Genomic DNA, 57,671 nt, shown 5'->3' with positions numbered 1-57,671 from the left:
CAGGGAATGATAAACAGCGTCAGCACTGTTGCCAAAGATAAGCCCGAAAACACTACCACGCCTAATGGTTGCAGAAATTCTGAACCTTCCCCAATTCCTAAGGCTAGGGGAAACATACCTAAAACAGTGGTAATGGTTGTCATTAATATTGGTCGTAGGCGTTGAGGAGCCGCTTTCAAAATCGCAGTTTTCCGGTCAACTTTTTCCCGTTCGAGAATTTGATTGGCCAATTCCACCATGATGATGGCGTTATTAACTACAATACCCACCAGTAAAACCGCGCCGACAATCACTGTCGCACCAATGGCAGTTTTGGTGATGTAAAGTCCAAAAATCCCCCCAGCTAATGCCAAGGGAATTGTAAACATAATTACTAGCGGGTCGATGAGGGAATTGTATTGCACCGCCATCACCACAAAGACTAAAAAGGCAGCTAATCCACCTAATAGTTGTAGTGAGCTTTGGAGTTGCTGATTAGATTCTGCTGCTGAACTGGGTAAGCGGCTAACACCTTCAGGTAAATCTAGACTATCTAGTACCGTACTGACCTGTTCTAGGGCCTCACTAAGGCTAGCTCCCTGTGTTAAGTTGCCAGCAATTAAGAAAACCTGACGCTGGTTGATTCGCTGAACTTCTCCTGGGGCTTGAGCTTCAGCAATTTTGGCAACATCACTCAAGCGAATTTGGCGATTGTTATCGACAAACAACGGCAACCTCTGCAACTGAGAAGCTGCTTGCAATGATTTTTCATTCAACTTGACGCGAACATCGACTAAACGGTTGCCGCGTTGCAACTGAGTTGGTACGCTACCTTCAAGAGCAGTCTGAATTGTTTCCCCAATTTGTGTGGTAGTTAAACCCAAAGCTGAAACTCTCTCCCAATCAGGAAGAATCTGAATTTCTGGTTGGCGATCGTCTGCATCGGGACGAAATCTAGCTAGTGTAGCTTGTTCTTCCAAGGCTGCTAGTACCTGACGACCAGCTTCTTCTAAATTATTTACGTCATTTCCCTGAAGCATCACGTCAACATCAGCACCACGGATCGGAGAGTTGCTGAGAATCAAACCCCGTACTTGACCGGGGGAAAGACGCAGGCGAATTCCTGCTAAATTTAGCTTGTTCAACTCTTGGGTAACTCGTTCTACATAAGCTTGGACATTAGTACCCGCCTTCAAGGTAATATTGCTGGAAGCTCGTAGGGCATTAGCATTGGTAGTGTTCCCAAAGAGGGAGCCACCAATTGTAGAGAAAACATATTCTGTTTCTGGCTGCTTGCGGATAATCTCATCCACCGCAACCATTACTTTTTGGTTGGTTTCTAAAGGTGTACCGGGAGGAAATTGGGCGTTTAAGTTGGCTTGTCCGGTGTTGATGCGGGGGAGAATTTCTTGGGGAATTTGCGGAGCCATCCACAAACTGCCGCCGCCAAAAAGGATAATAGCGATCGCTACCGTAACCAATCGCCAGCGTAATATCCCAGCTAAAAAACTGCCGTATCCTCTCGTAGAAGCATCAAAGCGGTTATTAAACTTTTGCAAAAGCCAAAATTCGCTCAGACGGCTGGAAAACTTCCATGCCAACATCCGGGAAGCAAGCATTGGTACAACGGTTACGGCAATCAAAATTGAAGCTGCAACTGAAAAGGTGATGGTGAGAATTAACTCATTAAATAGTAGTGCGATAAAACCGCCGATCAGCAAAAACGGTAATACAGCTACCAAGTTTGTACTAGTAGAAGCAATTAAAGCTGATTCTACTTCTTGGCTACTTTTTTCTGCTTGATAAATTAGTTGCTGCGAATTCAAGCTGGTTCTATTATCCTTACCGGGAGTCATCCCAGCCCCTTCGGCAATGTTCTCTAACATGACGATGGAGTTATCTACCACAATACCCACACCCAGCGCTAGACCACCCAAACTAAAAACGTTGATAGATAAGCCAAATAGCCCCATCAAGATGATGGCAGCTAGGGTTGCTAAGGGGATGGCTAGGACGATGATGAAAGTTTGTCGTAGAGAACCAAGAAATAGGAGAACTGCGATCGCAGCTAGTCCAGTACCAATCAACCCAGAACTGGTAACATTGGAGATAGAGTTGCGAATAAACCGCGACTCATCCAAGGTGGGTGTAAGAATTGTCCCTTCGGGAATTACCCCAGATTGCCGGAGTTCTTCCAAGCGTTTTTTCACACCTTCAACAACGTTAATGGTGTTAGCATCGGGCTGCTTTTGGATGCTGACTTTTACAGCTTCTTCCCCGTTGAGTAGAACGTACACCCGTTGTTGTTCTGAGCCATCAATGACTTCAGCAAAGTCACGCAAATAGACGCGGCGGTTGGGGACTGGGGATTGGGTACTGGCGAGTGGGGACTGGGTACTGGTGACTGGGGAAGAAGGAGCAGAAGAGACTTCAAAAGAAAGATTGCTAATTTCATTGGCATTTTGGAACCGCCCAACGGTACGGGTTAAGGGTTCAGAATTCTGCCCTAAAATCCGACCACCAGAAATATCTATGTTGCGATCTCTGAGTTCATCTAGGACATCGGTTAAACCTACACCCAAAGCTTGCAACCGATCCAAATCAATATTTACCCTAACTTCTTCTTGAACTCCTCCCGATATATCTACCCCTGCAACTCCAGATACAACACTCAGTTCGCGGGCTAGTTCTTCTTCGGCAAAAACGCGCAAATCAACGCCTTCTAGAGAGGGCGAAGTTAATGCCAATTCGTAAACTGGCAATTGGGAAGGATCAACTTTAAATAAGCGTGGTTCTTCGATGGCGTCTGGTAATGTGCTTCTAGCTCTGTTAAAAGCAGCTGTCGCATCGTTTAAAGCTTGGTCAATATTGCCACCTGGTTGAAAGAACAGATCCAAATTTATCTGTCCCTCACGAGTTTGGGAAAAAATCTGTACCACACCCTCGGTAGCCGCAAAGGCTTCTTCTAGGGGTCTGGTAACTTCATCAACTGCTACCTCTGGGGAAATCCCAGGTGCTTGTATTCGCACACCAATTCGAGGATAGGTAATTGATGGTAGTAAATCCACGGGTAACTTTACAACAAAAAATACACCCATGACTATCACTGCCAACGTCAGCATGAGTGTGCCGATGTGTTGGCGGATTGATATAGCACTGATACTAAATCCGCCGCCGTTTTTTACTTGCTGCATTACTGTCGCTGCGCTCCAATTAAAAAGGCAAAATGGAAAATTCCAAAAGACATTTTGAATTTTTAATTCCCTTTAGGGGATGACTCTGCTGTTTCGGAAAGAATTGATAAACGTACAGCGGCTCCATCTTTTAGGGGTTGACCAGTGCGAACAACATAGCGCTCCCCGATTTGTAAGCCAGATAGAATTTCAACTTTGCCATCAACCCTTTTTCCTAAAGTGACAGCACGTGCTGCTACTTTCGTCTTGCCTTCTGTGTCTTTGACTACAAATAGTGTTCCAGATGGGTTTTCTTGCTCTCCACCTGCTCTTTTTGCTGCCCCTGTTCCTTTTGCTGCCCCGGCTTGTTTTTGAATAGCTGTTTGTGGCACTACTACTCGCTGTTGAGTCTGAGTTTCAAAATTGACTCGCGCCAGTAATCCGCTACCAATCTTCCCTTGATTGTTGGGAATCACTACCTCTACAGGTATCAAACGAGCTGTGGCATCGGCAGCTGGGGAAATGCGCGTAACTCTGCCAATTAATGTTTCGTTGGGGAAGGCATCTAAGCGGACTTGTACAGACTGCCCAACTTGAATTTGTGCCAGTTCTAATTCGGAAACTTGCACAACGACTTTGACACGGTTAAAGTCACCAATTTTCAAGACTTCGCTACCTGCTTGCAGAAGATTGCCCGGTTCTGTCACCTTTTCTGTGACTACGCCAGTAATGGGGGATGTGAGTCGAGCATAAGACCTCCGCTCTTTGGTTTGGGCAACCAATGCCTGTTGGGCAAGTACTCTACCTTGGGCAGCAGCGACGGCTTGCTGTTCTGTGCGGACTTGCTCTTGGGCTGCCCGTAGTGCCTGGGCGGCTGTTTGCGCCTGTGTACGTGCTTGTTCGGCAGATTGTTGGGCGATCGCTCCGGCTTTGAATAGATCCTGTTGTCGTCTTGAGTCTGCCTGAGCTTGTACCACTTCTAGCCGCGCCCGTTCTACGTCTGCACGAGCATTGCTTACTTGATTGGTTGCCCTAGCTACTTCGGATTTCAGGGCTGCTAGTTCTGCTTCTGCTTGCTTTAATTCGGTCAAAAGTATGGCATCATCTAACTGCCCGACGTTTTGCCCTTGTTTTACCGTATCGCCCACATCTAAGTTCAAAGCCAACAACCGGGCTTCTACTTGCGATCGCACTGATATAATCCGAAAAGGTGTTGTATTACCTGTGTATTCTGGTTGTGTTTGCAGCGAGTCAGTTCGAGCGATCGCCGCATCTACAGGTGTTCCACCACCGCGTTCTCTACCACCAGGTTGCTGAGATTGTGCTCCTGCTGATTCCTTGGGCAGTGATCCGCAACTCGCCGTCAACAGTCCTATACCCACCAAACAGGGAATCAATAAACTTCTTACAGAATTGGAAGAAAGGGAATAATTTCTTTCTTTCCCTTTTTCACTTATTGCACAAGTGCTGTTTGCAAGAAGTCTACTCTTTAAATCTGCGGTAGCCACTTCAGTTTTCACAACTGAATCTAACTGGATATTAATTAGCTTTTTAGCGACTACTGGATCTGTCATTTTCACCTGTTTGTGCGGCTTATTTGTGTCCAAAATCATTCATTTTTCTCCTATTGGGGAGCTTTTGGGGTTAAACAGCCGTGTTTTAATCAAGTAATTTTGAGAGATATCATTAACAAAAAACGGCGAGAATGAATAAGCTGTATGACAGTAGTTTTTTGCATCAAAAACTACTGTTTTCCCACAAAAGTCCAAAACTTCTCACCGCTCTACTTCTGACGCAGAGGTAGATAATCTTCTTGCAGTTAACAAATTATAAACTTAGTATAAATATTTGTCATTTTTCTCGAATCTACCCATAGGCTAAATCTGGCTTTTTCTAAAGATATGAGCCAAAAAGTTTCGTATTCTAACATAATGGGCAGTCTTAAAAAATGATTTTTTATACATTCAATACTAGATTCTATTCTACTGCAACTTTTAGTATTTACAGTACTTAAAAGTGTTAAAAATATTAAAGATTTATTGCTTTTTATGTCTATAATGTAATGGCAAACACTATTTTTTCTTACCCCCTTGCGTAAGATGGCGAGAGACAGAGCAATCAGTGTTATGGCAACAACAGCAAGAATTAGCTTTTGCCAAAAATATATTTGGATTAGGTGAGGAAGGTAAGACGTGACATCTCTGTTAAAAATTGCACAAACTGCTGATGAATCCCAGATTTCCGAATTTTTCCAAGAATCAGCGGGTAATTGGCGATCGCAACGGCGTTACTACACCCTACCCAAGGGAGAAACCAAGGAGATGGAGAGTATCGTTACGATCAATTTTCTTGAGCAGGGCTGTGATGAATTGCAAAAGCTAGCTCAGATGCACGATTTGGCTGATACGGGTAGTTTGATCTGTGGTGCAGCAGTAACATGGGAAAGTATGGATGTGCTTAAGGACAGGAAAGAGTCGCAAGGTTCAACAATATTTGGAGCTTTAGGAAATATTTTGTACCGCGATCGCGGCTTTGCTATATCTAAACCAGTCACCGCCCAGTATTATTTCTCCAACCCTAAAACAATGTGTTTGCGAACTGAGTATAACGGTTCGGTCTTTGAAGAAGAGTTAAAGCTAATTGGCAGCAAATACCGCACCAGGCAAAGCATTATCTCCCGTGCTGGTGAGCAGTTGATGATTGGTCAATATTTAGAAAAGAGAGTGGATTAGTCGATCTCGTGGGTGCGGTTCACTTGGCCTCACCCGTTTTTAAACCAGCCAGGATCTAGCTATTAACCACTTACATAACTTTTTATAACAGTTTTTCAAACTTTTACCCAGAAATTTGCTTCCTATGTCATCATGGGAAGTGAAATGAGAATTAATTCGGCGACAGTGTTTGTTTTTAGTATTGACAGGCTTTTTCCTTTTGGTATTACAGACTTCTCTCCGAAATCTAAATCTCTACAAACTTATGATTTTGGAGACATTTGATGTCAATTTACGTTGGTAACCTCTCCTATGATGTTACACAAGATGCGCTAAGTGCTGTATTTGCAGAATATGGTGCTGTAAAGCGTGTTCAACTACCCACTGACCGTGAAACAGGTCGTTTACGCGGTTTTGCTTTCGTAGAAATGAGTTCAGAAGATGAAGAAACAAAAGCCATTGAAGCTCTTGATGGTGCTGAATGGCTTGGTCGTGACCTCAAAGTAAATAAAGCCAAGCCCAAAGAAGACAGAAGTGGTGGTTCCTTTGGGAACCGTGGTGGTGGCGGCGGCTACAACCGCAGCAACAACCGCTATTAAGCTTAATTGAATTTAGAAAAGGCTCAGGCAGGAATGCTTGAGTCTTTTTTATGCAAAATGATCGCTACTAATGATATTTTGCGATCGCTTTAACTTTGATTTTTATGAGACGATCGCACCCTTGAGCAAGTTAATTAGGGACTTCCAAATAAAAAAATATTCAATATTGGATAATTTATTTCTTGGAGTTCCCTTAAAAAAAACCCGCTGATTGGTAGGGATTCCAGCGGGGTTAAATAATACAGTTATCTTTTCAGAGAAACCAACACTAAACTTGATTACAGAGCTACTAGAAACTTTTACGATTAATAGTAACTATTTATAAGTGTTTATGAACTAGTTTTTTAGCATGATGTCTGTGATGCTTAGTGTGATGAACTTTAGCAGATTTTACGCTAGTATGATGGATAGTTTTAGCTTGAGCTTGAGATGCAAAAGCGGTTACAGGTGCAGCAAAAATTAGAGCCAAAAGTAAAGCTTTAGCGAACTTATTCACTTGAAAATCCTCATCAGGTAATCAACAATTTAACTATCCAATAGACGTATGTCATCAGTTTGTAATTGAGATGAATCTTTCATGTCTATTTTTACATTCGTCAAATATAGGATTTACTCGGTTAAGGCAAGAGATGCAATGAATCGCCGTCTCTACAATCTAGAATTTTCATCAAAAAAGCTTAATTGAATTGTATGGGCTTACGTGGAATACTTAGCTAAAAAATACTTGCTGGCATTTCAATCTTCAATGTAACAATTTGGACATCATCCAAATAACTGTAATTTGGCTATGATACTTGGGTTAATTTTGATTAGGAAATGGTGATAGACATCAATTCTTCTGATATTTCAAAGTTAGCTGTGACATTTTGCACGTCATCCAAGCCTTCTAGAGTATCAATTAACTTGAAAAGCGATCGCGCCTGATCAGGATCGGTAACTTCTACACTATTACTAGGAATCCAGCGCAATTCAGCATCAGTTACCTTAAAGCCTTGATTTTTGAGTGTCTGACTAAGGGTTTCTAAATTTCCAATATCAGTAAAAACCTCAGCCATCTCATCTTCAGTCATTTCATAAGACTGGGCACCGCCTTCGAGGGATGCTTCTAAAAGCTGTTCTTCGTCAAGTACACCCTGCACAACACAAACGCCTTTTTGTTCAAACATCCAGCTAACGCAACCTGTTTCACCAAGATTGCCACCATTTTTACTAAAAGCTACACGCAAGTCAGCAGCAGTGCGATTGCGATTATCTGTGAGGGCTTCGATTAAAATCGCTACACCACCAGGGCCATAACCTTCGTAGCGAATCGCTTCAAAAGTAGCACTATCGCCGCCAAAAGTGCCTGCACCTTTAGCGATCGCTCGTTCAATATTATCATTGGGAATACTTGCAGCCTTTGCCTTGTCAACTGCTGTACGAAGTTGAAAATTCAGTGCCGGATCTGGGACGCCGCTTCTAGCCGCAACGATAATTGCCCGCGATAACTGAGTAAAGGTTTTTCCCCTTTTTGCATCTACTACCGCTTTTTGGCGCTTAATATTTGCCCATTTACTGTGTCCTGCCATAATTTGAGATGATCGTAACTCTATTTAAGATTAGGATATACCTAGCTTTTGTCTCAATGCAAAGGTGCATTTGGTAAAACACCAACAGAATCACTCAAAGCAATCCAGCAGCACTGAGATTTGATTTTTAAATGAGATGGGGAATGATGTAGTTCAATTACTTACCGTATCCCATTTAAATAACAAAAGGTTCCAGTTCTGTGTTATGCCACTCTTGTTCAAACCGTTCAGTAATCAACGGTCTAATGATAAACTTGGGCGGGCTACCATCCAGAACATCAATCCGCACACATGAATAGGGCAGTCGGTTCTGGAAATTGTAATTATGACGGCCTACAAATAGCGTTGAATCTGCAACTTTCCGAGTGGGTTTACCTGCAATCTCAGCAAAAGTTTCCATCAATTCAGTCCCTTCTCGCCGTTGATAGCGGGGACGATGACCGCTGCCACCAGAGATAATACAGTTAATATGCGAGTCTGCAAATCCGGTGTCAGTTGTGCAAAGATGCTCCAAACAGTGAGCGTGACCGTTTAAAATCAAATCGACTATGGGACGTTCTTTAATTAGAGTACCAAGAGTTTCTGCCACTTGTTCAAATACCCAGCGCAAACGGTGACGAACTGCCAAGGTTTGGGCCTGATTCCACTTGGTAGCTTCTGTGACGTAGGGAGGATGGTGGAAAAAGATTACACGTCCACGCACTTCGGAGGTGTTCCAAGATTCGATTAGTCTGCTTCGCAACCATTCAAGTTGTTCAAAATCGATCGCAGGCATTTGATGAGATGCTAGTTGTTTTTCAATGTCGATTTTGATTTCGTTTATTTGGTCTAATTTGGCACTAAAGTCATCAAGTAGTTCGGCTTCGGTGGGTTTATCTGGGTTGAGTTTATCGCATATTCCCAAAATCTCCAATTCTTCTCGATCTATTTCCTGGCGACGCTTTTGTAATTCCCGACGGTAAATTTCTCCCTCTTGAGTTGCAGGTAAAGGTGATGGTGTATTAAAGGTATTAGAATCGAGTGCAAAAAAGTCAATCCCGCCGTAACGAAAGGTGTAATAGCGATTGGGTAAACGGGTAAACTGTCCAGGTTCATAACGCAAACAGCGCCCTGTGTCGGTCTTTGCAGTGTAGTGCCGATCTAAATGACGTTCTAACTCTTGTGGAGACATCGCTTGAGTGTAGTCCATAAATGCCCGTGCATAAGCATTACCTTGATACGATCCATGCCAGCCAATCTCGATATCTTTGTAGCGGAACAGGCGACGTAGTGACGATGTTGTGCCAGTAAATAAACGGTACATCAACGGTACATCGTAGTAATCATGATTACCAAGTACTGGCAAGAACGGCAGATTAAACACCATACGGTCATAAGGAATGCCTTTCGGGTTGTCACCATCGACAAGAAATTCCCGGTAAGGCTCAATAAAGTTTGTTGAATAATATTCTTGGGAACCCACCACATAGATTACATCGCCAGTGTGCAACACAAAGCTGCAATCATCGCGGTGAGTCAGCATCAGTTCGGCAACTTTTCGTTGGGGATGGTGTCGAGAATGAGATTTAGTGCCGGAATCGCCGATAACCATAAAGGAAAATTCTGGATTATCTTGCCTGCGATCGTCAATAACTAGACTGGTTTGGTCAATTCCCCGTTGCACAAAACTTGGATGCATCCACCGCACCCGTTCCTTCATCTTTTGAATTTTTACAGGAATCGGTGGATCGGAAATCAATTTCATGGCTGATAACTCTTGAATGCCTAATGCACACACCGATTGTAACGAAATATTTAATTGTCATTTGTGAATAACCAATGCCCAATGTCCGAATGGCACTAAGAAAAGCCGAAAGGCTTGTTTCATCTCGTTCCCAGTTTGAAGACTGGGAATGTCTTCCCAGAGGCAGAGCCTCTGGTCAAGCTACTGGAGGCGGAGCCTCCAGGCTGGGAACCAGTTAGGGCAAAGCTTATAGCTTTTCTTAGTGCCATTCCCCCATGTAGCATATCTAATGCTCAATCCCCAATCCTACGGCAAATTTTCTCGCAGTAATGCTCGAAAGCCTGCTTGTTGAAAATGCTCATCGGCAGTTAGTGCTTCAGTGATGCCGCTATATTGCATAACAATAAAAGATACGCAATCGACAAATCCCCATTCTTTCTCTGTTCGTTCGCGATATAGCTGGAAAGCACGTTCGTAAAGTTCTTGGGAAAGGGGGACAATTTCGACTTTGGAGTCTGCTACTAGAGAATTTAATAATATGATTGCCGCCTGACGATAAGGTTGTTGGGATAAGGCATTGCCAATTTCCAACATCACCGCCTGTGTTGTCACCAAACGAGTTTCTGCTACTTGTAACATTTTAGCCAGATGTAAGGCTCGGTCATGCAAGCGATCGCTCGGCGCAGATAAGGCAATGGCAAATGATGTATCAAGAAAGACTTCAGAATGCATGAAAAGTTTATTTACTGTACAAATATTTATCTATATTGGCAGACCAGTCAGGCGGCCCTTCGAGGTTGAGCGATCGCGCCGTTTGCAAAAATGATACCGTTTCATGTTCGCTGGGCGGTAAAATTTCAATACTGATTCGCACGCGGGTATTAATTGGCAGTGCGATCGGTTCAGACGGATAGAACACTTGGCCATTAAACACAGCTGTGATTTTTTCTACCATTTTCCTTAGAAAGTTCTTCTAGTCTATCCTAAGCTGCTTGTAATGATACGGGTAGGGTAGACGACCCTATAAGTAGTGAAGATACGTATATTTGTTTTACAAATTATCTCGATTTTTCAAAATTGCCTAAATCACCAACTGAATCACACCCCACTGTCCATTTGTCAACCAAGAAGAGTCAGATTTTGCTACTTTCTCAATAACTTCTGGTTTTAAACCAACTGCTACTTCTGACTTTAGGGTGCGTAGAGCTACCATTGGCACGGGTAGGTAGCAGACTATATCTGCAATGTTGGTGCTAAAATTCCAATGGCGATCGCCTAGTAATCGGCGATAATTGGCATCTCCTTTGACTATAACCAAACTCGCATTGGCTAACTCATTTTTGAGGGAGTTGGGTATTTCCCAAAAGGCTAAAGGTGATGTCCAAAAGTAATCTTCAGATAGTACTAAACGCCCTGATGCAATATTGTTTTGCAGTCTTTGGGTAAAGGATGTAAGTTGTTGATTTCCAGTAGCGGCTAAAAAACTTATTGTGTCATGTACATCCTTAATCATGGCATCAGATACAAAAGTCGGATGTGGCTTTAAGTGTAGATAAACCCGATTAGCCAATCCGCTACTTAATAAAAAATCCACTAAAAATAAATCACAAACAAGTTCAAAACCAGCATTGTCTACAACAAAATCAATCCGTCCCCCTTGAGAATTGGTTAATAATTCCGTAACTTGGGAGGCATCATTTACTAAGATATGAGCTAGTTGGGTTTGAATATCAAAACGACTGCGATCGCTCTCGGATGCTGACCATAAACTCAAGTCAACTCGATTTCCCCACAAAGCAAAATATAACAGTGCGATTAAAGCTGTTTGATTTGATTCTCCCTTCAGTTGGGAATTATTTAACCAATTGTTAGCCCGATCGCACAATAGAATAATCGAATCTAAAGATGCTTCTAAACTTTGAGACTTTTGTAACTCAAATGGATCGACACCTTGCCAGACACCAGGGCAAAAATAATTAGTAATTTCTAGTATTAGCCGAAAAAAATAAGTTTCGGCAAAAAACCAAGGAACATCTAGCCAACGCTGACCTTTGTATAATTCTAAATATGTATTCCAGGCTGAAAAATCTACAGCAGTCTTATCAAAAAGAGGTTGCACATATCCTGCTGGCAATTCTCTAGCTAGGTTTTCTAAGCTAGTATTAATTTCAAACGAGAAATTATTTTCAGCGATAACTTTGCGAGCGATCGCAGGCATTCGTTGAGTAACTGTATACTCAGTAAAAGAACCAACTTCTGACCCCAAAAGAGACGGTGGTATGGGTAATTTGGGGATGTGGGATATATTCGCCACAAACTTTGATTTTCCTCATCTTTTCAGTTATTTTAACTCCGTATGCGACTTTCTTTCAAATTTAATCAACTCAAAAGTGGCACAAATCGCCGTCAAGACGAAAGACTGATTATTGTAGAGACGGCGATTTATCGTGTCTAGAGTTATAGGGAGACGCAAAGCTGGATTTCAGCACTCCTAAATTGTCTATTGTGAATCATTAATATCGCCAAATGATTTCATCTGTAACTCGACTGCGTTGACGTAACCTCGATCGTTCAAAACTTCCGCTGGTAACTTATTAGCCCTGATAGCAGCCTTAACCACATCTTTTGCAGTCAAGTATCCGGTTTGGTATCTGAATAACAAAGTGCCCCCACTGGGAATACCCTGCTCTCTTAAATAACCTTGATAAGCGAGAAAGGCAATATTAAAGGGTTGCAGATATTTAGTATCTGTAGGATTTTTAGGTAAAGTATTAGAGTTGACATCTGTATTTATTTGTTTACCACCATTATTGGTATTAACTGTTTGAGCGCCAGCAATTCCCGGCATAAAAACCATAGAAGTAATGATAAATGCAGAATTGAGCAAAGTTGTGAATTTCATGATTTTATCCTTATTCAAAATTACCAAAACCCATCATGTAATAGGCAATAGAAGCAGTATCAAAAGGTTTGAGATAATTGGCATTCGTGGAATAGCTAAAGGAAGTATCAGAGTTTACGGCTGTGTTTATTGATGGACTATTGTGATTTTTGGCTTGATTAAGGCAAGTGATTTTAGGCATAGAGTTAATCCAAGCAATAATATGTGCAGATTTTAACGAGTTTGTGAATTTCATAGAGTTATCCTCAATTAGAACAAAATGCAATTGCAATCAGTATTCTCTAGTAATAGAGTCCACTTTTTTATTAATCTCAACCTTTTAGGTCGGTTCATTTGATAAGTTGATTTGTTAATTACTCAAACGGGTTAGTCAAATTCCCCCAAATTGGAGAAATTGAACATTATGAGCAGTTTTAGTCAGAACTTAAAAGATGTAAAATATGTTAAATAAAATCTTTAGCTGACAAGCATTTCTAGAAAATGCGTTAGCGTCGCTCACCGCAGGCATAGCTTACTCACATATTTAGATATTTTTTGCTTCGAGGCTATTAACCGAAATTTAACTTTGTTTTGGCTAATAAACTTTCCATACCAATATGCTAGAAAATCTTTATGATGTAAGCAAATGCTTTTAATTTTCAAATTGATAAATAAAAGTGATTGTAATTAATATCTAGAGGAAAATCCTGTAATTCATTGCCTCTTCATGACTTCTGAACTATTTTGGCAGCGTCACGGTTCCATAAATTCACTACAAATAAGCTGATAGTGTCAAAATGTTATATGTATAGTTTATTTACAAAGTCATTTATGCCGAAAGCAATTTGGAATGGAGTTGTTTTAGCCGAGAGTGATAATACTGTAGTTGTCGAGGGAAACCATTATTTCCCTGTTGACACCATTAACAAGCAGTACTTTACTGAAAGTAACACTCACACTACTTGTCCTTGGAAAGGTGTTGCCAGTTACTACAGTATCGAAGTTGAGGGGCAAACCAATAAAGATGCTGCTTGGTATTATCCCAGTACCAAGGAGAAGGCTAAGAATATTGAAGGTTATGTGGCCTTCTGGAAGGGTGTAAAAGTCGAGGCTTAAGAAAGGTTCCTGGAATTATTTTAGTTTCAGGTAATTGATATTATGTCTGACTAATTGCCCATTAAATAATTAGCCCGCACAAACGGGCTAATTATTTAAACTATTTCATCTACAAACTTGTTTGAATAAGTAATTATACTTTCGCCTTGCGAAATACTACTTGCTTTCTCTTCACCAGCCAAGTCAGACTACCAGCAAGTATAATACCAGCGATCGCACTTGGTTCGGGTACTGGTTTCGATAGAATAGCACCAGGGTTCAATATCAAAGTACCAGAGTTGATAGTTATGTTGCCTGCTGATCCTGAATTAATATTACCAGCAGCGATCGCACTTGTTTCAGGCACTCTTCTCAAAATCAGGTTAGAGGTTGTAAGAGTTATGTTACCTCCTGCTCCTGAATTATTATTGCTATCATCAGCGATCGCGCTTGGTTTGCGTACTGGTTTCAATATAATAAGGTCAGGGATTGTAAGAGTTATGTTACCTCCTAATCCTGAATGATTGCTACCAGCAGCGATCGCGCTTGGTTGGGGTACTGGTTTCGATATAATAGCACCGGGTCTGACTGTAAGAGCATTGGTTGTAATAGTTAGGGTGCCTGCTGCTCCTGAATTCTTGCTACCACCCTTAATATAGAGTTTATCAGTAGAGATAGTTAAATTGCCGCCGATAGTGATGCTATCGAGAGCCGCCGTCAAGGTAGCAGCTTGTACTGATTCCACTTCCATTATCATCCAACCCAGAGCAACGGTTGTGGAAATAGCTTGAGCGATAGCCTTTTTTTTATTGTTTTTTATCACCTAAAAATCCTCGGATTAATTTTTCAAAATTAAAAAAATCTCGGATATTAATCTTGTTTCTGGCAGTTTGAGGAACTCTGCTAAAAAGATTGATTTGTGCAGCGTGGTTGTCATAGCTGTGCAAATGCCATATTTGATTGGAATCTTAGCATTTTCTGTCCTGGGATTTTAGGAAGCGAGTCTATTCTCCTTAATGTTGCTGCTTAAAAAAAGGTAGTTTACTCTGCATCAATACCTTGCCAAAGTTGAGATACAGGTACAGTAGACCTCTTGCACGAATATTTGAAAGCAAGAGTTTTAAAGTTCACGCAGAATCGCAAAGCCGTAGAGAATAATGATACACTTACATGTTTGATAGTTACAATCTGATTTATGCAAGAAGTCTAATAACAGGGGTTTTCCTTGTGTAGTGCATGGCAGAAAATTGACAATATATATCTTGAGCAACAGACAGCAACTTCACAGAATCAGTCTTATCGCAAAAACGAGCGGTTGCTAGGGTGTGGCAAAATACCATAAGTAAAATGCAGGACATAGCCCATCACAGAAAGGTAAAATGTATGTTTACGCATTGCTTCCCATCTAATGCTTAACGTGAAAGATCAGATAATAGAAAAAATGGACGCAGTTATTTATAATTCTTCAATCTAATAACTCCACATAGCGAGGCAACAACCATGCAAAATCTCACCAGAATTACCCGCAATCCAGAAGTGATGGGTGGTAAACCCTGCATTCGAGGAATACGTGTTACTGTTGGTACTATCGTTGGGTTAATGGCATCTGGACATACCAATAGCGATATTCTTAAAGCATATCCCTACCTCGAAGAAGCTGATATTTATGAGGCACTTGCCTATGCTGCATGGCGAGTTGAAGAAATTGAAGTTCCTCTAAAAAGTGCATGAAAATTTTGATTGATATGAACCTTTCCCCTGATTGGGTTGCGGTTTTTCAGAGGTACAATATTTCGTCTGTCCACTGGTTTACTATTGGCAACCCCCGTGAGAAAGATGCAATCATTATGGAGTGGGCAAGAACTAACAGTTATATCGTCTTTACTCACGATTTAGACTTTGGTACTTTGTTGGCTGCAACAGGTGCTGATACCCCCAGTGTAATTCAAGTTCGCGCTCAGGATATTTTGCCAAACAGTATCGAAAATCTAGTCATTTCAGCCCTGAATCAGTTTGAGTCGTTACTAGAGTCAGGCGCATTGGTTACTATTGACCAAGCTCAATCTAGGGTGCGTATTTTACCAATTAGACGTGAATAGCCGGGAACTTTGACTACGTTGTGAATCTGAGTTGCGCTATTAATAATATAAGACTTGTATTTATAAGTTTTGCCTAAGCTGTAGTAACTACAATATAAGCATTTGCTACAAATGAACAAGCTGTAGTAACTACAATAACCTCATATATAAGTTTTGCTTAAGCTGTAGTAACAACAACATAAGCGTTTGCTGCAAATGAACAAGCTGTAGTAACTACAATAACCTCATATATAAGTTTTGCTTAAGCTGTAGTAACAACAACATAAGCGTTTGCTGCAAATGAACAAGCTGTAGTAACTACAATAACTTCATTAGTAATGTCCGCTTGTGCGTTTGTAACAAATACACAAGCTGTGGTAAAGACAACAACTTTATTCTTAACGTCCGCTTCTGTGTTGGTAACGAATGCACAAGCTATTGTTACCAACGGACAAATATTTGTAACGTCGCTGCCGCAAAAGTACTTAAATTATTCTTGTGAAAAGGATTTTCTTTAAGCTTCGCATGGCACGAGTAGCAATATTATGCTGATGCCAAGCTTGATAGAAATCGGGGTAAGGCATATTCTGGGCACATTTCCAGGCTAAATTGTAGTATTCACCATTCAATTGTCGATAACCACTTAAAGCTTTGACTAACGCAATGCGATGCTGATTATCCTGTATAATTTCCCCTAAGCTTGATGCTGCCTGCCTACGAGTGTCGTCATCCACAGTAGTTGATTGCAGCAGTTGCACCAAAGCTGCGATCGCTATTTCATTGCCAGTGCCGATTTGCCCTAAGCTTTCTGCTACCTGCTTCCGAGTGAAGTCATCCACAGTAGTTGATTGCAGCAGTTGCACCAAAGCTGCGATCGCTATTTCATTGCCAGTGCCGATTTGCCCTAAGCTTGATACTGCCCGCCAACGGGTGGAATCATCCACAGTAGTTGATTGCAGCAGTTGCACCAAAGCGGCGATCGCAATTTCATTGCCAGTGCCGATTTTCCCTAAGCTATCTGCTGCCTGCCTACGTGTGGAGTCATTCACAGTAGTTGATTGTAGCAGTTGCACCAAGGCAGTGATCGCAATTTCATTGCCAGGGTCGATTTCCCCTAAGCTATCTGCTGCCTGCCAACGGGTGTAGTCATGCACAGTAGTTGATTGCAGCAGTTGCACCAAGGCTGCGATCGCAATTTCATTGCAAGGGGCGATTTTTCCTAAGCTATATGCTGCCACCCTACTACTTTCCAATATATCCTTTGATGGTTGCAGCAGTTGCACTAAGGCATTTATCGCAATTTCATTGCCAGGGTCGATTTCCCCTAAGCTTTTTGCTGCCCGCCCACAGATCAAGGGATCTATTCGATCTAATTGCAGCAGTTTCACCAAGGCGGCGATCGCAATTTCATTGCCAAGGTGGATTTCCCCTAAGCTTCTTGCTGCATGTATACGGGTGAGGTCTTTCACCTTATTTGATTGCAGCAGTTGCACCAAAGCGGCGATCGCAATTTCATTGCCAGGGTCGATTTCCCCTAAGCTTGCTGCTGCATGTATACGGATACGGGTGGAGTCATCCACAGTAGTTGATTGCAGCAGTTGCACCAAAGCGGTGATCGCATCTTGATTGCCAGTGCCGATTTTCCCTAAGCTTTCTGCTACCAGCGTATGGGTGAATTCATTCACAGGAGTTGATTGCAGCAGTCGCACCAAGGCGGCGATCGCAATTTCATTGCCAGTGCCAATTTTCTCTAATCTTTCTGCTACTACCCTAAAGATGGGGTCATTTACAGGAGTTGATTGCAGCAGTTTCACCAAAGCGGCGATCGCAATTTCATTGCCAGGGTCGATTTCCCCTAAGCTTGCTGCTGCATGTATACGGGTGGAGTCATCCACATTAGTTGATTGCAGCAGTTGCACCAAGGCGGCGATCGCTTTTATACGGTCTGTCTGTTGCAGTGCTGAACTAGCTTCGTTTTTAATTAGATCAGAAAAGCTTATCCACTTCCGTTTTTTGGGGTTGAAATCATTAAAGACCCGCCTAAGAATTTGCGCTACTATTTCATCACTTCTAGAATAATCTTTAAACTCAGCAATTCCTGCGGCTGCTAAAAAATAAGCGCGATATTCATAAAATTTTTTATCTAAATCTTCTCCATTCCACTTACCACTACCACATCCATCTTTAAAATTCACTAAAGCATCAACAAACTGTTGCTTTTTATTTTTGAGGTTTTTTTCTTCTCGCCCTAACCACAGTAATATTGTTTGCTTCCATTGCGGTTCAAAGATGCGATAAGTTCCTTGGCTGGGATTTTTGGGAACATGATTAAGAAAAAAATGCCAGTCATCAATTGCTATAGCAGCAAAGTACTCTTGAAATGAGGCATGAAAGAAAGCGTAAACAGGTTTTCTATTTGTATCTATCCCTACACAGTTCAGCCAACCGCGATTTAGTGCCAATTTCAAAAGCGAATTGTCATCATCAGCATCTCCCAAAAACTGACTAACAAAATCCTGCCGCAAGCGAAAACGGGTTGCTTCTTTGTCTATTGCTGCTTTCGCTAATTCCCCCAATTTGATATTGAGTTGCTGACGTTGGTGAGAGTTTGTAGCAAATTCCTCTTTTTTCCACTTGTAGAAGTCATCAACAAATTGCTGATAGAGTCCCGCTTGAGTATCGGGTAATTTGCCATCTCCTGAGTGCCAATTCAAGCACAGCAGCGTCAAGCGCAGAGGATTTTTCACTAAATCCTGAATCCGTTCTTTACCTGATTCTTTCAACGCAGTACATAACTGCTTCCCAGTTTCGGGAATAGCAATGAACCATTTGTCAATAAATCTCTCTACCTGTTGTGGATAAGAAAAATCTAAACTGCGATAGGTATCAAAATCATCAAGTGCATTACTGCTACCATCCCACAGATTAACCCGACAAGTCAGCACAATTCGCGCTTGAGAAATAAACCCTGTTTCACGAAATTGTCGGGCAATTTCTGTTAGAGGATTAGATGTAGATGCCGACATTTCATCTAATCCATCTAGCAGCAGCCAGACATTATTTTGATTAAATAGAGCAACCAAATCATCCTTGAGTTGCTTGGTAGCTTCAGCTTTACCTCTTTTCTCAGCCACCTGAGTCAACCAAGTCTCGAACAGATAAGATTTTAGTTCCTTCTCTCGCAAATCTGCTAAAGATACCCAAATCACAATGGACTGGTGAATCTCACGAGATACCCAGTCAGCAATCTGCTGTAACAGTGTTGTCTTTCCTGCTCCTGGTTCGCCAATAATTGCAATTCGCTTACTTTGACTTTTAGGCGTGTTCTTCTGCTTGAGAACTTGTTCAAGAAAAGCACCATGCTCAAATGTTTTGATGATTTCTGTCTCCTTGTACAGTTCTGAACCCTGTTCTGGAGAAACATCACCTTGAGGCTTCGATACTTTTTTGCGCTCAACTAATCCTAGTGGCACATAAACATCATTAACTTGTAGAGCGACTCCTTCAGTTGATGTCAAAGGATTTGTAGTCAGCTTCCGCCGTTCTACCAGTATTTCACGGCAGACTTCACGCCAGCGATCGGGAGTTAACTTTGTCCCATTCTCCCCTGGGGACGACTGCGGTCAGCCAATTGTAACTGGGCCGTTAAATTGATTGCCTTGGAAAACATTCTTAATCTCATCTGCTAACTTTGCATTGTTGACAACTGACGGGTGCGAGTTGATTTGTTCTACTAATTTTTTAATTTCCTTAGCACTCTCAGATTGGTCATTGTTGACTGCTGCTTCCACTCCCACAACAGCTTGAGCAATTTCTGGGTCTGCGTCTGCTGCTGTTTTGAGTTCCAACACTGCTTGACCATAATCTAATCGCTGCGGTTCATTTCCCTCTACAGCACTGGTGAGTAATGGCGATTTATTCTTCTGACGGAGTAATTCGATTAACTTACCACCTAGCGTCCATGTAGCATCACCAATATTTTCGCCGATTTTCTCCTGTGCTTTAGTCCAAAGTGTAGCTGCGATCGCAGTAGCAACAGCCGTCAATGTTACAGTTACCATAAATTCACTACAAATTGAGTTTATGTAGAAATTATTTCAATTGACATAAATAGTATGACGCAAAAGCTAGGCGATTACTGATATAACTCAGTTTTTTAACCCGCGCAGGTGGTCACTGAGCCTAGTCGAAGTGCGGGTTTTGTATTTCGACTCCGCTCAACACAAGTCTGTGTAGCCGCGATTTATAATCGCCAAGGCACTATAAAACAAACGGTGCGTTAGCCTTTGGCATAACGCACCATAAAAAAATATATTAAACCTAATTATTAATTATCAATTAGAAGCTGCCTTTTCTGCCACATTACGGATTATTTCCTCCAGTGTTTGCAATAATTCTTGCTCGTTATAAGGTTTAGAAAAGTAAGCCCGCGCCCCCAATTGCATAGCTAGTTGCCGATGTTTATTGCTGCTACGAGAAGTCAACATCGCCACTGGAATATTTTTTGTATCAACGTCTGAATTTACCTTACCTAAAAAGCCATAACCATCAAGGCGAGGCATTTCAATATCGCAAATTACTGCCTCAACTTTCAATCCACTATGGAGTTTTTCTAAGGCATCTTGACCATCTTTAGCCTGCTCTACTTGATACCCTCCTTTTTCAAGAGTCAGAGCTAAAAAGCGGCGAACATTAATCGAATCATCTACGATTAAAATTGTGCCTTTCTGCTTAATAGATGCTGCTGAAATTTTCTCTTCATCAAATATCAGGAACGGAGTTTTTAACCTTGCTGATGGTAATTGAGTTCCTCTCGGTGTCTTTTTATTTGTAGCAATCCAATACAGCAACTCATTAACATTCACTAGTGGCACGACTCGACCATCTCCGAGAATTGTGCAGTTGCTAAAGCCTTCAGGTAAAGGTATATTCCCTTCAACTTGGCGAATCGCAACTTCTTGTTCGCCCCAGCAACGATCTATTTGGATAGCTACTGGCTGATTATTACCTTTGACTACTAACACACTGTTAGTACTAATAGCTGCCGGAATTTCTAACTCTGCGCTATCGTAGCGTAGGCAATTAAACTCTAAATAACGCATTAGGCGAATCAGTGGTAGCATGGTTCCTTGCCAATTTAAAACTTCGCTACCAGCCATTTCAAAAACTCGCTCGTCTTGAAGCAAAGATATTTCTGAAATGACATCTGTGGGAAATGCTAATAGAATTTTATTGATTTCTACCAGCAGAACTCGTGCAACGGAAAGTGTAAAGGGTAGTGATAAGGTGAAGGTAGTACCAACTCCTGGTTCCGTATCAACTTTCACATCTCCTCGAATTAGTTTGAGGTTGTTGCGAACCACATCCATACCGACACCGCGACCAGATAATGCTGTGACTTGTTCGGAGGTGGTAAACCCTGGTTCAAAAATTAGTGATAATAGTTCTTCATCACTAGCATTAGCGAGTAGAGAAGCATCTAATCCCATAGCTAAGGCGCGGGTGCGAATTTTCTCCAGAGAAATGCCCCAACCATCATCACGGATAGTGATAATGGTGCGATTGCTGCGGTGAGTAGCTGTAATTTCAATTAATCCTTGTTCTGGTTTCCCCAAAAGGCGACGCGTGGCAGAGTCTTCGATACCATGATCGAAAGCATTCCTTAATAGGTGCATTAAAGGTTCGTTTAAAGCTTCTAAAATGCTGCGTTCAATTAAAGTGTTGCCACCTTCAATTTTTAACTGGACATTTTTGCCATACTCGACATTTAAATCGCGTAAAGCTCTGGGAAAACGTTCGATTAAATCGGAAAGCGGCCGCATTCGGATGTGATTTAGCTTGGTTTGTAATTGTTTCGATGTTTTGTTTAGTTTACGAGCAATATGATCTGTATCATCTACACTGAGTTGCACATCTGTTGTGACTTCCTGTACCTGAACAATGGTTTCCATAACTTCCTGCGATCGCAGGTTTAATTCGTTATAGCGATCCATTTCTAAGGCATCAAATTCTGTGTTTGTACCTTGTAGTTGGTGGCCATGTTCAGGTTGTAGCTGTGAGGTAGCTTGAGTAGAAATTTTATCGGAGACTATACGTAATTCCTGGTTTTCGCGGTCGAGAATTTGAACCCGTTGGTTGAGGTTGCGAACGAGTTTGCGTAATCTTTCTAATTGCGAGTTTAAGCCATTTCGCTGAACAATTAGTTCGCCAAATAAATCATTAATTTGCTCTAGCTGTTTGCTAGGAACTCGGACGCTATTTTCATGAATTTCTCGTTCTTTAGCAACGGCAACTGGCTCTCCTTTGCCTTCGCTCAGTTTGGCATCTGGAGGATTCTCTTCTTTAGCAAATATTGTATTGTGTTCGGTGACATTGACAGCATTTACATCATCGGCAAATTCTGCATCTACAAATGTAAAATTGGCTGCGATACCTGCGGTGTGCTGCGCCAACTCTTCATCTTTAACCCAAGTTTCTGGAGTTATCTCTGCTTGCCAAACCGCTGTTGACGCTACTTCTGTGTCGAGGACATCTGTAGGGAGAAGTTGTGGTATCACTTCTGCTGGTAATAGCGGCAGAGATTGCGTAGAACTACCCAAGTCAATTTCTGTAGGTAAGCTATCTAGCTGATTCGTCAGCACCAAAGCTTGCGATCGCCGCCATGCTTGCAATGCTAATTGGGCAATTTCGGGAATGCGATCGCTACTAACAGTTTCCAAGTGCTGCGTTACCGACTGACAAAGCTTGCTAAAAGCTGGCAACTGGAGCATTTCTCCCAAACCGCCTAATTCAGCTGCCAGGATTGCAATTTCTTCATGCAATCCGGCTTGTTCGCTATCTGCCAAGATAGATTCTAGACGCTGCAAACACTCTTCTACTTCTGTGGCAAATAGCAAAGGGATAACGTCTTGCCCGTCCTCTGGGGATAGCATAGTTGAGGCATCTTCTGGGGTGGGGTCGCCCAAGCGATCGTGCAACTCATCGAAGATGGGATAACAAAAAGTTGCTAACCACTGATCTTCGACAACATTCCCTTCTGCAAGCAATTCGACAATTTGACGCAGCCAATCAACTCCAGATAGCAATAAACTTTGCAACTGAGTATCAATTTCTAAAGAATTTTTTTTAGTTTTTAAAACTTTAAAGGAATCTTCCAGACGGTGAGATAAATCACTTAGCGATTTAAATCCCATCATCCCCGCGCCACCTTTTATAGAATGAGTGGCCCGGAGTGCAGCATTGATTTTATCCAAATCGATGCGGTTACTAGTATCGATTTCCAGCAATACCCCTTCTAAGGTATTTAAGTAATCCGTTGCTTCTTCCAGAAACTGCATCTGGATTTCTAGTTCTTTGTCTTGTAGCATGGTTTTTGTCCTTAGTCATTGGTCAATCAATTTTGGATTTTAGATTTTAGATTTTTTTTCAATCCAAAATCTAAAATCTAAAATTAAAATTTGCATGGTCATTCGTCACTTGTACTGAGTTTCGACTGCGCGGAAATCGAGCGAAGTCGAGATTCAACTACCGCGTAGTCGTTGGCATAGCCTCTCGTAGAGAAGTATTCGTCACTAGCAAAGGACAAATGACAAATGACAAACTTAACTAACTTTGAAAGCCTCGACAGTCTCTTGCAACTGCTGGGAAATATCCACAGTTTGTTGCAGAGATTCAGAAACTTGGCGAGAAGAATCGCTAGTACGTTGTGATATAGCAGCGATATCTTTCATCAATTGGCTAACACTTTGTGATGTTTCAACCTGAGATGCAGTTGCAGTGGAAATCGACTGCACTAAGAAGTCAATTTGAGAAGATACATCCAAAATTTCACTCAGACTTTGTTTAGCTTCCTCCACAATTCGAGTACCTTCTACCACTTGGGTAGTGCCTATTTCCATTGCTTGCACTACTTCACTGGTTTCTCGTTGGATATTTTCAACAATTTGTTCAATTTCTTGGGTTGCGGCGGCACTCCTGACTGCTAGTTCGCCGACTTCTTCAGCCACTACGGCAAAACCTTGACCTTCTTCACCCGCGCGTGCTGCTTCGATGCCGGCATTAATAGCAAGCAAGTTAGTTTGAATCGCTATTTGATTAATCAAAGAAACCACGCGAGAAATTTGTTGCGAAGACTCTCCCAAACGTTTCACTTTCTTGGCAGTTTCACCCACAGTTTCTCGCAAAGAGAGGATGTTTTGTACTGTCAAATCCATCGCGTGTCCACTCTTGGTAGCGGTATGAGCAGCATGGTTAGCAATGAAGGCAGTTTTTTCAGCACTTTCGGCTACAGCCTGCATAGATTGGGTCATGTGGTCAACAGCATCAAGGGTGCGGTTGATTTCGGCAGCTTGAGTGAGTGCTTCTTCTGCTAGGTGGCGGATGGCTCCTTCGTTAGAGCCAATGGCACTATTTACATGGATGGCAGCTTGTTTAACTTGGGTAACAATATCCCGGAGGCTTTCGACAATGGAGTTGAAGAAGTCGGCAACAGTACCAATTTCCCCAGCGGTTACATCTGCACGCACTGTTAAATCGCCTCTGGCTGCACCTTCTACGTCGTTGAGTAGTTGTAAAAGTTGTTGTTGCAGTGTTTCGTCTGACCCACTTATAGTTACATTTCTGACTTTTTCGATTTCTTCTAATAACTTGGCTTGTTCTAAGGCATAGCCGACTTGAGTTGCTATTTGTTGAAACAAGTCAATTTCCGGCTGTTGCCAAACACGAGGAGTTTCGCAATGATGAGCAATTAATAAGCCTAAAAGTTTTTCTTGGGCAAGAATCGGTACGATTAAATGACCTTTGACAGCAAATTTTTCCAACAGTTGGATGTAACCGTCGGCATTTTTCAGGCTTTGGTCTTGATGAATATTGGCAACCGCTTGCACCTCTCCATCGAGATAAGTTTCTAGATAATGTTCCCGAAAATAAGGGTCATCAATTTGCACTCCCAGCATTTCCGGCCAATTACCAGTTAACGATTCCGCAACGACAGCGCCAGTCAAAGTACCTGGATTCAGACTATAAATGATTACCCGGTCTGTTTTGAGAATTCGCTGAACTTCTTTGACTGCGGCGTGATAAATATCTTCAGTTTTAAGAACTTTCCGAATCCGTAGGGTAATATCTGCTAGTAATTTTGTCCCTTCAACGTCTAGTTCCTGCTGCTGTTCTTTAACTAAGACCTGCAATTGTTCGGCCATCAGGTTGATATTTGCACTCAATACCCCTAATTCGTCTTCTCTTTCAATTTCCAGACGGGTATTAAATTTACCTTGACCTAACTTTGCTAATGCCGCAGTTGCATTGACAATTGGTAGTGTAGTCAGTTTAGCTAACCGAGATGCGATCGCACCTACAATCAATGCTGTTACTGCTGTACCGATGGCTATAATCCACAACAATTGTCTTTGCGGCTCAAATACAGTTGCGGTATCTGTAGCTAAAAGTACCTGCCAGTTTAAATCAGGTAAGCCATCTATCGTACTAGCTGGTACATAGCTAACTAGTTCTTGTTTTTTGTGAGTTTTCGGAACTTCTATAAAACTATCTACCTTTTTGGCTGCTAGCAGTTTAGGTAAATTAGAATACTCTGCCTTGGCCTCTTTCCCCAATAATTCCTTTTGAGGACTCAAGAAAACGGTTCCTGAAGCATCGAGTAAATAATATTGTTGTCCGTTGGCTGCGTAGTTTTTGGTAACTTCCTCTAAAGATTTTACGGGCATACGTGCTTGTACGACGCCAATAGTTTGACCCGTTCTTGTCTCTTTCACAGGTGCAGCTAGATAAATACTCACGACACCAGTATTTTTTGCTGCTTCCGGTTTGCTGATGAGAGGAGTTTCTTTTTGTAAAGCGTCTTGAAAAAAGGTACGGTCTTTTTGATTTTCCAGGGGTTCGCCTGTAGACTGGACAATCAAATTACCTTGGCGATCGAAAACAGCAATACTGTCATAGGCTTTGTAGGCTTCGACAACCCGATCTAAGACTGCTTGCTTTTCTTGAGTACTAATACTAGCTTGAGAATTTGTCAAAAATAGCAAGTTTGATATTACCTGAATATCACCGTAGCGTCCCAGCATGAAGCGGTTAACTTTATCACTCAAGCCAGTGGCTTCGGCTTGTTGAGATTGGGTAATTTGCTTAGTAATGGATTTGTTGGCAAAACCAAAAGCGATCGCACCGATGCCCAAAACTGGTATTGTACCGATTGCGATCGCTAAAATAGTCGCTTTCTTAACCAATCCCAGTCTGGTAAAATAGGCAATCCCCTGATTCCAAGAAGAATTATTAGCATTTTCAGTAGTCAGCTTATTTGGTAGCTTTACTACAGTTCCAATGGCTTTTTGAGATGAAATCAGCGATGCTCGATTTTGAGCGCTATTACCTTGATTCGTGTTAGTTTTATTAAACATAAAAGTAGTTCTCCTAAGTATGTGAATAAGAACACTAAAAAGCTGTTTTTAGTAGTAAACCCTAATCACTGCGGAGAATAGAAGATTGCGCGATCGCCTGTGCATCTAATACCAGTAATATTTCTTCCTGTTGCACAACGCACCCACATAAATAAGGAACTAAACTGGATGTCACTTGTCCTATAGGAGAATGAATATCATCAACTATGAACTTGGTTGTACCTTTTATTTCTTGTACAACTAATCCCAACACCAATGATTCCACTTGAATAACGATCACATTGTATTGTCGCAGTCGATAATCTAGGGATTCTAAATTGAGCATTCTTGGTAAATCAACTACCCAAATTATCCGACTCCGCCAATTCATTAATCCTAATATGCAGGATGGCATATTCGGTATTGACGTAATAGATTCAACAGGCACAAGAATTGCTTCTTGCGTATGCCTCATTGATAAAACAGCAGTAGTTTGTTGATTTAGCTGAAACTTCAGATAACTATCTGCTAAATTATTCGGGATTGGTTTTGAAGAAAGAGTAATGTTTGTACTAGTCATTGATTTAAATTACCACTGATTTAATAGTACGTAGGAGATGTTCGCGGGTGTAAGGTTTAGTTATATAGGCATCTGCACCTTGTCTCATTGCCCACAAACGGTCAATTTCTTGATTTTTAGAACTACAAACCACAATCGGCACTTTTGCAGTAATCGGATTTCTTCTCAGAGAACGACACAATTCAAATCCGCTCATTTCTGGCATTACTACATCAGTAACGATCGCATCTGGTTTTTCTAACACAGCTTTTTCTAAACCCTCTTTTGCACCACTTGCTTTAATTACGTTGTAACCACTCTCTTTGAGATAATGGCTCATTAATTCCAATTCACTGGGAGAATCTTCTACAATCAAAATTGTGCCAAGCAAAGTCAGGCTCACTATTAAATCTCCTAAAAAAATAAATTAAACATATTTTGTTATTTTTATTTGCCTTATTTCAATCAACCAAGATGCTTAAAAACCATTTTTAGCAATTCTGATTGTGTAAAAGGCTTGGTTAAATATCCTGACGATCTGACCATTTTAGCCTTTGCCCTGTCGATAAATCCTGTTCTACCAGTCACCATAACGATCGGTGTATTTTTAAAAGCTGAATGTTTTCGTAATAAAGAACATAGCTCATAGCCATCTAAACTTGGCATTTCAACATCCAGCAAAATCAGATCGGGCTTACTCCGTAGAATTTGCATTAAAGCTTTTACCGGATCGTTGATCATCACAACTGAAAATGTGTTTTCATCCAAAAAGTGTTTGATAGAATTCAAAACAGTTTGGCTATCATCAATGCAGGCAATCGTATATAGTTTTTTACCAACAGGTGGCTGAGTAATTTTATTATTCTCAGGAATATCAAAATTGATTGGTATTGGCAATTTTTGCCCAAGCTTTATTTTTAGATGTGGCTGAACTTGAGACGATTGTGTTGTAGAAAAAACTTGGGAATTTGCACCAGCCGGAATTGATGACTGAATATTTTGCCGATTTCGTAATTGCTTTTGACAGTGTTCAACAAGCAACCGTAAATCCAGGTGACAGAACTTTGGTTGTTCGTCCAAAGAGCTTTCTGGACTGAATTCATAGCTACCTTCTTTTAAACATAGAAATGATTCCATTACTTCTTTTGCCAATTCGTCTATCAGGCTTCCTGCTTGCACAGAGGTAATATAGTCCTGATTGACTAACCAACAAATAGCTTGGTAATCCGCATTTGGTATTGATTGATGTTCATTTTTCGTCTCAAACATCAGCCGCATCTGTACGCGAGTGGCGCTGTTGAGAGCAGGAATTTGCTGACTCAAACGCCGTAAGTGACTATCAAGGCGCTCAAATAGTTTATCTGAATAGGAGGCATAAGTAAGTTTACCGTCCTCTAGATAGATTGACCAAGAGACTATCCCGGTAAATACGCTTAAGCAACCCGTAGCACGCCGACTTGTTAATTGTGCCAACAGAGATAGCGGATGTAGTTTCTGGAACAACCTGTAGCTACCTATAGGAGTTGTGCTCATTTTGCTTTTACTTCAGCTAAAATTCGATACGTGTAAGCTAAACTCGTGTAAAGTTATTCCACAATTAAAATCAAGTAAAAAGCATTAAACTTTTGGATTTTAAAGTACATCAGTTTACATCTAGGTTTGTGGTGAAACTCAACGAGAGTAGCGTTATTTTCAGATGAGCAAATCTTAGTAAATTCGTAAATTGTGATTAATCTACTTAGTGTTACTGAGATTTATCAACATCTTTCGAGAAATAAGACATAAAAATGTCAAGACTAGATGAAGCCACTTTCCATTGAGTAACCCCAATCTGACCACAGGAATAATACTGATTTTATTAATGTAATATCTTTTAACTTCTGTATTTACACTTAAGTAAAATCTAGTTTTTAAACAAGTAAGAACTATCTGAAGCCACTTTTAATTAAATACTCCCGTTATGACCACAGGGATAATACTGATTTTTTTTGACAAAAATAAAACAGAATTCAGAAGGGTTAGCAACTGTACCAGGAAAAGGTGTGAAATTAACTGATGTCTCCAGGTTAATTTTTCTGGTTATCCAAAATGCGCGTAGGCGTAGCCCGTTGTAGACATCGCACAGCAAAATTGTTCCTACTGTGGATGTTTACTGTAGGTACTGCCAAGACTATTTTGTGTCCTTGCCCAATCATAAGGTAAGCACTCACGAGTGCGTTCTTCTAGTGATTCTTGATAGCAAGCAATGGCGGTTTCCAAATTCTCCGCGTGTTCCCCAAAAATACGATTACTGTAGGCAATGCCAAGATTATTTTGTATCATTGCCCAGTGTCTGGGAAAGCGATCGCGAGTACATTCTTCTAAGGCTTTTCGACCGCAGGCAATGGCTTTTTCCAAATTGTCAGCTTGTTCCCCACGAATACGCTCATTATAGGCTTTCGCAAGACTCATGTGTATCCAACCCCAAAACAAAGGGTTGCGATCGCGCGAGGATTCTTTTAATGCTTCTTCATAACAAGAAATTGCTGCTTCTATATTTTCGGCTTCTTCTCCACGGATGCGGTTACTGTAGGCATTACCAAGATTAATTTGTGTTGCTGCCCAATCTTGGGGGAAACGCTCGCGAGTGCATTCTGTTAATGATTCTTGATAATAGGAAATTGCTGCTTCTAAATTATCGGCTCGTTCTCCCAAGATGCGATCGCTGTAGGCAGCACCCATATCCTTAAGTATCACACTCCAGCGATAGGGATTGGCGTTGCGCGTATATTCTTTTAATGCTTCTTGATAACAGACAATGGCTGTTTCTATATTCTCTGCTCTTTCCCCACGGATACGCTCATAATAGGCATTACCAAGATGATGTTGTGACAAAGCCCATATTTGGGGAAAACGATCGCGAGTACATTCTGTCAGTGCTTCCTGAGAATAGGCGATCGCAATTTCCAAGTTATTAGCATACTCTCCGTGAATACGGGATTTATAGGCATTACCAAGATAAGTTTGTACTTTTCCCCAACTATCAGGAAAGTCTTGGCGATTAAAAGCTGTTAGTGCTATTTCATAACCAGCAATAATAATTTCGATATTGTCGGCACGATTCCCCAAGACAAAATCTAGGAGTAAATTACAGAAAGTAAAAATATTTGTTCCTATATCAAATAGTGATTGGTCTGGTTGTGCTTCTGCTAGTTTTTCTGTTGCCCAAATTTTCAGCACATCCGCCAAATGCAAATCTAATTTAGCCAGATTTGCTTGTAATATGGTATGTACTATTATTGGATCGCCATTGCTGTTATGGACTGCTAGCAATACCTCTTGCAAAAAATTCAAGTATTCGCCATCTTTAGGGGTTGATGATGATTGACCGTTCATAGGTAAGGGCGTGAGACGCAATTTTATTATGAGAATACTTCAACACCAGTACCCTAGATTCCGAAAAAGTATCAAATCTTATCACAGATGATAATTTACTAACGGCGATCGCTAATCCCCCTACATCTACATTCAACAAAAAACTAGCTACTGAAGTTTTTAAGATTATCCTTTAATTGTTGATGAATGCGTTGGCGTAGCCCACCGCAAGTGATTGCCCACTTACAGTTTCAGTAACAGGAGGATGCGATCGCTACATAATTACGAATTACGAAATAGAAAATCCTTTATAATGTTATATTATGCCAGCAAGAGATATCTTTCACAACGCAGTCAAAAAAGGGCTAGAAAAGGAAGGGTGGAAAATCACCCATGATCCCTTACCCGTCAGTTTCGAGTTAGGGGATATGTACATAGACTTAGGTGCAGAAAGAATTCTAGCAGCAGAAAGAGAGGGTGAAAAAATTGCTGTTGAAATTAAAAGCTTTTTTAAAACATCTGCAATTTCTGAATTTCACACAGCTTTAGGACAGTTTATTAACTATCGACTAGCATTATCTGAACAAGAACCAGATCGGACTCTCTATTTAGCAGTTCCCATCGATACATATACTTCCTTCTTCACTATCAGACTTGTACAAAACATTATTAAAACATATCAACTTAAATTGATTACTTATCAGCCTGTAACAGAGGATATTGTCGAATGGATAAACTAAAAAAATATCAACAAATAATTCAGCAACTTCTCCAAGAATATGCTGCAATTTCTAGTCAAGATCCAGAAATTGAAACCCAATTAATTTTTGACACAGAACATCACCACTATCAACTTGTAAATATCGGTTGGAAAAATCAACGTCGTGTTTATGGTTGTTTTTTACATCTAGACATCAAAGATGGTAAAGTTTGGCTTCAACACAATGGAACAGAAAATGAAGTAGGAGAAGATTTAGCAAATTTAGGTATCCCCAAGCAGGATATTGTCATTGGCTTTCATTCGCCATTTAAGCGCCAATTTACAGATTATGCTGTGGGTTAAACATCAATAATCCACTAATCAGCTAAAAAGTCTTATATCTAAACATTCATCCGTCGGTATAATCTATGTCTATCAACTCTCGTGCTTGCACTTGAGGATGAATTAATTCAAAAACTGCATGAGTCTGTTGGCTCATGCAGTTTTCATAAATTAAGTGCGGATGAAAGGACTTGAACCTTCACTCCTTTCGGAACTAGAACCTAAATCTAGCGCGTCTGCCAATTTCGCCACATCCGCATCAGTTTACTAACATATCATAATAAAATAATTATGGCAATAGGGAATAGGGGACAAGGGAGAAATTAATTTCCTATGCCCCATTCCCAATTCCCAACTACATAACTGCAACACGAGGCAGACGATGCTTGAAACCACAGAGAATTTCCCAAGAAATAGTGTTTAATTGTTTTGCCCAATCGTCCGCTGAAATTTGTTCTTTTCCGTGTTCCCCTAGCAAGGTGACTACTTCTCCTTCTTGGATATTGGGTATGGCACTCACATCCAGCATCAACTGATCCATTGTAATTGTCCCAATTTGCGACACCCGCTGACCGCGAATTAACACCTGCATTCTGTTGGAAAGACTGCGAGGAACACCGTCAGCATAGCCAATTCCCACGACGGCGAGGCGAAGTTCACGCGGGGCAATAAATTTATGCCCGTAGCTAACAGCTGTTCCTGCGGCAATTGTTTTGACTTGGGTAACTCGTGCCTTAAGTTGCAAAACGGGCTTGAGATCGATCGCATTTTGTAAATGGGTTGCTGGGTAGAGTCCGTAAACAGCTAAACCTACACGCACCATGTCGTAGTGCAATGCCGGATTTGTGAGTGCGGCGGCTGAGTTTGCCAAGTGCAAGCAAGGCGGTTGAATTCCCATTGCTTTGATTTGAGCGATCGCATCCTCAAATCGTTTATGCTGTTCTTCCATTGCCGTGGTATCAGGATCGTCTGCTGTCGCCAAATGAGAATAAATACTGGCAATATTAAGATGTGGTAATCGCTGCACTAATTGCACAAATTCGCCAGCTTGCCGCCAATCAGTTCCCAACCTCGACATTCCCGTGTCTAATTTAATGTGTACGGGCACTGGAGAACCATGATTCATCGATTCTAAGGTATCAGAAAATACTAAAGCTTGTTTAGGGCTACAGAGTGTGGGCTGAAGTTTCCATTGGGCGATCGCATGAATTTGCTCTAGTGTATGAGTTGCCCCTAAAATCAAAATGGGCGCTTGAATCCCGCCTTCTCGCAATTGAATAGCTTCTGGAACTGTAGCCACTCCTAAGCAACTAGCTCCCGATTGGATGGCAATTTGGGCGACTGTTACTGCTCCATGTCCGTAGGCATCAGCTTTTACTACTGCCATCAACTGGGTACGCGGCGATAAAAACTGCACCAATTGCTTTACATTGTACGACAACGCCTCTAAATCAATTTCTACCCAAGCTCGTTGCGAAAACCACGCGTAGGTATCGCACTGCTGATTCGGAACTACACCAGGGATTTGTTTGCGACTTAACATTTGTACTGACTCCTATCCCGCCACGGCTAAACTTGCAAGTTATCTATCTATACACGCTCCTAAAAGCGAGATCAGATTAAATAGGAAGTTTAACCTTCAGATTGGAATTGATACAAGATGTTGCGGCGCTAAAGTAAAAGTTAAGAGTTATGAGTTATCAGTTATAAGTTAAAAGTAAATCTTATGGATCAACTTTTCACTCCGTTCTTCTCTACGAGACACTGCGCGATTGCGTTAGTCTAAGTAATAATTTTAATCAAGTAATAAATTTGACTTTCCAACTCTTAACTCCTCACTCCTCACTCCTAACTTTTTATTCATCACTCAATTTCCAAATTCTCCCGAAAGTATAATTTCTTCTTATCCCCCTAGCAGGGTGTATTTGTGTTAATATATTGTAAAACTCATACCCTGAGCGCAAATAATGGGGAAGGTTTTAGTCTTAAACGCCTCTTACGAACCTCTCAATATAACGAGTTGGCGTCGCGCTGTAGTTCTTTTAATCAAGGGCAAAGCAGAACGCGTGGAACACAACGGTAAATTTCTGTACACGGATTTCCCGTTGCCGACCGTGATCCGGTTGCGTCATTATGTACGCGTTCCTTATAAAGAAATCCCTCTAACTCGCCGAAATATATTGCACCGTGATGGTCATGCCTGTCAATACTGTGGTTTCACAGGGGATGAATTGACACTAGACCATGTAATACCGCGATCGCGCGGCGGAGGCGATACTTGGGAGAATATTGTTACCGCTTGTGTCCGTTGCAATGTCAAAAAAGGCAGTCGGACTCCCCACGAAGCTCACATGCCTTTGCGTCATCCCCCGCGCCAACCTTATAGCAGTCTCTATTTCGAGGTCAGCAAACATCTTAAGAGTGGACTGCATACAGAGTGGCAAAAGTATGTCATAGGTCTTTGAGCAAAAAACAGAGGAGCAAAGGAAAAAGGAGAAATACCCTCTTTCTTTGGGAGATAGCCAATAACTTTAGTTATGGAGTGTTGAAAAATTGGTGGCTATATGGCTTTGTAAAACCAAGGTGCAATGCGTCAACGCTCAAGCCTTTACATTTGTTGTATATAAGTTTCCCCTTTGCTCTTCATTCCTCCTGTCTTTTTCCATTAGACTTCACTCTAATTTTTAGAATTTTCAAAGGGGATATGAAACACGCCTTGCTCATCAAAAATAATTGTTAATTGCTCAATAGTCACAATAATGAGAATATTAAGCATAAGAATATTTCAAATATCAAGGACTAATCCTAAAGTATAAGATAGAAAATATACCCTAAGTTAGATAAAAATCCCCCTGATTAAATTTGCCGACGAGAGAAAAACTCCTAAAACAGATACCTGCTGCCACATACAGCCTGATATCTTAAACTTACTTGCTGTACTCCCTCTAGTGGGATTTAGTTGATTCTTGAGCGCTGTTACTGACAAAAAATATACTTAGATGTATAGTGCAATGTCTTGAGATTTTTGCGAAGATCATAATAATGTGGCTAAATTCAGGGAATTGCTGCTCGTAGTATTTCTGAATAAAAGGAGCCTCACACTTTAAAAAAGTTCCCTATGTACTTTAATTCTCCCGTTACTCAGTTTGAGAATTTGTCGTTGACCACAGAGCCAAACCCAGAGGAACCTGAAATCGAGAAAGCGCCAGTGGAAGTTGCATTTAAAAGCCCATCATTACCGCCATCGGTAGGTGATGGGGCTATATATCTCAGTCACCGTGGTAATTCTCTGGCACAACAAAAGTCAGAAGAACTGCAAAGAACCCTTTTGGCACACCGACACGATCGCCAACTGGTAATTTTGCAAGATTTTCCTGACCCTGATGCCCTTTCCTGTGCCTGGGCTTATCAGTTAATTGCCCAGCAATATGATATCAAATGTGAAATCATTTATGCTGGCGCGTTAAGCCATCAAGAAAATATTGCCTTGGTAAGGCTGACTAATTTACCCATCCAACGCTGGACAACGCAAACCTTGAAAACCAAAGATTTGTCATCTTATCAAGGTTTTGTGCTAATTGACAACCAGGGAACCACTTCGCAACTACTGTCATCGGTGCAGCAAGCTGGAATTCCTTTAGTGGTACTCATCGACCATCACAGTATCCAAGGCGATTTGCAATCAGAGTTTGAGGATATTCGTCCTTATGTAAGAGCGACGGCAACAATTTTTACTCAATACCTCCAAACAGGATTATTAGCATTAGATAGCAGCATAAATCAACACGTCAAATGCGCTACTGCCTTGATGCATGGCTTGCGATCGGATACAAATCGGTTAATGCAAGCGCAAGAAGAAGACTTTATGGCAGCGGCCTACTTAAGCCGATTTTATGATGCCCAACTGCTGAATGCCATTTTACAGGCGAACCGTTCCAAGCGGGTAATGGATGTAATCGAGCGATCGCTAAAAAATCGCATCGTCCAAAATAACTTTTCCATTGCTGGTGTTGGATATTTACGCTACGAAGACCGTGACGCCATCCCCCAAGCGGCTGATTTTCTTGTCACCGAAGAAAACGTCCACACTGCTGTAGTTTACGGTATTGTTCACGATGAAGATGATGAACTGGAAATAGTCATCGGCTCCCTGAGAACTAGCAAACTTACCCTTGACCCCGATGAATTCATCAAAGAAGCCTTTGGACAAGATAGTGCAGGGCGGTTTTTCGGCGGTGGAAGAACAAGCGCAGGTGGCTTTGAAATCCCGATGGGCTTCTTATCCGGCAGTAATGAAAATTCCGCCTATGCGAAAATGAAATGGGAAGTATTCGACGCTCAAATTAAGCAAAAACTGTTGAGGTTGGTTAATCCTAGAGATAATCCGATTCAGTCGGAGTAGAGGGAACTCAAGGAGACGCGGAGAACTCCTAACTAATGCAGCAGTCAAAGTGTTTATTTAGATAGCATCCCTTCCCGATTTTTGATAAAAGTCGGGAATTTGGGTTTTATGGCGAATGCTGAACTAAATCAAAGTTAACTTGCGCCTACCTATTTATTTGTGAAGAAGGAGCGCCATGAAGTCTATAAAACTCCAAATCTTACAAACTCTGTATGAGCAAGATTTTTATGCTTGGGTAGAGCAGACAGCAGAGCTTTTGCGATTGCAGCACTGGGACACGCTGGATTTAGAACACTTAATTGAGGAAGTGGTGGACTTGGGTAAGAGTCAACAACGGGCGTTGCAAAGTGCGTTGCGGTTAGTCTTATCGCATTTGTTGAAATGGAAGTATCAACCAGAACGTCGTAGTCATAGTTGGCAAGTGACCATTACCCGTGAGCGACTGAATATAGATGAATTGCTGCAAGAAAGTCCTAGCTTGCAGCGTTTTTTAAATGATGCCGAGTGGATAAATACTACCTATCAAAGAGCGCGGCGAGAGGCAATGGTGGAAACAAGTTTATCAGAAGATAACTTTGCGATCGCTTGTCCGTTTTCTGTTGATGAGATTTTAGACTTAGACTTTTATCCTAACGCTGACCAATAATCGTAAAGTTATTTACCCTCTAACAACCGCTAATCATAGTCTAAATTAAGTAAAAATACGGCTTAAATTTAGTATAATAAATGGCTAACATCATGATAATCATGAGCGGTAAATTTTATTTCTGATGGAAACTATAATTTTTCTTTGCAACGGTGAAGCAAAATATAACAGTGGACAAGGAATCATTAAAAATAGTAAACTTCCTGGCTTGATAAAGTCAGAAATTTCGTCAGGAGAATACTACGAAACATCCTGGAGTTGCTCGAATTCTAGATTCATACAGGTTGGAGATAGAGCCTACTTTCAGAGAAGCGGAAATACTGGCAACGAACCTAGTGGCTTTATTGCTGCTGGTCATATTATTGCAGCACCAAAAGATTATCAACTAAAGGTTTTAGATAGCAAAAAATATTCAGATTTAAGTGAAGCGTACATATCCGATAATGCTGGATGTTTTTTCGTTTACATTCAAATAGATTCAGTTGTTGATTTTGATTTCCCTCTGGAACAAAGGAATTTAAGAAGATTACCTCAATTTCAAGGTATAAATTTTAATTTTGGAGGTGGCGGTTGTAGATTCAATAGTAAAGCTGCTCCATTTTTAGATTCAGAATGGGAAAAGCATTCCCTAATACAACAAAGGCAAAGGCGAGGAGTTAGGCTTGTTGACATCTTCTTTGAACAGGGGGAAGGTTTTAAGCAAAAAAAGGATTATCAAGGTGCAATAGATGCTTACAAATTAGCCTTAGAAGTTGATCCTAAATATGTCAAAGCAATTAATAGAATAAGTTATTACGAATCAATTTTAAAGAAGATTAGCGAAACGTCGAAGCCTCCAGAACTACCGATAACACCAGAGCCTAAAATACCCTCATTAGAGCCGAAGCCATCGCCAGAGACTAACGAACTATTACTTGCTAGAGAAGAACTTGATAAACAAAAATTTTTCAATTTTAAAAGTGATGCCGACGCTCGTCAAAAAATTACTGTATCAATAGCTAGGAGACAGGGACAATCACAATTTCGTAAGTCTTTACTAGATGCTTACTATAGTAAGTGTGCTATTACCAATTTTGATGCTGAGGCTGCACTCGAAGCTGCTCATATAATTCCTTACAGCGAAACAGAGAATAATCATCCGTCAAATGGTTTATTGTTACGTGCTGACTTACATACCTTATTTGATTTAAACCTCATTGTTATCGATCCAAAAACAATGAAGGTACATATTTCCCCTCTTCTCAAAGAAACTGAATATAAAACAATCGATGGTAAAGAGATACGAGTTCCAAAAGATGAAATATGCCGTCCCAACCAACAATTTTTGAAACAGAGGTTGGAGCAGTGTAAATGGCGTCAAAATATTTAGCCTAAAAAATTCAGTTATTTTGTTCGGAAGTACTTAATATATTTAAGTTAGAGAATGACAAGCTTGATTTATCTAGATTATGAGTACCCTAAAGGAAGTAGAACTCGCTATTAGTCAACTTTCACCAGAGGATTTAGCTGCTTTTCGTGCCTGGTTTGCAGAATTCGATGCAGCAGCCTGGGATAAACAGATTGAAAAAGATGTGGCTGCTGGTCGGTTAGATGCATTGGCAGAGAAAGCACTCAAACATCTCCGAGAAGGGCGTTGTACCGATCTGTGAAACATCGAGCAACCCCTGATTTTTGGTATTACTATCGCCAGTTACCAATTGATATCCAACAGCTTGCTGACCGATGTTATGAGTTGCTTCGGGAAGATCCTAAGTATCCATCATTGCATTTCAAAAAAGTCGGTCAGTTCTGGTCAGTGCGTATTGGTCTATATTATCGGGCGCTTGCTGTAAAAGAAGATGATAATTTTGTATGGTTTTGGATTGGCTCACATCCAGAGTATGACAGATTGCTAAGTGGTGGATAGCGTTCTAACATTGCATAAGAGCAGCCTAACTGATCGTTCACAATACAAAGTATGGAACTATACTTAATTCGTCATGGCATCGCCGAAGACAAGGGATTAGGCATCAAGGATGAAGATCGCAGCCTAACCAAAGAAGGAAGGCAAAAAACGGAGAAAGTTGCCCAGAAACTTGTTAAATTAGGTTTAAACTTTGATTTAATTCTCACCAGTCCCTTAGTGCGGGCGCGCCAAACGGCTGAAATCCTCATAGCAGAAAAACTAAGCTCCCAGTTAGAGGAATCTAGCCACCTCGCGCCTGATGGTCAAATTTCTAATTGGCTCAAAGACTGGTTAGAACCAAGAAATTATTCCCAAAATACCCAACTGGCGCTGGTTGGACACGAACCTAATTTGAGCAATTGGGCAGAAATTCTCCTGTGGGGAGAAGCCAAAGAAAGCTTAGTCTTGAAAAAAGCAGGTATGATTGGGATAAAACTACCAGAAACAGGTTCTCCTCTGGGTCGGAGTCAGATGTTTTTGTTGACACCACCCAAGTACCTGCTATAACAGTTTTTCAACATTTCCAATTGTTGTTAGAACGGCTACTGTTATGGCGACAATAAATTTCTGGTAAGTTAGCTTGATCAGATATTTCACAAAGCGAATGGTGTTGCCATGATGGTGTGCGAATACAAGCCTGGTTTAGAAGGCATTCCCGCCGCCCAATCAAGTATCAGCTATGTTGATGGGCAAAAGGGAATACTAGAATATCGTGGCATTAGGATTGAGGAATTAGCAGAAAAAAGTACATTCTTAGAAACTGCTTATCTCTTAATCTGGAATAAACTGCCAAGCAAGGAAGAACTGGAAACATTTGAGCATGAAGTTCGTTACCACCGGCGGATAAAATACCGCATTCGGGACATGATGAAATGCTTTCCAGAAAGCGGCCACCCAATGGATGCCTTGCAAGCCTCTGCTGCGGCTTTAGGTTTGTTTTATTCGCTCCGGGATTTACATAATCCTGCCTATATTCGAGATTCAGTAGTACGGCTGATAGCAACTATTCCGACGATGGTGGCGGCCTTCCAACTGATGCGAAAAGGCAATGACCCGGTGCGTCCCCGTGATGATTTAGACTATTCCGCCAACTTTCTATACATGCTCAATGAGCAAGAACCCGATCCTCTAATGGCGCGGATTTTTGATATCTGCTTGATACTTCAAGTCGAGCATACAATGAATGCTTCTACCTTCAGTGCTAGGGTGACAGCTTCCACCTTGACCGATCCTTATGCTGTGGTTGCTAGTGCTGTAGGAACTTTGGGCGGGCCCCTGCATGGTGGAGCCAATGAAGAAGTAATTCAGATGTTGGAAAAAATTGGCTCTGTGGAAAATGTCCGTCCCTACATAGAGAATTGTCTGCAAACTAAATCTAAGATTATGGGTTTTGGACATCGTGTGTATAAAGTAAAAGACCCACGAGCCATAATTTTACAAGGTCTAGCAGAACAACTGTTTGAGAAGTTTGGCTATGACAAATTCTATGACATTGCTCAAGAAATGGAACGAGTGGTAGAGGAAAAACTCGGTAGTAAAGGGATTTATCCAAATATTGACTTTTACTCCGGTTTAGTGTATAGGAAGATGGGTATTCCTACAGACTTGTTTACACCAATATTTGCGATCGCTCGTGTTGCCGGTTGGTTAGCCCACTGGAAAGAACAACTAGCAGAAAACCGGATTTTCCGTCCTACCCAGGTTTACAACGGTCTGCACGAAATTACTTATACACCGATTGACCAACGGTAACTGGGCATAGGGCATGGGGTACTTTTACTGAGCGTACCCCTCCGGGGAAGCAAGCTACGCGTAGCGTCTCGTAGAGAAGCCGAAGTATTGGGAATTGGGTACAAGAGGCAGAGGGGAAAGACTTACTGCACTTCTCCCCTGCCACCCTGCTCCTTTCAAGGGCAGGCTTTTAGGCTTTCGATAAATAGTTGAGAATGTTCTCAATTATTGAACGTAGTTTTAAGTTCTCAGACAATGGTTTTGGTTTTAAAATCCCAAAAATTTGTCTAATCAAAAAAACCTGCCCCAGAAAGCCACCCTGCTCCCCTGCTTCCTCATTCTCCGTCTCCTCAATAGCCAAACTCAATGCCAACCATAAGTAGAATTCTCATCTCGCTTCAGGGTGGTCAAACCATCCAACGATATACTAGGCATGGGAATTGGCAACAAATCTTCAATCGGAAGTCATCACAGCAAAAATTAAAAATGGGTGAATTTACAGGTATTAATTTAACTAATAGTTGTAATTCACTATGACTCGATGTCTTAAAGAGCGGAAACATGAATTCAGGAATTGACCTCCAAGGAACTTTTATTGAATCCCTCCGGGATTTAGGTTTACCAGCAGGAACAGCCAAAGCGATTTGGATGCCCCTGCCAATGATACTGATGCTAATTGGGGCAACAGTGGGGGTATTAGTTGCTACTTGGCTAGAACGGAAAATTTCTGCCTCCGCACAGCAGCGAATTGGGCCAGAATACCAGGGGCCTTTTGGGTTGCTGGTGCCTGTAGCGGATGGTCTGAAGTTGGTATTTAAAGAAGATATAGTACCAGCCAAGTCTGACCCCTGGCTGTTTACTCTTGGCCCAATTATTGTTGTAATTCCGGTGTTTCTGTCTTTCCTGATTGTGCCCTTTGGACAGAATATCGTAATTAGCAATGTGGGCATGGGCGTATTCTTGTGGATTGCCTTGTCAAGCATTCAACCCATTGGCTTGCTGATGGCTGGCTATGCATCTAATAACAAATACTCCCTCTTAGGGGGCTTGCGGGCAGCAGCGCAATCTATCAGTTATGAAATTCCTTTGGCGTTGGCGGTGTTAGCGATCGCTATGATGTCTAATAGCCTCGACACCGTTGATATTGTCAATCAACAATCTGGCTATGGCATTCTAGGCTGGAACATTTGGCGACAACCAATTGGTTTTCTGATCTTTTGGATAGCTGCCCTTGCTGAATGCGAACGATTACCCTTTGACTTACCCGAAGCGGAAGAAGAAATCGTCGCAGGCTATCAGACGGAATACTCAGGGATGAAATTCGGTCTGTTCTACCTGGGTTCATACGTTAACTTGATCCTTTCTTCCTTACTAGTAGCAATTCTCTACTTGGGCGGTTGGGACTTTCCTATTCCCCTCAACCTCATCGCTGGTTGGCTGGGAGTCAGTGAATTAAATCCCGTGTTCCAGATAGTAACTGCGGCTTTGGGTATCACGATGACCGTGTTCAAAGCCTATTTACTAGTGTTTGTCGCCATCCTGTTGCGCTGGACAGTACCACGGGTACGGATTGACCAACTGTTAGATTTAGGATGGAAGTTTTTGTTACCAGTTGGTTTGGTTAATCTGCTATTAACCGCCGCCCTGAAACTAGCCTTTCCCTTCGCCTTCGGCGGGTAATGAGAGAGTTAGGAGTTATAAGTTATGAGTTATGAGTTATGAGTTATGAGTTATGAGTTTTTAATTAACTCCTCATTCCTCACTCCTAGCACCTTACTCCTAACTCCTCACTCCTCACTCCTAACTTTTATCACCTGAAGAGAGAGACACAAAATGCTAAAGTTCCTAAAACAAGTTGGTGATTACGCCAAAGAAACGGTACAAGCTGCGCGTTACATTGGTCAGGGACTTTCTGTCACCTTCGACCACATGCGGCGGCGTCCAATTACTGTACAGTATCCTTACGAGAAACTAATTCCTGGCGAACGGTTTCGCGGTAGAATTCACTTTGAATTTGATAAGTGTATTGCTTGCGAAGTTTGCGTTCGCGTTTGTCCAATTAACCTACCTGTAGTAGATTGGGAATTCGACAAAGCCAGCAAAAAGAAAAAACTCAACCACTACAGCATTGACTTTGGAGTTTGTATCTTTTGCGGTAATTGTGTGGAATTTTGCCCCACTAACTGTCTATCGATGACAGAAGAATATGAGCTTTCCACTTACGATCGCCATGAATTGAACTATGACAACGTAGCGCTAGGTCGTCTGCCGTATAAAGTAACAGATGACCCAATGGTTACACCACTGCGCGAACTAGTTTACCTACCCAAAGGCGTCCTCGAACCACATGGATTGCCCGCAGATGCGCCACGTGCAGGTGCGCGTCCAGAAGACTTGGTAGAGCAAACAGAAAAATAAATGTCATTTGTCATTTGTCCATTATCCTTTCTTAATGACCAATGACCAATGACTAATGACCAATGACAATTGACTAAGGACAAAAAACAGTGAATCTAGCAGAAGGAGTACAGTTAGTATCACTTGGCATACTGGGCGTGATGATGATTGGGGCAGCCATTGGTGTGGTGCTGTTTTCCAACATCGTCTATTCTGCCTTTTTGCTGGGGGGTGTGTTCATCAGCATAGCGGGAATGTACCTGTTGCTAAATGCTGATTTTGTTGCGGCTGCACAAATACTAATTTACGTTGGGGCGGTTAACGTGCTGATTTTGTTTGCCATTATGTTGGTGAACAAGCGGCAAGATTTTGTAGCATTTCCTAACTCTTGGGTGCGAAAAGTACTGACGGGTGTAGTTAGTGTAGGATTGTTTGGTCTTTTAAGTACGATGGTGCTGGCTACTCCTTGGGCGTATTCAACCGCTCCTGTAGCTGGTGGTGAAAGTTCTATTGTTTTAATTGGAGAACATTTCTTCACTGACTTTTTACTACCTTTTGAACTAGCTTCCATTTTGCTGCTGATAGCGATGGTAGGAGCAATTATTTTGGCACGTCGTGAGTATTTGCCAGATCAACTGACACGATCCAATGTGGGGCAAACTGTTTTGACTTTACAAGAACGCCCCAGAGAACTAGTATCAACAACCAGCGAAACCAAAGAGTAATATTTGCGACCAGAATCGCAGATAAACAGCCAGCTTTTTCAGGAGGGATACCCAGATTCATGCAACTCCAGTACTTTTTATTACTAGCAGCAGCTTTATTCTGCATTGGCATCTACGGTTTAATTACTAGCCGCAACGCTGTGCGGGTGCTGATGTCAATTGAATTACTGCTCAATGCTGTTAATCTGAATTTAATGGCATTTTCCAACTTCCTCGACTCAACATTAATTAAGGGTCAGGTTTTCACAGTATTTGTGATTACCGTGGCCGCAGCCGAGGCGGCGGTGGGTTTAGCGATCGTGCTGGCCATTTATCGCAACCGCGATACCGTCGATATGGAGCAGTTTAATCTCCTGAAGTGGTAATTGTGCGTGCAACTCAAGCAGGTAATCATTGCTTATAAAGCGCGAGATGCCCGGAGTAAACAATGGGCAGAACTCTGTGCGAAACAACTAGAAAGTCGCGATTGCCAAGTGTTGATGGGGCCTAGCGGGCCGAAAGACAACCCCTATCCAGTCTTTTTGGCTTCAGCTGGTCAACCAATCGATCTCGCTTTGGTTCTCGGTGGCGATGGTACTGTTTTAACTGGTGCCAGACATCTAGCCCCAGCTGGTATCCCAATTCTGGGAGTGAATGTAGGAGGCCATCTGGGGTTTTTAACTGAGTCAGTGGAAGAGTTTCAGGATACAGAGAAAGTTTGGGATCGACTGTTTGAGGATCGCTATGCTATCCAACGACGGATGATGTTGCAAGCTGCGGTGTATGAGGGGCATGGGTCTAATTTAGAACCAGTGAGCGAACGTTACCTGGCTTTGAATGAATTCTGTGTCAAACCCGCCTCCGCTGACCGAATGATCACCTCAATTCTGGAAATGGAAATCGATGGTGAGGTAGTCGATCAATACGTCGGGGATGGGTTGATTATTTCCACTCCTACAGGTTCCACAGGTTACACTGTTTCTGCTAATGGGCCAATTATGCATGATGGTATGGAGGCGATTACCATCACTCCTATTTGTGCAATGAGCCTTTCTAGTCGTCCCCTCGTTTTACCCCCTGGCTCTGTGGTGAGTATTTGGCCTTTGGGGGATTACGATTTGAGTACCAAGCTGTGGACAGATGGGGTTTTGGGAACTTCAATTTGGCCCGGACACCGTGTTGATGTGCGGATGGCAGAGTGTCGGGCTAAATTTATTATTTTGCGCGAGAACAATTCCTACTATCAGACGCTACGGGAGAAGTTGCTGTGGGCAGGTACAAGGGTTCACTACAGCAATAATCACCGTAATTAATTAAGTATTTTAGAGTGCATTTACCGCAGATTGCGATCGCGTAACCGTAGGCGATCGCAACCAAAATTACCCAAGCCCCTGGATTCATCTGGGGGCTTTCTAGTTGTGTGGAGAAATCTATACATAAATGTATTGGCTCTTTAAATTTTAGGATAAAATATTACCTCATCTCAATTCAGTCCCAGTTCTTCCTTCAACGCCTCCGGTACATTAACTGCTGTCTCCAATCCCCGCACCCCTTCCCACTGCTGCTTTTTACCCCAGATCATCTCTTCTAAATTGGCGTCGCTGAGGTCTGCACCACCCAAAATGGCATAACTGAGGTTGCTATGGCTGAGATCAGCGCCGTTGAGGATAGCACCACTGAGGTTACTGCCACTGAGGTTAGCATTGTTAAGGTTGGCATAGCTGAAGTCTGTGCCAAATAGTATAGCGTCGGTGAGGTCAGCACCACTGAGGTCGGCGTCGTTAAGAATCACGCCGCTGAGGTCGGCTTCGTTGAGAATCACCCGACTCAAGTCTACACCGCTGAGGTCGGCACCTAAGAACATTGCACCGTTAAGTCTGGCATTGTTAAGTTTGGCACCGTTAAGTTTGGCATAGCTGAGGTCTGCGGCAACCAGGATAGCATCGCTGAGGTTGGTACTGAAAAGAATTGTGTCACTGAGGTTAGTACCGTTGAGGATGGCGTGACTCAAATCAGCACCACTGAGGTCGGCGCGGCAAAGGTCGGCATGGCTAAGGCTGACGCTATTAAGGTTGGCTTCACTCAGATTTGCACCGAAAAGGATAGCGTTACTTAGGTCAGCATGGCTGAAGTTAGTGCTACTAAGGTCAGCGCGGTTGAGGTCGGCGCGGCTAAGGTCGGCGCGGCTAAGGTTGGTATTGCTAAGGTCGGCGCGGTTGAGGTCGGCGCGGCTAAGGTTGGCACAGCTAAGGTTAGCACCGCTGAGGTTGGTGCTACTGAGGTCGGCTCCGCTGAGGTTAACACCGCTGAGGTTGGCACCGCTGAGGTTGGCATCGCCGAGGTTGGCACCGCTAAGGTTGGCACCACTGAAGTTTACGCCAGTTAAGTTGGCATCGCCGAGATAAGCAAGGCTTAGGTCAGCACCGCTAAAGTCTGCCCCGGTAAGGTTGGCATCGCCGAGGTAAGCACCCCTAAAGTTACCGCCTTTGAGGAATTGTCCAACTATACTGCTAAAGTTGCCAATTTCCAGGGCATCGCTATAATTAATAATCCGCAACAGTTGGGATGTGAAAAAATTGTCTGTGTCCGGTTGGGCAGATGGATAGAAGATGATTTTTTGTTTGAGTTCATCTTGCCCTTGGGCGTAACGGTGTAACTCTAATAATAAAATCAGTACGTTCAGCCCTGTATATATGTCTACCTGTCTCAACCCAAGAGCAATATTTTGTGCCGCTAGCTTTAACTTTGTTTTCTGAGGCAAGTTATCATCTGGTGTGCCATCGATAAATTCTCCCTGACACCAGCGACGATAAAAATCTTCTAGCCGCCCAAAAAGCAATTCTGGACGAATTTTTTGACCAGTCACAACCAATTCCATTAGTTGGTTTACTATTTCAGGTTTCAGGGCACCACTGCCCAATAAATCATAAATCTCTTCATACATCTGGCGATCGCATACTTTAAAGCAAAACCCAGTGGGTAAAGTGCCCAATGTGCGATCGTCTATCTGAGAACTCAAACCGTTCTTTGGTATTGTCCATTTTTCTAAGCTTTTTTGCAGTCTTGGAGAGTATAAATATTCCTGCAAATTATCTTGAGCTAATCTAACGCTTTTGTCTGGTTCTTTAATATTTTTTCCTAGAGGTAAAACTGCCTCAGTTTCTAGCGATGTGGTCTTTGGCATCTCTTGTAACCTTATACCCCTCACATAATTTCTCAGCAGCTGCCAAACTTGAGATAAATATGTTGACATTTTTGTTTCCGTTGTTACATTTAAATAACTGTTTTTGATAATCCTGAATTAAAAACTTTTCTATGGTAGTTTGCTTTGCATTGCCAACAATCAACAGTATAAATAAATACTATAGTAAAAAAATCATGAGTTGGCGATGTTTACGGCGGGCTACTTCTGATGAATTGCCAACGGCGTTTCTGGATGGCAACTTCTCGCTCACCTGTAGTAGCCTTAAGCTTCCTCTCATGATGTAAATAAAGTGTTAACTTCAAAATTATTTCCAAGCTCAACTAATTCTATGATTTAGCTAATTTGTTATACTTTTTCTCCAAGAAATTTCTTAGTCTGATGTAAAAATCATACTTACTGTTTGCAGGAGATGCAATTGTTAGGAAAAATCCTACACTAAAACAGCACAACAAAGCTGAAAAATGGCAATTAAAATTTAAGTCAAAAGTTTTTTGCCTAATATAAAGCAGCTAAGATAATCGCTATAGGGCAGGCTATATGGCTTTGCAAAAGTTAAAAATTAACGAGAGATAGTTATCAGGTAATGAATGTAATGAACAGATTAACTTTTTATATGATTTTGTTACATAGTTTATTTTTAGGGATAGCGACAGCTAGCGCTAAGTCACCGTTTCTTAACAATGTTGATACAGCCAAGCATATTCTTGGAAAAGATGTGGTTACAGTCAGAAGTGGAGAGAAATTCAATAGTCATTTATCGACAGAAACTTCTTCAACTAAAATCTCAGCCTTATCATCAAATAATATTAATTTTCCTCAGAAACAGAGGCTACCGTCAAATCACGTTTGGGTAGTTAATCAAAATAAACACGTACAGCCTCAACCGTTTATTTGGATAGTAGAAAATCTGAAACAAGCAGGTCAGCAACCATTTTTACAAGTTGCAAAACCCCCAGAAAAACCGAATACAAAGCCTAGCAATACCAAGAAACCAGCAGCAAAGGATGATTTAGAGCCATTTAACGAAGTAATTAAAAATACCCAAAAGTCAGGGGGATTGTTCACACTTTATCGGAATAAAGAAAAGAATAAGATTTATCTAGAAATTAAGCCAGAACAACTTAATAAAAATTACCTAGCTACGGCAACTCTGGAATCGGGTATTGGCGAACGGGGTATTTACAGTGGTATGCCTCTGCAAGATTTTTTATTTTATTTTCAACGGGTGGATGATAAATTACACTTTGTCATTCGCAATGTAAATTTTCGCACTCGTGAGGGAGATCCCCAGGTGCGATCGCTGACGCGATCATTTAGCGACTCTGTTCTCTACAACATTTCCATTAAAAGCATTCATCCAGAACGCAAAACCCTTCTCATTGACTTAGAAGATTTGTTACTCACAGACTTAGCTGGATTATCTGTAGGTTTAGGAGTTCCAAAAACCGCAAGCCAGTCCTATTTTGGTACTGCTAAAGCCTTTCCCCAAAACTTAGAAGTTGAATCAGTTTTGAATTACTCTAATAGCGTTGACCCCAACAATGAAATTGCAAGCTTTGGGTCGCTAGCTGACAACCGTGGCTTTACCTTGCGCGTCCACTACAGTCTCTCCCAACTACCCGATCGAGATTATCGACCGCGCTTTGCTGACGATCGCATTGGCTATTTCATCACCGCCTACCAAGATTTATCCAAAGACGACGATCGCGGCGATTCTTTTGTCCGCTACATAAATCGCTGGCATTTAGAAAAACAAGACCCGAAAGCAGTCATTTCTCCTCCCAAAAAACCGATTGTCTTCTGGATTGATAACGCTGTGCCCTTAGAATACCGCGATGCCATGAAAGAAGGCGTTCTCATGTGGAACAAAGCCTTTCTCAAAGCCGGATTCAAGGATGCAATTGAAGTTCGCCAAATGCCAGATGATGCTACCTGGGACCCGGCCGATATTCGTTACAACACGATTCGCTGGATTAATACAGTCGATGGCTACTTTGCAATGGGGCCATCCCGCGTTAACCCATTGACAGGAGAAATTTTGGATGCAGACATTCTTGTAGATGCTAGCTTTATCCGGGCACTCAAGGGTGAATATCGCAAAATCGTCCAACCCAGCCAAACAGAAAATCGCACGACTTTATCAGCTTTGATGCAAAATCGTCTACTTTGCGCCAATGGTTTAGATGGAAAAAACAATGGTGTCCCCCAGAAGATGCAAGGACAAGAGGGGTTGTTGAATCGTTTATCAAAAATGGCAGGCGAGTACGATTTATGCTACGGGATGGAAGCTGCTAACCAGTTTGCCTTTGGTTCACTGGCGATGTCTCTGCTGGCTGATACTATGGCTACTCCAGACAAGGTAAAAGAATATATTAATCAGTATTTACGTTTAATCATCGCTCACGAAGTTGGACATACTCTTGGTTTACGTCATAACTTCCGTGGTAGTACACTGCTACCACCACAGGAGATGAATAATACAGAAATTACCAAAAATAAAGGTCTGACAACTTCTGTCATGGACTATATTCCCCCAAATATCGCCCCTCAAGGTACAAAACAAGGAGATTATTTTCCTACTATGGTAGGGCCTTATGATGAATGGGCAATTAAGTATGGCTACACAACAATTCAGACATCAACTCCTTTAGCAGAAAAGCCTATTTTGGAGGAAATTGCTGCACAATCCTACAAGCCAGAGTTTAGTTATTCCACAGATGAAGATATATATGACCTCGACCCAACCGCTAATGCTTGGGATAATAGCAGTAATGTGCTGGTTTATTCTCAGTGGCAATTGAATAATTCGCGGGTGATGTGGGAACGTCTCGATAAACGTTTCCCAATGGCTGGTGATAGTTACAGCGATGTGAGCGAACGTTTTAGCACAGTATTGGGTAACTATTTCCAGCAAATATATCTCACCACAAAATACATCGGGGGACAATCTTTCTATCGCATTCACCCCAGCGAGATACCTGCCGAAAAAGTCTCTGAAGTTCCGCAACGCCGTTTACCATTTGAACCAGTAGCAGTTGAAGAACAACGCCAAGCTTTAGAAACGCTACAAAAATATGTATTTGCAGAAGATGCCCTCAGTTTTTCACCAGAATTATTGAATAAATTAGCACCTTCTCGTTGGCGACATTGGGGTAGTTCTCCACAAGTTGGTCGTTTGGATTTTCCCATTCATGACTTGGTGCTACTAATGCAGGGTTCTGTGTTACGAGATTTACTCTCAGGCGATCGCCTCTCTCGTCTCAAGGATATTGAACTCAAAACTCCCGAAGGAAAAGCACTGACTCTACCAGAACTATTTGACACTTTACAGTCGGGTATTTGGACGGAAGTTATCCAACCAAAAGGCAAACCAATGAAGATTGCCAGTTTGCGGCGAGGCTTGCAGCGTCAGTATTTGGACATTTTGACCAGTATGGTCTTGCGAAAAGAAAATGTTCCAGAAGATGCTCGTACTCTAGCTTGGTATAAACTCAAACAGCTTAATGAAAAACTTAAGGGAGTTAATTCTGAGGATGAATATACCAAAGCGCACTTATTAGAAACGCGCGATCGCATCGAGAAAGTTTTAAACGCCCCATTGCAAGCGAATTAAAAAAGTGAGGAGTGAGGAGTTAATAGTAAAATTCCTCACTTCTCTTCTTTTACCCTCATTTTGGCAAACAGAATATATTGATTATGTTGTGGGATAAGGACTAACTCACTAACTCCAAAAACCCCCTTCCTTGAGTCGTCCTTCATTCTGAGTGCAAGCGCTGTTTAGTCCACTGTCAACTACTTTCGATCAACCCAGTAGCGAAGTATTCCGATCATACTTTAGATCATTCGCTCTACATGTGTTGCACCGTTGACAAAAGGTATATCAATAGAAAACTTACCGAGGAGGCAGCAGGCAATTAAGTTTCCTCCTGCTACCTCTGCATTATCCTAACTACTCAATGCTTTTAAGAAGCGTTGCAAACTCTTAAACACATTGGGCTTTCTCGCAGGTGTCGCGTCAGTTGTTGTTGTTTGCGGTTGTCCTTTTAAAACAATCAGATCCAAATCATCACCAGATGGTTTTGTGGGTAATTCGGCAATTCTTTGATATTCGCCGTTGGTTTCCAGCCAAACTTCCCACTGTCCTGGGTAGCAGCGATATAGGGCACTTTCATCGTCTATGGGGCGCACGTAATAGGCGGATTCAATGGTACTGATAAAGCGATCGCGGATTTTTCTCGCTGTATAACCAATGCCCACGGTTCCAGAATCTTCTAAACGGGGATTTAACAAAACTAAAGGGCGATCGCCTATTACTTCACACAGCTTTTCCAACTGCGGCACTTCTACGGATGTGGGGGCGATGAATAAGAAAATTTCATCCTCTGGCTGAATTTTTGTCTGCAAGGAAGCAGCCCTACCCGTACCAATATCCAAAATTTGAAATGGTGCATCTGCCCAATCACGCCGGGCTAGAGCCGCAGCGCCAGCGTCAGCAAAGAAAATCTTCAAACGGGAATCATAATCTGTAAACGCCGGCAGAAATTGTTCCGCCACCGGCATAAACTTCAGTTCTGGGAACAGGAACTCAACTTGTAAGCGAGTACAACCATCTGCAAGGGCAGCTTGAACGGCTGTACGAGATTGGGCGATCGCATCTTCAAGCGTATTTGGAAGTTCACTCATAATCTGCATGGTTCTGTAGTGTCTACTCCCATTGTTTCAGTATTGGCTCTTAATTAGGACTTACGCAGACGAGATTTCCCAATCCCCTGAAAACGCAGGGCTGTTTCATTGAGTGTTCCTCTAATAATATAAATCATCAAATATCTTCATTGAACTCAGTCGCCAGCAGGAGGATACTTAGCACAATATTTTTTACACTGGCAAATAAACCTTATAAACAACTTAAGAACAGCGTATGCCTCTTCATAAACTTGAACATTTTGACCAAAATTATCGAGACACTTTTGGCGGAGACGATCTGAAAGCGCTGGATCTTTATACTGGCGGAGAGGATAGAGTTGGCTCAGTTGCTGACGTTTTAGTTGATGATTATGGTCATTTCCGGTATTTAATTATTGATATCAGCTTAGATTTTGTTAGCAAGAAAATATTACTACCAATTGGTCTTTGCCGGATCAGTTATCCAGAAAGACGCGCCTATGTTGATGGGTTAAGCAGACAGCAAATAGAGGGTTTACCCGATCATACAGAAGATGCGATCGTTAATAATGATTACGAAGAAAAGGTACGTAGTGTATTTCGTTCTCCAACCAGCGGTGTGACTTACGATCGCGATACATACAATTACCAAGAAGATCCAGATTTGTATGGGTTGAATGAGCAATCTCATCAAACTTTTAAACTATATGAAGAACGATTAATTGCCAGCAAACAACGCATCAAAACCGGAGAAGTAACGGTTGGGAAGCATATTGAAACAGAAACTGTACACGTTACAGTACCCGTTCAAAAAGAACGAGTTCTGATTGAGCGAGTTACGCCAACAGAAGCAGGAAAGGCTATAAATCCCAATGAACTTAAGTTTCAAGAAGGGGAAGTAGCACGCATAGAAGTGTACGAAGAAACTCCTGAGATACATAAAGAAGCATTTGTGCGTGAAGAAGTCCGGGTGAAGAAAGTAGTAGAACGGGACACTGTGGAAGCACAAGACACCATACGTCGAGAGGAATTAGATATTGATACTGCGGGGAATTTACATGTGCAAGAAAATGATATCGCCACACATGAAGCTCTTTAATTAGTTAGTTCATAAAATTATTTAATAGATTTATCTGAATAATCAAACAGGCAAAGTTAATTTTTATCTCTGCCTGTGTTTTTTTATTAAACAACAAGAGTCCTAACTTATGAGACAAGTCGGAAATCTGAACATGCAAAAAAATTGCATCTTGATAAATTATGTAGAAATGTAAAAACAAAAAAAATGCAATGAGCATCTTAATATATCTAGAGAATCCCGTGTATTAAGGCTAGACATACTTTTTTTTGCAAAAGAAAGTGAGATGCTTACATTTTGTGTCTCTAGTTAGCCATATCGATCAAAAATATCTATAACTTTCGATTATTTAACCCTGGAAATAATTCATTCGGCAGAAGGATGTACAAATATAAATAAATGTCTAGTTTAGATATTAAGAGATGACAAAAAAATATTTGAGGTTAAACATAATGGTTCTTTACAAATTAGAAGATTTTGAGCCTAGCTATCAAGAGAGTTTTGATGGTCATGACATTAAAGGGTTGGGTGTCTATACACAGGGAACTGATGAAAAAGTTGGTACTGTTAGCGATGTTTTAGTTGATGAAGAAGGTCATTTTCGCTATCTAGTTGTTGACTTAGGCTTCTGGATTTTTGGTAAAAAAGTATTACTACCACTTGGCCGCGCCCGTATCGACTATAACGTCGATCGCGTTTACACAATTGGTTTGACTAGAGAGCAAGCTGAAGATTTGCCTGAGTTCGATGAACGTCAAACCCTTGATTACGATTATGAAGAACGGGTGCGTGGGGTATATCGCCAACCCACAGACTACAACCTTCCTGTAGAAGCTGCAACACCATTAGAACCTTTAGCAGGATTAGATCCTTTAGGAGCGCCTGTAGCATCATTAGGGACAACTCCTACTTACGCCCGTGATAGCTACACTTACGATAATGAGCCTGCTTTATACGGGTTAAATGAACAAGATCATCAAACCCTGAGATTGTATGAAGAACGGCTGATTGCCAGCAAACGACGCCAAAAAACTGGAGAAGTAACGATTGGCAAGCATGTTGAAACTGATACCGCACGGATTGCAGTGCCAGTAGAAAGAGAACGAGTTGTGATTGAACGTGTAACTCCAGCAGATGCGGGTACGGCTGTCTCTGGGCGCGAAGCAGACTTCCGTGAAGGCGAAGTTGCTCGCATAGAAATCCACGAAGAAACTCCTGAAATTCGCAAAGAAGCATTTTTGCGTGAAGAAGTCAGAGTTAGAAAAGTGGTCGATCAAGACACAGTTGAAACTCAAGAAACCGTACGTCGTGAAGAGTTAGATGTGAATTCTGGTAATCTTCCCATTGAAGAACGCTAACTAAAAATAGTCATTAGTTAATCGCTAATGACTAATAATTAATTCTACACAGTACCGGTGAAGCAATTGAATTAGTTTGACTTTGCTCACAATAGCTGATGCCACTTACAATACTTTTTGGATAAACCCAACAATCTCTCTTTTGGTTTGGGGAAAGGTTAAGGGCAAAGGGGGAAAGGAAAATTCAAATCCTTTCCCTCTGAACCGAAAAGTGTTGATATTACTTAAGTGATTTACAAGAATAAATATACGATGCCGTTGGTTTCGACTGCGCGGTCGTTGTGTCGAAACTCGCCAACACAGGTATTTTCTTTGTCGCAAATCACCTTAGAGTTTTTGATTGCAAATATTACTCTGGATATGAGTTGGATAAATCCATCGATCGCAAATATTTTCTAAATGGTATCCAGATGATTAATACATTTAATTTAGCTAATTAGAAAGCGGTTAGTAAACTTTCCAGATGAATGGCCAAACTATGGCAAAAAACACTTTACAGACAAAGGGTAATTCTCGCACTATCTCCTCACTGGCAGATTTAAGAAAGAAGGTGAACAATTTTGCCGTGTTTGATAATCAAGGTCAGCTAGTAGGGGTAGTTCATGATTTAATTGTGGATAGTAATCGTCGGCTAAACCTCGTTATATCAAACCAGGCTAATCCAAAAACTGCTGAATATAGACAGCAGTTAGCTGATAAACACCCTTCTTTATTTCAGTTGCAGAGCCAGAGAATCAAAAAAATAGACAAGCCGACTCAATCTGTTTTCATAGACTTAAACAAATCAGAAATTGAATATATGCCTGAATATTTAGAATCAGAAACACCAGGCGATTTTAACTCAACTGAGCAACTAGCTAACAATCAAATGACAAATAGCCCAGTTGAGCCATTAAATAATTTAGAACAGGTTCCTGAAGAACAGATTATTCGTCTACTAGAAGAACGACTATTTGTTGAAAGCAGTAAGCGTAAAGTTGGTGAGGTAATTGTTCGCAAAGTCATCGAAACGCGGATGGTACAAGTTCCTGTCCGGCGCGAAAAGCTGATTGTGGAACAAATTAGCCCAGAACACAAACAACTCGCAGAAATTGATTTAGGACAAGGAGAAATTTCTGGGCTTGATTTGACCGAAGTCGAAAAACTTGAAGCTACACATCACAATGGTTTGACGGTAAGCGGCGAATTTAGCTCACCTAAAATTGCTAATTTATTATTGAATGCGATCGCACTAGAGCGAAATCACGGCTGCAAGCAGGTGCGTGTTACCATTGCAGTTGAAGACGAGTTGCACCAGAAAAAATACCAGGAGTGGTTTGACCGCTGTTCTAAAGGTCAATCACTAAAGCCATAACAACAAGTTTCTCATAAGTTTCTAGCAGATAAATTAGTAGGGTGGGCATTGCACACCCTATTTTTTTGCTGATTTACAGCAGTTTTCATGTATTTGATACCCCATCTATCGGTGATTCTTTAAAATAAATTTTTAGTACATTCATGAGTTGCTTGGAATCGTAGCCACAGACTGAGAGGTAAGAATAAAATTATCCAACATTTAAAAATTATAATTTTTATATAAGAATTATATTCTTTCTGGCTCATACCTTGAACTTTGTCAAAATCTAAAAAATGACCTAAACCTAAAGCTAGTGGAATTAAAACAACACCAAAAATAAGGGTTTCAGTAATAAATTGACCCATATATGTTTATAAAAAAATAAATACTTGAGAATTTATATACTCTCAGGACAGGAACCAAATTTATCTAAAAGCTCAGATATAAGCTGATGATTTGAACAACGCCAAATGACGCTAACATTACTAGATAGATTAAAGTCTGGCTCACCATAACCTGATAATGCCATAGCATCAGGAAGTATAGTCTCTTTATAGATACAAGTTAGAACTTTATTGTCAGGTGGCGAAATGGGATTACGTCCACTATCGTGTTGCAATGTTCCAGCAACCCATCCATTAGGGGTTAAATGCCATTCTCTCGATTCTTTACTTGACATATTTTATTTTTGTGTTTGCCGTGTTGATTTTATTACATTTTGGATACAAACAATGCTAGTAAAAATACTTGTTTAAGCTAAAAATTTCACTCTTGTTGACTGGTTCCCAGCCTCTAGGTAGGGAACCCATTCTGGGAGGCTCCGCCTCCGATCTTCTTGACAAGAGGCAGAGCTTCTTTTAAATACATTCCCAGCCTGGAGACTGGGAACAAGGCGACACAAGCCTTTGGACTTTTCTTAGTGCCATTGTGTCTAGAGTGAATGTCTCTAATGCAACTTAATTTACAATACTAAGCAGTTGCCGTCCTTTTGGCTACTTGCAATGAAATTTCGACTGAAGAGACTTTCACCCAAAAAACGACAGCGTTTGATCTCACCGATTAAGATTCAAGTTCAAAATGGAAAATTTGAGATTATAGGTATGGGTGCATGGCATTCCTACTGGCGCGATCCTTATCATCTGCTGCTAACGATTCCCTGGACTGGCTTTCTGCTGCTGATTTGTACTTTCTATGTAAGTATTAATGCTCTATTTGCCCTAGCTTACTTGATAGGAGGAGATTGTATTGCCAACGCCCAACCTGGCTCTTTTTTAGATGTCTTTTTCTTTAGCGTCCAAACCTTAGCTTCTATCGGCTATGGGGCAATGTATCCGAAAACAACTTACGCCAACATTATTGTCACGATTGAAGCAATGATCGGTTTGGTGGGAATTGCTGTAATGACAGGACTAGCCTTTGCTCGATTCTCTCGACCTACAGCCCGTGTACTCTTTAGCCGTGTTGCTGTTATTACAGCTCATAATGCGATGCCAACTCTCATGTTTCGTAGTGCTAACCGGCGTCGCAATATGATTTTGGAGGCGCAGATGCGAGTCTACTTGATGCGCGACGAAGTAACCCTAGAAGGACAATTCATGCGTCGGTTCCACGATCTCAAACTGGTGAGGAACCAAACACCTAGCTTCACGTTAAGCTGGTCAGTGATGCATGTCATTGATGAGTTTAGTCCTTTATATGGAATGACACCAGAATCTTTAACCCAGACAAATACTATGCTGATTGTCTCTTTGAGTGGGATTGATGAAACGGTTGCCCAGGTTGTCCATGCCCGTCATAGCTATGGTGCGAATGACATTTTGTGGAACAATCAATTTGTCGATATCTTTCACCACACACCTGATGGACATCGCTACATTGATTACAACCGTTTCCACGATGTTTTACCTTTAGAGTGAAAGAGTGAAATTTCTGAAAGTTACTCAGAAGTATGATTGAGTGGTGGTTGTAAGGGTTTAACGACCACCCGGCCATTTTCGATTACAGTGCAATTTTTAACCGTGCTCTTACTGTGGTTAACTGGCACATCCTGGCACTGGTTTTGGTGGGAGATATTTTGCTCTTGTTGTTGGTTGAGGACGACAACACAACAAGCGCAGGAAGCAAAGGACATATAACTTAATTTTGATCTCTATATCTATTATCGCGCTACTGATGCTATTTGACTGAAAAATTTGCTACTCATGTATTTTGCTCGTTCAAGGCTCCTGTCAAATTTATGGTAAGTACTTGCTTTATTGTGCTTGTAGCCTGTTTGATGTATCTAAACCAATTCAACAGGAAAGCGGTTATAGATCCCGCCCCGCTTTCCTCCCTGCCCAAAGTTGTTTGCCAGGGTTAGATAGTGGGTTTTTCTAATGAAAAAATTTTTGAGATATCTGGGTTTAGGTTTGCTATCTACGTTCTTGACCGCTACTCCTGGATTGGGGGCTGAACGCATTAGCTTTTATTATCCTCCCTTCGGCGAATTTTCCTTATCGGTGGATTCGCTGGAAACCTTTGCTAAAGAGGGCAAAATCGATCAAGATTTGTCATTTTATGCTAGCCGTGCGACTCCTGAACAACTCGCTCAACTGCGGGATCTACTCCAGCAGCGCTTTAATCTTACTCCTACACTAGTATCTCAAGTTACCTACTCACCGATAGGCGAGCAGTTGGTGCAACAACTGGGAAAATTACTCCTCACTGAGTCTCGAAATAATGGCTTCTATGCCATACGTGCCTCTTTAATTTTGTCTGCTGCCGATCAAAAAGAGGGGTTAACGGTTGTGAATTTACTGCGGAAATTTCCTAGCGATACTATACGGGTGAATTTCACAGAGGGGTTGAGGATAGTCGATGACTTGTCGCAATTGATTAAAAGAAAGGATGAAGTTTTTGCTTCTCTGCAAAAAGAAGCGATCGCTCAAGCAGCCACTTCCAATATTGATTTCTCCCAAAAACCAGATTTGCGATCGCCAGGAAAATTCACCTGGCAGAAAAGTGCGATTCGTTGATTAGCAAATCACGGTAATCAGTCCGTAAATAACTAATCCA

49 protein-coding genes, 1 tRNA gene and 1 pseudogene (1 of these 51 running past the window's edge) are annotated in these 57,671 nt (G+C 41.6%); 27 read left to right on the top strand and 24 right to left on the bottom strand.

Annotated elements, in window-relative coordinates; all coding sequences use genetic code 11:
* Both RMX69_RS12000 and RMX69_RS11995 read right to left on the bottom strand, forming a co-directional pair.
* Window positions 1–3,173, bottom strand: the 5' portion of a protein-coding gene (locus RMX69_RS12000) for an efflux RND transporter permease subunit (protein WP_289799258.1). It extends 94 nt beyond the left edge of the window; only the first 3,173 of its 3,267 coding nucleotides appear in the window; the start codon lies at window positions 3,171–3,173; its stop codon lies beyond the left edge, outside the window.
* A 62-nt stretch (window positions 3,174–3,235) separates the two neighbouring features.
* Window positions 3,236–4,765 (bottom strand): efflux RND transporter periplasmic adaptor subunit, encoded by a 1,530-nt coding sequence (locus RMX69_RS11995; protein ID WP_322637605.1) that lies wholly within the window; start codon window positions 4,763–4,765, stop codon window positions 3,236–3,238.
* A 579-nt stretch (window positions 4,766–5,344) separates the two neighbouring features.
* On the opposite strand from RMX69_RS11995, the gene RMX69_RS11990 reads away from it, so the two are divergent.
* Together RMX69_RS11990 and RMX69_RS11985 are read left to right on the top strand one after the other, a co-directional pair.
* On the top strand, window positions 5,345–5,884 hold the full coding sequence (locus RMX69_RS11990) for a phycobiliprotein lyase (protein WP_289799256.1): 540 nt from the start codon (window positions 5,345–5,347) through the stop codon (window positions 5,882–5,884).
* Window positions 5,885–6,147: 263 nt separating this feature from the next.
* Complete coding sequence (locus RMX69_RS11985) at window positions 6,148–6,462, top strand: RNA recognition motif domain-containing protein (RefSeq protein ID WP_289799255.1); 315 nt, start codon at window positions 6,148–6,150, stop codon at window positions 6,460–6,462.
* A gap of 319 nt (window positions 6,463–6,781) precedes the next feature.
* Here the strand turns inward: RMX69_RS11985 and RMX69_RS11980 are convergent, their stop codons facing one another.
* From RMX69_RS11980 to RMX69_RS11970, 3 genes are all read right to left on the bottom strand, one after another.
* Entirely contained in the window at window positions 6,782–6,958 is a 177-nt protein-coding gene (locus tag RMX69_RS11980) for a hypothetical protein (protein ID WP_289799254.1), read from the bottom strand.
* 313 nt (window positions 6,959–7,271) lie between these two features.
* Window positions 7,272–8,030, bottom strand: a complete 759-nt coding sequence (locus tag RMX69_RS11975) for a YebC/PmpR family DNA-binding transcriptional regulator (protein WP_289799253.1) — start codon at window positions 8,028–8,030, stop codon at window positions 7,272–7,274.
* A 175-nt stretch (window positions 8,031–8,205) separates the two neighbouring features.
* Window positions 8,206–9,774 carry a metallophosphoesterase family protein gene (locus tag RMX69_RS11970; RefSeq protein WP_289799252.1) on the bottom strand — a complete coding sequence of 523 codons (1,569 nt, stop codon included), beginning with the start codon at window positions 9,772–9,774 and terminating at the stop codon, window positions 8,206–8,208.
* A gap of 74 nt (window positions 9,775–9,848) precedes the next feature.
* Here RMX69_RS11970 and RMX69_RS11965 point away from each other — a divergent pair, with 74 nt between their 5' ends.
* Window positions 9,849–9,992: a hypothetical protein gene (locus tag RMX69_RS11965; protein WP_322637604.1), complete on the top strand. Its 144-nt coding sequence runs from the start codon at window positions 9,849–9,851 to the stop codon at window positions 9,990–9,992.
* A gap of 67 nt (window positions 9,993–10,059) precedes the next feature.
* On the opposite strand, the gene RMX69_RS11960 is transcribed toward RMX69_RS11965, so the two are convergent.
* The 5 genes from RMX69_RS11960 to RMX69_RS11940 form a co-directional block, all read right to left on the bottom strand.
* Complete coding sequence (locus RMX69_RS11960) at window positions 10,060–10,485, bottom strand: type II toxin-antitoxin system VapC family toxin (RefSeq protein ID WP_289799251.1); 426 nt, start codon at window positions 10,483–10,485, stop codon at window positions 10,060–10,062.
* Window positions 10,486–10,492: 7 nt separating this feature from the next.
* Window positions 10,493–10,708, bottom strand: coding sequence for a hypothetical protein (locus RMX69_RS11955; protein WP_289799250.1), 216 nt, complete (start codon window positions 10,706–10,708; stop codon window positions 10,493–10,495).
* Between the two features lie 126 nt (window positions 10,709–10,834).
* Window positions 10,835–12,067, bottom strand: a complete 1,233-nt coding sequence (locus RMX69_RS11950) for a damage-control phosphatase ARMT1 family protein (RefSeq protein ID WP_289799249.1) — start codon at window positions 12,065–12,067, stop codon at window positions 10,835–10,837.
* Between the two features lie 186 nt (window positions 12,068–12,253).
* Window positions 12,254–12,655, bottom strand: a complete 402-nt coding sequence (locus RMX69_RS11945; protein WP_322637603.1) for a hypothetical protein — start codon at window positions 12,653–12,655, stop codon at window positions 12,254–12,256.
* Window positions 12,656–12,665: 10 nt separating this feature from the next.
* On the bottom strand, window positions 12,666–12,890 hold the full coding sequence (locus RMX69_RS11940) for a hypothetical protein (protein ID WP_322637602.1): 225 nt from the start codon (window positions 12,888–12,890) through the stop codon (window positions 12,666–12,668).
* 575 nt (window positions 12,891–13,465) lie between these two features.
* Here RMX69_RS11940 and RMX69_RS11935 point away from each other — a divergent pair.
* A complete protein-coding gene (locus tag RMX69_RS11935) occupies window positions 13,466–13,750 on the top strand; it encodes a DUF427 domain-containing protein (protein ID WP_289799246.1) in 285 nt (94 codons plus the stop codon).
* A gap of 133 nt (window positions 13,751–13,883) precedes the next feature.
* Here the strand turns inward: RMX69_RS11935 and RMX69_RS11930 are convergent, their stop codons facing one another.
* Window positions 13,884–14,552, bottom strand: coding sequence for a PEP-CTERM sorting domain-containing protein (locus RMX69_RS11930; RefSeq protein ID WP_289799245.1), 669 nt, complete (start codon window positions 14,550–14,552; stop codon window positions 13,884–13,886).
* Window positions 14,553–15,229: 677 nt separating this feature from the next.
* On the opposite strand from RMX69_RS11930, the gene RMX69_RS11925 reads away from it, so the two are divergent.
* Complete coding sequence (locus RMX69_RS11925) at window positions 15,230–15,460, top strand: DUF433 domain-containing protein (protein ID WP_289799244.1); 231 nt, start codon at window positions 15,230–15,232, stop codon at window positions 15,458–15,460.
* Entirely contained in the window at window positions 15,457–15,828 is a 372-nt protein-coding gene (locus tag RMX69_RS11920) for a DUF5615 family PIN-like protein (protein ID WP_322637601.1), read from the top strand. Before RMX69_RS11925 ends, RMX69_RS11920 begins: the two co-directional genes overlap by 4 nt.
* A gap of 464 nt (window positions 15,829–16,292) precedes the next feature.
* Here the strand turns inward: RMX69_RS11920 and RMX69_RS11915 are convergent, their stop codons facing one another.
* From RMX69_RS11915 to RMX69_RS11880, 8 genes are all read right to left on the bottom strand, one after another.
* Complete coding sequence (locus RMX69_RS11915) at window positions 16,293–19,325, bottom strand: HEAT repeat domain-containing protein (RefSeq protein ID WP_322637600.1); 3,033 nt, start codon at window positions 19,323–19,325, stop codon at window positions 16,293–16,295.
* A gap of 105 nt (window positions 19,326–19,430) precedes the next feature.
* Window positions 19,431–19,868: a hypothetical protein gene (locus tag RMX69_RS11910; protein WP_322637599.1), complete on the bottom strand. Its 438-nt coding sequence runs from the start codon at window positions 19,866–19,868 to the stop codon at window positions 19,431–19,433.
* A gap of 273 nt (window positions 19,869–20,141) precedes the next feature.
* Entirely contained in the window at window positions 20,142–23,174 is a 3,033-nt protein-coding gene (locus tag RMX69_RS11905; protein WP_322637598.1) for a hybrid sensor histidine kinase/response regulator, read from the bottom strand.
* A 234-nt stretch (window positions 23,175–23,408) separates the two neighbouring features.
* Window positions 23,409–26,219 carry a methyl-accepting chemotaxis protein gene (locus tag RMX69_RS11900; RefSeq protein ID WP_322637597.1) on the bottom strand — a complete coding sequence of 937 codons (2,811 nt, stop codon included), beginning with the start codon at window positions 26,217–26,219 and terminating at the stop codon, window positions 23,409–23,411.
* 61 nt (window positions 26,220–26,280) lie between these two features.
* A complete protein-coding gene (locus RMX69_RS11895) occupies window positions 26,281–26,778 on the bottom strand; it encodes a chemotaxis protein CheW (RefSeq protein WP_289799239.1) in 498 nt (165 codons plus the stop codon).
* Between the two features lie 4 nt (window positions 26,779–26,782).
* Window positions 26,783–27,160, bottom strand: a complete 378-nt coding sequence (locus tag RMX69_RS11890) for a response regulator transcription factor (RefSeq protein ID WP_069071198.1) — start codon at window positions 27,158–27,160, stop codon at window positions 26,783–26,785.
* A 62-nt stretch (window positions 27,161–27,222) separates the two neighbouring features.
* Window positions 27,223–28,290 carry a response regulator gene (locus RMX69_RS11885; protein WP_289799238.1) on the bottom strand — a complete coding sequence of 356 codons (1,068 nt, stop codon included), beginning with the start codon at window positions 28,288–28,290 and terminating at the stop codon, window positions 27,223–27,225.
* Window positions 28,291–28,893: 603 nt separating this feature from the next.
* Window positions 28,894–30,132 carry a tetratricopeptide repeat protein gene (locus RMX69_RS11880; protein ID WP_322637596.1) on the bottom strand — a complete coding sequence of 413 codons (1,239 nt, stop codon included), beginning with the start codon at window positions 30,130–30,132 and terminating at the stop codon, window positions 28,894–28,896.
* 302 nt (window positions 30,133–30,434) lie between these two features.
* Here RMX69_RS11880 and RMX69_RS11875 point away from each other — a divergent pair, with 302 nt between their 5' ends.
* Together RMX69_RS11875 and RMX69_RS11870 are read left to right on the top strand one after the other, a co-directional pair.
* Entirely contained in the window at window positions 30,435–30,851 is a 417-nt protein-coding gene (locus RMX69_RS11875) for a XisH family protein (protein WP_289799235.1), read from the top strand.
* Window positions 30,839–31,174: a XisI protein gene (locus RMX69_RS11870; RefSeq protein ID WP_289799234.1), complete on the top strand. Its 336-nt coding sequence runs from the start codon at window positions 30,839–30,841 to the stop codon at window positions 31,172–31,174. The genes RMX69_RS11875 and RMX69_RS11870 overlap by 13 nt, the downstream gene beginning before the upstream one ends.
* A gap of 155 nt (window positions 31,175–31,329) precedes the next feature.
* On the opposite strand, the gene RMX69_RS11865 is transcribed toward RMX69_RS11870, so the two are convergent.
* Window positions 31,330–31,411 (bottom strand) — tRNA-Leu (locus tag RMX69_RS11865).
* A gap of 97 nt (window positions 31,412–31,508) precedes the next feature.
* Complete coding sequence (alr, locus tag RMX69_RS11860; protein WP_322637595.1) at window positions 31,509–32,696, bottom strand: alanine racemase; 1,188 nt, start codon at window positions 32,694–32,696, stop codon at window positions 31,509–31,511.
* 424 nt (window positions 32,697–33,120) lie between these two features.
* Between alr and RMX69_RS11855 the strand changes: the two genes are divergently transcribed.
* The 13 genes from RMX69_RS11855 to RMX69_RS11795 all read left to right on the top strand — a co-directional run bounded on the left by RMX69_RS11855 (window position 33,121) and on the right by RMX69_RS11795 (window position 44,291).
* Window positions 33,121–33,618 (top strand): HNH endonuclease, encoded by a 498-nt coding sequence (locus RMX69_RS11855; protein ID WP_289799232.1) that lies wholly within the window; start codon window positions 33,121–33,123, stop codon window positions 33,616–33,618.
* Window positions 33,619–34,271: 653 nt separating this feature from the next.
* Window positions 34,272–35,555: a DHH family phosphoesterase gene (locus tag RMX69_RS11850; RefSeq protein WP_289799231.1), complete on the top strand. Its 1,284-nt coding sequence runs from the start codon at window positions 34,272–34,274 to the stop codon at window positions 35,553–35,555.
* 175 nt (window positions 35,556–35,730) lie between these two features.
* Complete coding sequence (locus RMX69_RS11845; protein ID WP_322637594.1) at window positions 35,731–36,201, top strand: DUF29 domain-containing protein; 471 nt, start codon at window positions 35,731–35,733, stop codon at window positions 36,199–36,201.
* A gap of 124 nt (window positions 36,202–36,325) precedes the next feature.
* A complete protein-coding gene (locus RMX69_RS11840; protein WP_322637593.1) occupies window positions 36,326–37,570 on the top strand; it encodes an HNH endonuclease in 1,245 nt (414 codons plus the stop codon).
* A gap of 79 nt (window positions 37,571–37,649) precedes the next feature.
* A complete protein-coding gene (locus RMX69_RS11835; RefSeq protein ID WP_322637592.1) occupies window positions 37,650–37,850 on the top strand; it encodes a hypothetical protein in 201 nt (66 codons plus the stop codon).
* Window positions 37,847–38,107: a hypothetical protein gene (locus RMX69_RS11830; RefSeq protein WP_322637591.1), complete on the top strand. Its 261-nt coding sequence runs from the start codon at window positions 37,847–37,849 to the stop codon at window positions 38,105–38,107. Before RMX69_RS11835 ends, RMX69_RS11830 begins: the two co-directional genes overlap by 4 nt.
* A gap of 51 nt (window positions 38,108–38,158) precedes the next feature.
* Window positions 38,159–38,653: a phosphohistidine phosphatase SixA gene (gene sixA / locus RMX69_RS11825; protein WP_322637590.1), complete on the top strand. Its 495-nt coding sequence runs from the start codon at window positions 38,159–38,161 to the stop codon at window positions 38,651–38,653.
* Window positions 38,654–38,761: 108 nt separating this feature from the next.
* Complete coding sequence (locus tag RMX69_RS11820) at window positions 38,762–39,898, top strand: citrate synthase (protein WP_322637589.1); 1,137 nt, start codon at window positions 38,762–38,764, stop codon at window positions 39,896–39,898.
* A 540-nt stretch (window positions 39,899–40,438) separates the two neighbouring features.
* Window positions 40,439–41,557 carry an NADH-quinone oxidoreductase subunit NuoH gene (gene nuoH / locus RMX69_RS11815; protein ID WP_094327297.1) on the top strand — a complete coding sequence of 373 codons (1,119 nt, stop codon included), beginning with the start codon at window positions 40,439–40,441 and terminating at the stop codon, window positions 41,555–41,557.
* A gap of 153 nt (window positions 41,558–41,710) precedes the next feature.
* Window positions 41,711–42,295 carry an NAD(P)H-quinone oxidoreductase subunit I gene (gene ndhI, locus RMX69_RS11810; RefSeq protein ID WP_229462911.1) on the top strand — a complete coding sequence of 195 codons (585 nt, stop codon included), beginning with the start codon at window positions 41,711–41,713 and terminating at the stop codon, window positions 42,293–42,295.
* Window positions 42,296–42,384: 89 nt separating this feature from the next.
* Window positions 42,385–42,999: an NADH-quinone oxidoreductase subunit J gene (locus tag RMX69_RS11805; protein WP_289799227.1), complete on the top strand. Its 615-nt coding sequence runs from the start codon at window positions 42,385–42,387 to the stop codon at window positions 42,997–42,999.
* 59 nt (window positions 43,000–43,058) lie between these two features.
* Entirely contained in the window at window positions 43,059–43,364 is a 306-nt protein-coding gene (nuoK, locus tag RMX69_RS11800) for an NADH-quinone oxidoreductase subunit NuoK (RefSeq protein ID WP_006199065.1), read from the top strand.
* 6 nt (window positions 43,365–43,370) lie between these two features.
* Entirely contained in the window at window positions 43,371–44,291 is a 921-nt protein-coding gene (locus RMX69_RS11795) for an NAD(+) kinase (protein ID WP_322637588.1), read from the top strand.
* 170 nt (window positions 44,292–44,461) lie between these two features.
* On the opposite strand, the gene RMX69_RS11790 is transcribed toward RMX69_RS11795, so the two are convergent.
* On the bottom strand, window positions 44,462–46,231 hold the full coding sequence (locus RMX69_RS11790; protein ID WP_289799225.1) for a pentapeptide repeat-containing protein: 1,770 nt from the start codon (window positions 46,229–46,231) through the stop codon (window positions 44,462–44,464).
* 544 nt (window positions 46,232–46,775) lie between these two features.
* Here RMX69_RS11790 and RMX69_RS11785 point away from each other — a divergent pair.
* A complete protein-coding gene (locus RMX69_RS11785; RefSeq protein ID WP_322637587.1) occupies window positions 46,776–49,796 on the top strand; it encodes a zinc-dependent metalloprotease in 3,021 nt (1,006 codons plus the stop codon).
* Window positions 49,797–50,128: 332 nt separating this feature from the next.
* On the opposite strand, the gene RMX69_RS11780 is transcribed toward RMX69_RS11785, so the two are convergent.
* A complete protein-coding gene (locus RMX69_RS11780; RefSeq protein ID WP_322637586.1) occupies window positions 50,129–50,866 on the bottom strand; it encodes a DUF1995 family protein in 738 nt (245 codons plus the stop codon).
* Between the two features lie 235 nt (window positions 50,867–51,101).
* Here RMX69_RS11780 and RMX69_RS11775 point away from each other — a divergent pair, with 235 nt between their 5' ends.
* The 3 genes from RMX69_RS11775 (at window position 51,102) to RMX69_RS11765 (ending at window position 54,635) form a co-directional block, all read left to right on the top strand.
* Complete coding sequence (locus tag RMX69_RS11775) at window positions 51,102–51,944, top strand: DUF2382 domain-containing protein (protein WP_322637585.1); 843 nt, start codon at window positions 51,102–51,104, stop codon at window positions 51,942–51,944.
* A gap of 431 nt (window positions 51,945–52,375) precedes the next feature.
* On the top strand, window positions 52,376–53,281 hold the full coding sequence (locus tag RMX69_RS11770; RefSeq protein ID WP_322637584.1) for a DUF2382 domain-containing protein: 906 nt from the start codon (window positions 52,376–52,378) through the stop codon (window positions 53,279–53,281).
* 478 nt (window positions 53,282–53,759) lie between these two features.
* On the top strand, window positions 53,760–54,635 hold the full coding sequence (locus RMX69_RS11765; RefSeq protein WP_322637583.1) for a YsnF/AvaK domain-containing protein: 876 nt from the start codon (window positions 53,760–53,762) through the stop codon (window positions 54,633–54,635).
* Window positions 54,636–55,014: 379 nt separating this feature from the next.
* Here RMX69_RS11765 and RMX69_RS11760 read toward each other — a convergent pair whose 3' ends face one another.
* Entirely contained in the window at window positions 55,015–55,296 is a 282-nt protein-coding gene (locus tag RMX69_RS11760; RefSeq protein WP_322637582.1) for a hypothetical protein, read from the bottom strand.
* 322 nt (window positions 55,297–55,618) lie between these two features.
* On the opposite strand from RMX69_RS11760, the gene RMX69_RS11755 reads away from it, so the two are divergent.
* Both RMX69_RS11755 and RMX69_RS11750 read left to right on the top strand, forming a co-directional pair.
* A complete protein-coding gene (locus RMX69_RS11755) occupies window positions 55,619–56,533 on the top strand; it encodes an ion channel (RefSeq protein ID WP_322637581.1) in 915 nt (304 codons plus the stop codon).
* A gap of 459 nt (window positions 56,534–56,992) precedes the next feature.
* Window positions 56,993–57,616: pseudogene (locus tag RMX69_RS11750) on the top strand (alpha/beta hydrolase); the annotation flags it as partial.
* Window positions 57,617–57,671: the final 55 nt, after the last annotated feature.

Origin of the sequence: Nostoc sp. EspVER01 (genome assembly GCF_034530635.1) — a bacterium.
Lineage (GTDB): Bacteria > Cyanobacteriota > Cyanobacteriia > Cyanobacteriales > Nostocaceae > Nostoc.
Note: the sequence above shows the minus strand (reverse complement) of the source record. Positions and strands in the feature narration are given on the sequence as shown.

What these genes read in the sequence shown, in the direction of transcription:
- RMX69_RS11995 (WP_322637605.1), bottom strand. Translation starts at nt 4,765, where the DNA reads ATGATTTTGGACACAAATAAGCCGCACAAACAGGTGAAAATGACAGAT.
- RMX69_RS11985 (WP_289799255.1), top strand. Translation starts at nt 6,148, where the DNA reads ATGTCAATTTACGTTGGTAACCTCTCCTATGATGTTACACAAGATGCG.
- RMX69_RS11975 (WP_289799253.1), bottom strand. Translation starts at nt 8,030, where the DNA reads ATGGCAGGACACAGTAAATGGGCAAATATTAAGCGCCAAAAAGCGGTA.
- RMX69_RS11970 (WP_289799252.1), bottom strand. Translation starts at nt 9,774, where the DNA reads ATGAAATTGATTTCCGATCCACCGATTCCTGTAAAAATTCAAAAGATG.
- RMX69_RS11965 (WP_322637604.1), top strand. Translation starts at nt 9,849, where the DNA reads ATGCCCAATGTCCGAATGGCACTAAGAAAAGCCGAAAGGCTTGTTTCA.
- RMX69_RS11960 (WP_289799251.1), bottom strand. Translation starts at nt 10,485, where the DNA reads ATGCATTCTGAAGTCTTTCTTGATACATCATTTGCCATTGCCTTATCT.
- RMX69_RS11955 (WP_289799250.1), bottom strand. Translation starts at nt 10,708, where the DNA reads ATGGTAGAAAAAATCACAGCTGTGTTTAATGGCCAAGTGTTCTATCCG.
- RMX69_RS11945 (WP_322637603.1), bottom strand. Translation starts at nt 12,655, where the DNA reads ATGAAATTCACAACTTTGCTCAATTCTGCATTTATCATTACTTCTATG.
- RMX69_RS11940 (WP_322637602.1), bottom strand. Translation starts at nt 12,890, where the DNA reads ATGAAATTCACAAACTCGTTAAAATCTGCACATATTATTGCTTGGATT.
- RMX69_RS11935 (WP_289799246.1), top strand. Translation starts at nt 13,466, where the DNA reads ATGCCGAAAGCAATTTGGAATGGAGTTGTTTTAGCCGAGAGTGATAAT.
- RMX69_RS11925 (WP_289799244.1), top strand. Translation starts at nt 15,230, where the DNA reads ATGCAAAATCTCACCAGAATTACCCGCAATCCAGAAGTGATGGGTGGT.
- RMX69_RS11920 (WP_322637601.1), top strand. Translation starts at nt 15,457, where the DNA reads ATGAAAATTTTGATTGATATGAACCTTTCCCCTGATTGGGTTGCGGTT.
- RMX69_RS11910 (WP_322637599.1), bottom strand. Translation starts at nt 19,868, where the DNA reads ATGGTAACTGTAACATTGACGGCTGTTGCTACTGCGATCGCAGCTACA.
- RMX69_RS11905 (WP_322637598.1), bottom strand. Translation starts at nt 23,174, where the DNA reads ATGCTACAAGACAAAGAACTAGAAATCCAGATGCAGTTTCTGGAAGAA.
- RMX69_RS11900 (WP_322637597.1), bottom strand. Translation starts at nt 26,219, where the DNA reads ATGTTTAATAAAACTAACACGAATCAAGGTAATAGCGCTCAAAATCGA.
- RMX69_RS11895 (WP_289799239.1), bottom strand. Translation starts at nt 26,778, where the DNA reads ATGACTAGTACAAACATTACTCTTTCTTCAAAACCAATCCCGAATAAT.
- RMX69_RS11885 (WP_289799238.1), bottom strand. Translation starts at nt 28,290, where the DNA reads ATGAGCACAACTCCTATAGGTAGCTACAGGTTGTTCCAGAAACTACAT.
- RMX69_RS11880 (WP_322637596.1), bottom strand. Translation starts at nt 30,132, where the DNA reads ATGAACGGTCAATCATCATCAACCCCTAAAGATGGCGAATACTTGAAT.
- RMX69_RS11875 (WP_289799235.1), top strand. Translation starts at nt 30,435, where the DNA reads ATGCCAGCAAGAGATATCTTTCACAACGCAGTCAAAAAAGGGCTAGAA.
- RMX69_RS11870 (WP_289799234.1), top strand. Translation starts at nt 30,839, where the DNA reads ATGGATAAACTAAAAAAATATCAACAAATAATTCAGCAACTTCTCCAA.
- alr (WP_322637595.1), bottom strand. Translation starts at nt 32,696, where the DNA reads ATGTTAAGTCGCAAACAAATCCCTGGTGTAGTTCCGAATCAGCAGTGC.
- RMX69_RS11855 (WP_289799232.1), top strand. Translation starts at nt 33,121, where the DNA reads ATGGGGAAGGTTTTAGTCTTAAACGCCTCTTACGAACCTCTCAATATA.
- RMX69_RS11850 (WP_289799231.1), top strand. Translation starts at nt 34,272, where the DNA reads ATGTACTTTAATTCTCCCGTTACTCAGTTTGAGAATTTGTCGTTGACC.
- RMX69_RS11845 (WP_322637594.1), top strand. Translation starts at nt 35,731, where the DNA reads ATGAAGTCTATAAAACTCCAAATCTTACAAACTCTGTATGAGCAAGAT.
- RMX69_RS11840 (WP_322637593.1), top strand. Translation starts at nt 36,326, where the DNA reads ATGGAAACTATAATTTTTCTTTGCAACGGTGAAGCAAAATATAACAGT.
- RMX69_RS11835 (WP_322637592.1), top strand. Translation starts at nt 37,650, where the DNA reads ATGAGTACCCTAAAGGAAGTAGAACTCGCTATTAGTCAACTTTCACCA.
- sixA (WP_322637590.1), top strand. Translation starts at nt 38,159, where the DNA reads ATGGAACTATACTTAATTCGTCATGGCATCGCCGAAGACAAGGGATTA.
- RMX69_RS11820 (WP_322637589.1), top strand. Translation starts at nt 38,762, where the DNA reads ATGATGGTGTGCGAATACAAGCCTGGTTTAGAAGGCATTCCCGCCGCC.
- nuoH (WP_094327297.1), top strand. Translation starts at nt 40,439, where the DNA reads ATGAATTCAGGAATTGACCTCCAAGGAACTTTTATTGAATCCCTCCGG.
- ndhI (WP_229462911.1), top strand. Translation starts at nt 41,711, where the DNA reads ATGCTAAAGTTCCTAAAACAAGTTGGTGATTACGCCAAAGAAACGGTA.
- nuoK (WP_006199065.1), top strand. Translation starts at nt 43,059, where the DNA reads ATGCAACTCCAGTACTTTTTATTACTAGCAGCAGCTTTATTCTGCATT.
- RMX69_RS11790 (WP_289799225.1), bottom strand. Translation starts at nt 46,231, where the DNA reads ATGTCAACATATTTATCTCAAGTTTGGCAGCTGCTGAGAAATTATGTG.
- RMX69_RS11785 (WP_322637587.1), top strand. Translation starts at nt 46,776, where the DNA reads ATGAACAGATTAACTTTTTATATGATTTTGTTACATAGTTTATTTTTA.
- RMX69_RS11780 (WP_322637586.1), bottom strand. Translation starts at nt 50,866, where the DNA reads ATGAGTGAACTTCCAAATACGCTTGAAGATGCGATCGCCCAATCTCGT.
- RMX69_RS11775 (WP_322637585.1), top strand. Translation starts at nt 51,102, where the DNA reads ATGCCTCTTCATAAACTTGAACATTTTGACCAAAATTATCGAGACACT.
- RMX69_RS11770 (WP_322637584.1), top strand. Translation starts at nt 52,376, where the DNA reads ATGGTTCTTTACAAATTAGAAGATTTTGAGCCTAGCTATCAAGAGAGT.
- RMX69_RS11765 (WP_322637583.1), top strand. Translation starts at nt 53,760, where the DNA reads ATGGCAAAAAACACTTTACAGACAAAGGGTAATTCTCGCACTATCTCC.
- RMX69_RS11760 (WP_322637582.1), bottom strand. Translation starts at nt 55,296, where the DNA reads ATGTCAAGTAAAGAATCGAGAGAATGGCATTTAACCCCTAATGGATGG.
- RMX69_RS11755 (WP_322637581.1), top strand. Translation starts at nt 55,619, where the DNA reads ATGAAATTTCGACTGAAGAGACTTTCACCCAAAAAACGACAGCGTTTG.